Raw genomic sequence first — 42500 nt, forward strand, 5'->3', positions numbered from 1 at the left:
GTACTGCTAGGCCGCGCGGGCGAAAACCACCGCCAGCCAAGCTCCGCAGTGCTGCGCGGAAAATACAAACCAGAACCCGGAAAGCAAAAAACCCGCCTTTTGGCGGGTTCTTTACTCAAGCAGTGCTTGAAATGGTGGGTCGTGTAGGATTCGAACCTACGACCAATTGGTTAAAAGCCAACTGCTCTACCAACTGAGCTAACGACCCAAATATGGTCGGGGTGAGGGGATTCGAACTCCTGACATCCTGCTCCCAAAGCAGGCGCGCTACCGGACTGCGCTACACCCCGAGGAAAGATTGGCTCCGCGACCTGGACTCGAACCAGGGACCCAATGATTAACAGTCATTTGCTCTACCGACTGAGCTATCGCGGAACTATGCTCTTTCTTTTCTCTGTTTGCGTTGCCGCTGCAGAGGCGCGCCATTTTACGGTTTCGCAAACCGCTGTCAACCCCCTAAATTGCTTTTATGACAATGCTTTGCGAACGGGTAGTCATTTGCTTTACCTATAGGGTCTGTTACCGTTTCAAACGCGAGCCGCGTTGCCGCGAGAAATCTCGCCAGGCTAGGCGGAGGACGCAGGGAATGGCGTTCCCTTTTCAAGTCCTCCAACGACGCATGGCGAGATTTCCCGCGCAACCCAATGGGCCGGGCTCGTTTTGCCGCGATACTGCGTTTCTCGCCGGCTCATTTAGCCCGCTAAACTTCGCGGCTCGTGCCTTGCCTCGCGACAAAACGGGCTCCGGCGCGGTCGCGTGTGAAGCGGCAACTGACCCTAGGCATACCTGCACAGCCTGATGCACCGCGTCGGACCTTAATCAGGATCAAAGATGAGCACTCAGGGCACGCCGCCGCCATCCCCCGGCATCTCCAGCACGCTGGCCAGCAGAGGCATCCAGCCGCGCTTCAGCGAGTTGGGGCAGAGCTGCCGCAAGCTGGTGCTCAATCACCTGGCAGATCATCTGACACGCACCTTCGCCCAGGTCGATGACACCCTCTTTCAATGTGCCGAGCAGGCGGAGAACAATCAGGTCCAGGCCATGTTCTTCGACAGCATGCGCGAAGTGCGCAGGCTGCGGCCGCAGATCGAACGCCGCTATCACCTGAGCATTTCCAAAGGCATCGCCGATTTCCTCGACGGCAAGCTGGTCGCCAGCCAGCCCGCGGACGTTCCGGCCGAAGACCTGGCGCTGATCGACAACGAGGCCTACGAGGAAGCGCTGCAGGTCACCAACATGGCGCAGCGAGTTCAAACGCGCTGCGCACAGGCCCTGTTCGCGCTGGACAAGCGCCTGGCCCTGCTCAACAACGGCCAGCCCGTGCCGGCTGAGGTCAATCCGCTTTCCCCGAAGACGATTGCCCAAGCCTTGCTGACGGCCCTGCAACCGAGCGAATTGCCGCTGCGAATCAAGCTGGTGCTCTATGGCCTGTTCGACAAGCAATTGATGCAGGGGCTGGACGCACTCTATGAGGCACTCAACACCCGACTGATCGAAGCCGGCGTGCTGCCCAATCTGAAATTCGCCCCTGCACGTGCTGCGGAGCCATCATCACCTTCTCCCAGCAGCCCATCCGCGAGCAGCTTCACCGAGACTCGCCGCTCGCCTGCGCCGGTCGACCTGACCGCGAGCCCGCCCGCCGATGCCGAGCACCTGGCCGCCGGGCTCGACAGATTGCTGGCCGAATACCGTAAACAGCAGCACGCCATCGGCCCGCTCAATGGCTCGCCGAGCATGGCCAGTTTCGCGCCGCAGGGCGCCAAGCGCACGTATGAAGCGGGCGAACTGCTCGAAGCACTGAATAGGCTGCAACAGGCCTCCGCCGTCGAACTCACGCAGCATCCGGATCGCCCACTGCACGTCACCGACCTGAAGACCGATCTGCATCGCCAGCTCGCCAGCCATAATGAAGCGCCCCAGCAACACCGCGTGGGCAACCAGGAAACCGATGTCATCGATCTGGTCGGGATGATCTTCGACTTCATCCTCGATGACGAAAACCTGCCGCAACCCTACAAGGTCGCCCTCTCCCACCTGCATACGCCTTGCCTGAAGGTGGCACTGTTCGACCGCGCGCTATTCGGTCAGCCCCATCACCCGGCGCGGCGGCTGATCAACGCCATGGCCCAGGCCGGTGTGCTGTACGGTGCCCAGGATGACACCTATGGTTTGCTGGCCAAGGTGCAGTGGGTGGTGCGCCAGATCGTCCAGAATTTCAGTGGTGACCTGCGCCTGTTCGAGATGCTCCTTGGCGAATTCGATGAGTTCACCCGCGGTATAAAGCAGCGGGTGGAGCTTCAGGAACGCCGCGCCGTGGAGACGGCCAAAGGTCGCGACAAGCTGCTCGGGGCTCGTCACAGCGCCGCCCAGGCGATCGCCCAGGCGCTGGCCAAGCGCTCGCCTCCGCCGATCATCCGGCAGTTCCTCGAGCGCACCTGGATCGACGTACTGGTGTTCATCCAGCTGCGCCACGGCGCCTCCAGCCAGGAGTGGCAGCGCGCCTGCGAAACGGCAGAGAACCTGGCCTGGAGCGCCACGCCGCTCGACGCCGCGCAGCGTGATCGCCTGCAGCGCCTGCGCGTCGACATGCTCGATGAGCTGCGCAATGGCCTGATGCTGCTCGGCGGTTATCGCGAAGACGACGTACGCCGCCTGCTGCAGGATCTGGTCGCCTGCCAGCACGCGGTACAGGCCGGGCAACCCCAACTGGCCTCTAAGCTGAGCCTACCCCCGAGCCCCAATCCACTGGGCGCCATGCTGAGTGACGAAGCGGCGCTGCTCGCCACGTCGCGCAAAGGTCAGCGCCACGCCGATCAAAACCTGGTTAGCGAGCTGGAGAAACTCGAGTTCGGCACTTGGTTCGATTTCATCCTGGGTGGCAAGCGGCAAACCCTGAAGCTGTCCTGGTACAGCCCCACGACCCACAACTACATGTTCGTGGACCGTAACGGCCAGCGAGCGGCGGTCAAGTCGGTGGATCAGCTCGCCGAGGAAATGCAGCAGGGCACCGCACGCCGCAGCAAACCCGACCGCTCGGCGCCGATGGTCGACCGCGCACTGCACGCCGTCTATCGTGTGCTTCAGCAACTGACCGGACGAACCACCTGAGGGCCACCCATGGATGATCGTCGCCAGCATCCTCGCTATCAGTCGACCTCGCTGCTCGAAGTCTATGATCAGCACCGCGATTCGTATCTGGGTCGGATCGCCGACCTGTCCAGCGAAGGCTTCATGCTGTGCAGCATGACCCCGCAAGCTGCCGACAGGCTGGTGGAATGCAAACTGGTAGGCGAAGACGCAGACGAGGTGCGTTTCACCGCCGACTGTTTATGGAGTCGCGAGGGCGCACCCGGTCAGCCGTCCTGGGCGGGCTATCACATCATCGACATAGACGCGCTCAATGTGCAAAAGCTGCAAGCGCTCCTTAAGCATTTGCAGGGCAAAGGTTGAGCAATTGGCGGTCCTGAAAAGCGGATCATAGAGCATTTCCAGCCCTACCGATAAACAGCATCGATCAAGGCATCGGCAACAGCGATTAGACGCTTGCCCGGCAAACGCCTAGGCTTCTCTGTGTCAATCCGCCGCAGGGGAGCTTGCCGTGCCCCGGTCAGCCGAGATTTCCGCCGTTGCCAGCCGTACCCAGCCTGTCGCCCAGGAGGCGGAAGGTTACGCCTTTGCCGAACTGGGCAATCCTGCAGCCGAGGGGTCAGCCGTATTGGCTCAGGAGAGCGCACTGGCCATCAGTTACAACGGCATCAGCCATGCCGTGATGATGGTGTCGCCAACTGCCGTTGAAGATTTCATCGTCGGGTTCAGCCTGAGCAGCGCCGTCGTCGATTCCATCGACGATATTTATGACATTCGCCTACAGCACCTCGGCCCGGCCATTAGCGCCGAGGTAGAGATCAGCAGCCGCGCCTTCTGGGCGATGAAGCAGCAGCGCAGGCAACTGGCTGGCACCAGCGGTTGCGGTCTGTGCGGTGTGGAAGCACTTGATCAGGCACTGCCGCAGCTGGCGACCCTGGACCAGGCCGGGCTGCCCGACGCCGCGCATTTGTTCGATCTGCGCGAACGTATCGCCGCCGTGCAGGACCTGGCCCGCCGCAGCGGCGCCCTGCACGCCGCAGCGTATGTCGACGCGAACGGCGAGATCACGGTGTGCCGGGAAGACATCGGCCGGCACAACGCGCTGGACAAGCTGATCGGCGCGCTGCTGCGCGAGAAACACGATGTCCGCCAGGGCTTTGCGGTGGTCACCAGCCGCTGCAGCCTGGAACTGATTCACAAGGCGGTCAGGGCCGGCATCGGCAACCTGGTCAGCCTGTCGGCCCCGACCGCCCTGACCGTGCAATGGGCGCGCCGGCACAACCTCAACCTGATTCATTTGCCCCACCACAGCGCGCCACGGGTCTACAGCCCCGCGCCGCCTGCAAGAGAAGAACAGCCATGAGCCTGCAACCCGTTAACCCGCGTTACAAACCCTACAAAGGCGCTGCCGCCGGTTGGGGTGCGCTGATCAGCGTTACCCAGTTCTGGCTGGACAGCAAACAGCCGTTCAAGAACCTGCGCGCACTGCTCAAGACCAACCAGAACGGTGGTTTCGACTGCCCGGGCTGCGCGTGGGGCGACTCGCCGGAAGACGGCCGCATCAAGTTCTGCGAGAACGGCGCCAAGGCTGTGAACTGGGAAGCCACCAAGCGCCGCGTCGACGCCAAGTTCTTCGCCAAGTACTCCGTCAGCCAGTTGCGCGAGCAAAGCGACTACTGGCTGGAATATCAGGGCCGCCTGACCGAGCCGATGCGCTACGACGCAGCCACCGACCGCTACGTGCCGACTTCCTGGGATGACGCCTTCAGCCTGATCGCCAAGCACCTGAAGAACCTCGAGACCCCCAACCAGGCCGAGTTCTATACCTCGGGTCGCGCCAGCAATGAAGCGGCGTTCCTCTATCAGTTGTTCGTGCGCGCCTATGGCACCAACAACTTCCCCGACTGCTCGAACATGTGCCACGAAGCCAGCGGTGTGGCGCTGACCCAGAGCGTCGGCATCGGCAAGGGCAGCGTGACCTTCGCCGACTTCGAACACGCCGACGCCATCTTCGTGCTCGGCCAGAACCCGGGCACCAACCACCCGCGCATGCTCGAGCCGCTGCGTGAGGCGGTCAAGCGTGGCGCCCAGGTCGTCGCCTTCAACCCGCTCAAGGAGCGTGGCCTGGAGCGCTTCCAACATCCGCAGCACGCGCTGGAAATGCTCACCAACGGCTCCGAGCCGCTCAACACCGCGTTCTTCCGCCCAGCCCTGGGTGGCGACATGGCGGCGCTGCGCGGCATCGCCAAGTTCCTGCTGCAGTGGGAGCGCGAAGCCGTCGCCAAGGGTGAGAAGCCAGTCTTCGACCATGCCTTCATCGCCGAACACACCGATGGTGTCGATGCCTACCTCGCCGTGCTCGACGAAACCTCGTGGGAATCGCTGGTCGAGCAGTCCGGCCTGACCCTGGACGAAATCGAACAGGCGGCGCTGATGTACCGCCGCGCCGAGAAAGTGATCATGTGCTGGGCGATGGGCATTACCCAGCACGTCCACTCGGTGGCCACCATCCAGGAAATCGTCAACCTGCAACTGTTGCGCGGCAACCTCGGCCGCCCCGGCGCCGGCCTGTGCCCGGTGCGCGGCCACAGCAACGTGCAGGGCGACCGCACCATGGGCATCAACGATCGCCCGCCGGTGCTGCTGCTCGACAATATCGAGAAGCGCTTCCGGTTCAAGGTGCCGCGCGACAACGGCCACAACACCGTGGAAGCGATCAACGCCATGGTCGACGGCCAGGCCAAGGTGTTCATCGCCCTGGGCGGCAACTTTGCCCAGGCCACGCCGGACAGCCCGCGAACCCACAAGGCGCTGCAGAACTGCGACCTGACCGTACAGATCAGCACCAAGCTCAACCGCAGCCACCTGACCACCGGCAAGGATGCGCTGATCCTGCCGTGCCTGGGCCGTACCGATATCGATATCCAGGCCACCGGCCCGCAAGCGATCACCGTGGAAGACTCGTTCAGCATGATCCACGCCTCCTACGGCCAGCTGGACCCGCTGTCCAAGGACATGCGCTCGGAGCCCGCCATCGTCGCCGGTATCGCCAAGGCCACCCTGGGCAACCACCCGGTCGATTGGGATGCGATGATCGCCGACTACAGTCGCGTTCGCGATCTGATCGCCGATACCATTCCCGGTTTCCAGGACTTCAACACCCGCGTGCAGCACCCGGGCGGTTTCTACCTGGGCAACTCGGCTGGCGCGCGCCAGTGGAAGACCACCACCGGCAAGGCCAACTTCAAATCCAACGCACTGATGGCCGACCTGCTGCCACCTCAGGTGCGCAACAGCGGCCAGACGCCGGATCTGATCCTGCAGACCATGCGTTCCCACGACCAGTACAACACCACCATCTACGGCCTCGATGACCGCTACCGCGGTGTTCGTGGCCAGCGTGACGTGCTGTTCGTCAACGAAGCCGATATCACCCGACTGGGTTACAAGCCGGGGCAGAAGGTGGACATCACTTCGCTGTGGGACGACGGCGTGGAGCGCAAGGTAGTCGGCTTTACCCTGCTGGCCTTCGACATTCCGGCCGGCCAGGCGGCTGCCTACTACCCGGAAGCCAACCCGCTGGTGCCGCTGCAGAGCGTCGGCCTGGGCAGCCACACACCGACCTCCAAATTCGTCGCCATTCGCCTGCACGCCGCGCAGGAAACCGCGCGCATCCTGTAAAGACGCCACGGCCCTTCCGCCTCGGGCTCATTGCCCGAGGCGAGGGCTTCTTCCTCCCCTGCAACGATCAGACTGCAGTTCGTCGGAAACACGGCACTTACTGCCTCAAATCGCCCTCTGATGTCCCTTTGCCGTTATCCACCTCGGTTAACGTGTATCGAAGCGCTCAATCGAAGCGCGTAGTTGTGCCCAAGCCACGATGTGGCCCTTCGGGTTTCTGCCAAACGAGCGACAACCGTGCCACTGACTACCAGGCTTCTGAAAAGCCGCCTGGCCTCGCTGTCATTGGCCTCAACGGGAGGGAATACCATGCGGTTTCCATCTGTCGTCCTGCTAGGGGCGGCTCTGCTGAGCATCCACGCCCAGGCAGCGATCATGGAGCGTGAGCTGGGCGACTACGAACTCAATCTGGGCACCACGCCAAGTCGCAGCATGGCCCAGGGGCTGGTCAAGCCCGAGAGCGGCGGGGCCTTTCACGGTGGGCTGGACTTGAGCCACCCCAGTGGCTGGTACCTGGGCCAGTGGTCGCCCAACCTGGGGATAAGCCCGGGCAGCCGCATGGAACTCAACAGCTACGTGGGCTATCGCCAGCAATTCGTCGACTCGCTCGGCTATGAAGTTGGCACCATCCGCTACAGCCACCCGGGCTATACCCACCTCGACAGCCAGGATGTGTACGCCGGCCTGACCTACGATGCGCGCCGCTTCGGTTTCTCCTTCAGCAACGACCCGAACCGTTTCAACAGCACCGTGCTAGCCGATCTCGGCCGCGTGAAAGTGCTGGGCATGGCGGTGATCGTGCGCTACGGCAACCACCTGCTCGACAACCCCAAGCAGATCTCCGGCGGCGGCCAGGTCAGCTCGTTCAATGACTGGTCGCTGAGCCTTTCGCGCCCATGGAAAGGCATCGACTTCGACTTCTCGTACTCGGATTCGAGCCTGAGCGGTGAGGCCTGCTCGGCTTATTCGGGGCACAACACCGAGTGCGAAGTCTGGTTCTCGATCAAGGCGTCGAGATCGCTGTTCTAGACGCTTTGCGGGCGACAGCACGCATCAGCCCGACGCCCCACCAAACACATCTTGATACATTCACACCTGTATCTTTAATTCGCCCTCGGGAATTTCCTCCACGCGCCCGCTACTAAGGAGATGTCACCGGCACTGCACGGTGGCCGCAGGAACCATGGCCGAGCCATGGGCTACGCCCGCAAGGGTCATCTTCGAGGGTTACGCGATGCGTACATTCCTTAGCGCACTGGCCTTCAGTGCAATGATTTCTCCCCTGGCCTATGCCGATACCACCAAGACTGCCATTGGCAGCGGAGTCGGCGGCGCGCTGGGCAATATCGTCGGCCAGCAACTGGGAGGCAGCACGGGTGCTGCAATAGGTGCTGGCCTGGGCGGCGCCGCTGGTGGTGCCATCAGCTCACGCAACAAGACCGAGGCAGCGCTGGGCGGCGGCCTGGGCGCAGCAGGCGGTTCGGTGCTGGGCAATCAGTTCGGCGGCAGCACCGGCTCGACCATTGGCGCCGGCCTGGGCGGCGCTGCCGGTGGCGCCTTGGCCAACGAAGTGGCGGACAGCAACCGCCATGAATCCCGTTATCGCGACAACGGCCACCGGCATGGCAAGAAGCACCACAAGCGCCATCACAAGCATCGTCACCGCTAATCATCGGTTCAATCATCAAGGGCGCCTCGGCGCCCTTGATGGCTCAAGCCACCAGCAAAACCTCCATGGCCTGGCGCAACGCCTGCGGAATAGCTACTGGCTGGTTGCTCTGCCGATCCACGAAGACATGCACGAACCGCCCCGCCGCGCAGGCCTGCATCTGCCCTTCGCGAAACACCGCGAGTTCATACTGCACCGAGCTGTTGCCCAGCTTGCCAATCCGCAGGCCAACCTCCACGCGCTCTGGAAAGGCAATCGACTCGAAGTAATCGCAGCTCGAACTCACCACGAAGCCCACGACTTCGCCACGATGGATATCCAGGCCGCCTGATTCGATCAGGTAGGTATTCACCGCCGTATCGAAGTAGCTGTAGTAGGTAACGTTGTTGACGTGGCCATACAGGTCGTTGTCGTGCCAGCGCGTGGTGATCGGCTGGAAGTGACGATAGTGCTCGCGCAGGTGCTGCGGCTGTTGCATGGGTTGCCACCTCGCAAAAGAACGGAAGCCGGCATGGTGCCGGCCTCCTGCCGAGGTGACAACTGCGCTCGGCTAGTAAGCGACCTGATAGATGGCCAGCGCGTGGGCCTGGGTCATTTCCCGCGGATTATTGGCCAGCAGACGGTCATGCACCATGGCGTCGGTGGCCAGACGCGGCAGCAAATCCTGCTCGACGCCCACATCGCGCAGGCGCGCAGGCAAACCACTGCGCTCGCTGAGGTCGGCCAGCTCGATGATAAACTGCTCGGTGTGATCCGTGGCATCGCCGCTGCGCAGGCGATCGCCCAATAGCAGCGGCGCCAATTCCTCGTAGAGCGGTGCCGCTACCGAGGCGTTGAAGCCCAGCACATGGGGCAGCAACACCGCCGTGCTGACACCATGGGGCACCTGGCAATGTCCGCTCAGCGGATAAGCCAACGCATGCACCGCCGCCAGCGGCGCATTGGCATAAGCCTGCCCCGCCAGGCAGGCGCCCAGTAGCATGGCTTGGCGGGCGTCGCGATTGACGCCGTTGTGTACGGCTTCGTCCAGGTTGGCACCGAGCAGGCTCAACGCTTCGCGGGCCAGCATGTCGGAAAGCGGATTCTTGCGCCGCGCGCCAGTGTAAGCCTCGACGGCGTGGCCCATGGCCAACATGCCGCAGGCAGCGGTGATCGGTGCCGGCAACTGCAGGGTGAGTTCGGCATCGAGCAGCGCCAGGTCCGGCAACAAGCGCGCCGACACCACCGCGACCCGAGTCGCATGCTGGGTAGTCACCACGGCAATGGGCGTCACTTCGGAACCGCTACCAGCCGTGGTCGGCACCTGAATCAGCGGCAAGCGCTGCGCCGCTGCCTTGTCGATGCCGTAAAGATCGCTCAGCGTCTGCCGGCAATCGGGATGCGCCAGCTGCGCGACCAACTTGGCCACATCCAGCGAGCTGCCGCCGCCAAAGCCGATCACCAGATTGGCCTGGGCGTCCCTGGCGAACTGCGTGGCATTGCCGATGACGGCTTCCGGCGCCCCCGCCAGCACGCCGTCGAACACGTGCAGCGCTACGCCGCCCTTGGCAAAAGCGCTACGTACATCTTCGAAGAAATCCTGCCGGGCGACACCGGCATCGGTCACCAGTGCTACGGAGCGCGCGCCCCACGCCTGGCATAACGGCACAAGCCGCTTGACGGCTCCGGGCTCGCAGATGAGATGGGCGGCTGTAGCGAAACTGAATGGCTGCATGGCGCTTTCCTCGTTCTGTGCAGCGCGATATCGCGCGAAAGACCATGCCCCTGTCATTTCAAGATCGCAGCATCCCGGCAAGGCCTTTGTTCATAGTAGGCCGTGAGCCTGGATCTGCTCGGAAAAGCGCGGGAAGGTAGCCGTTCGTCGATTAACAGCCAGGCTTAACCAACCCATGGCGCCACGCGCGCTCAGCGCATCTGCCAGGGGTCTTTATCGGGTGACGCCGCCCAGGCCAGCAAACATGCGGCTTTCACCCGAAACCGCGAAAATCACCGACGAAGCCGACAATTACCCGTGAAAAAAGTGCTAGTCCATCCCGTTATTGTGGTTATGACATATCTGCCTAAAGCCCGTCGCTCGCTCGATTTAGACTGAGTTCATCGAAGTGAAAGACGGAGGTGACTCATGCCCCTTTCCATCGACGGCATGAATATCGGCCAGTACAGCTATCGGCCAGTTGGTACTACTAACAATGGGCTGCAGACCAACGCTCTGGACCGCGTAACGCCCGCGGCGCAGCGCCTGAACGATGCACAAGAGCAGTTGCTGGAACGCCGGCGTGTCGATCAGGAACGTCAGGATCGCCTGCGTGAGGCACGTGAAGAGCGTATCGCTCAGCAGGAACAGGAAGAAGAACGCGCGCTACAGGTGCGTCAGGAACGCCAGGATGCTGCCCGGGAACTGGACGAGCAATTACGCGAGCAGCGGCTTGAGGCACTTCAGGAGCAACGCCAGGAAGTGCTCAATCCACTGTCCGCCGAAAGCCTTGCCAGGCAGCGGGTGCAGAGCGAAATTACCCCGCCGGCGGCAAATGCTGCGCAGGTAAACCCGCGTTTGGCGGCTGAAGCCATTTCGACTTACCGCCAGACAGAGTCTCCAGACTTCATCGGCCGCAGCCTGGTCGCCTGACCGACGCTGAAATAGCCCCCAAAAAAATCGGGCCCTGCGGTAGATCCATGATCTGCCGCAGGGCCCGGTTCTTATCCGACGGAGAATCTGATCAAGGCGCCACTATATAAAGTGGGCGCCTCCGTTCTCACTCCTTGCCCAGTGCCTCCTGACGCTGCAGAAACTCCTCCTGCAGCAGAGCATCAGCATTTTCCTCGTCACCTTCCAATTGCTGTTGCAAATGACCAGTCCCGACCGGCTTGCTTTCCAACTTACCGACCAGGTGTTCCAGCGCATGGCGCATCTTCTCAGCGGCGCCTTCGATGGCCTGCTCCAGCGACTCAGCCTTGTGGGTAACAGACAGCGGCTGATGACCCTTGGGGCGAGCCTCGATCTGGCAGCGCTTGTCGTCCGCGCCGCTCTTGCCACCGTTTTCGTCGCTGATATGCACTTCCACCCGCGACAGAAACTCCTCGTAACGCTCCAGTCGATCCGCCACGGATCCGCTCACCCATTCCTGTAGACGTGCGCTGCCTTCGATATGGTTGCTGTTCACATGAACTTGCATGGTCTTCCTCGCTTTCGACGGGTCTACGAACTTGGAGGCGGCCGGGTGAGACTAGGTTCCTGTTGATTGCCGCTGCAGCCGGCGATTGCGGCAGCAGCGGCGAGCGAGCCCGCGTCAGAAGCGGTCGCGGATCACTACTTCATCGAACGGCAGCTTGCCGATACGCGGCTTGGCATCGATGGCCTTCTTGCCTACGGCGACCATCAGACCGATCACGTGGTTGTCGGGCAGGTTGATCAGCTTGGCCACGGCGTCGAAATCGAAGCCGTCCATGGGGCAGGAATCCAGGCCCTTGCCGCGCGCCGCGAGCATCAGGGTTTGCGCCACCAGGCCGCAGCTGCGCATGGTTTCGTCGCGCTGTACCTGGGGCTTGTCGCGGTAGTAGTTATCGATGGCGCCCGCCATGAACTGCTGCACCTCGACCGGCGCGCCGTCCCACACGCGGCTGACGTTCTTCTCCCAGCTGTCGACCTGGGCACAGACCACCACCAGCATCGAGGCGTCGGTCATCTGCGCCTGCCCCCAGCCGACTTCGCGAATCTGCTGACGCAGCGCCGGGTCGCTGACTTCCACCAGGCGCACATGCTGCAAGTTGAAGGCCGTAGGCGCGAGCAGCGCCAGTTGCAGCAACTCGTTCTTTTCTTCGGCGCTCAAGGTGAAACCGGCGTCATAACCTTTGACGGCGCGGCGGCTGCGAATGGCTTCATCGATATGCATGGCAAACTCCACAGGGATGGAAAACTCGCCCATGCTAGGCAAGCCGAGGCGCCAGCGCCAATTGAGCATTCCGATGTGATTCATCGTCTGTAACGATTCATTCGAGCCGCTGCGCCGAACCACCGGTCGATACGCCAAGCCCCGCTGCGGCTGGGCGATGAACATTTCGTCAAATCGGCTAATCGCACGTGCGACTCATCAACGGCTGTTCCATCCAAAGCATCCGGCGTTAAGCTGTCGGCCATGACTCATTCGCCCTACATCAGCCTGCCCACCAACGACGCCGATGCGCTGCAGGTAAGCGGCGACTGGACGCTCGCTCATTACGCTACGCTGCTGCCTCAGGTCGACGAGGCTCGCCCGCTGCTCAGTGCAAACGCCCGCGCAGACCTGAGTGAACTCAACGCCCTGGATACCGCAGGCGCCAGCCTGCTGGTCGAACTGATCGGTGCCGAGCGGCTGATCGCGCTACTAGCCGACGGCGCATTCAGTGACGAGCGTCGCGCTCTGTTGCACACGGTCGCCCACACCATGCAGCAGAGTCGCCAGGTGACCGAGCCCCCGAGCCGCTCCACCTACCGCGAATTCTTCGGCCATATCGGCGAAGTAATGGAAGGTGTCTGGCACAAGGCTGTGGGCCTGCTGGGCTTCGTCGGCCTGACACTCAGCAGCATGCTGCTTATCCTGCTCAACCCGCGCCGCTGGCGATTGACATCACTGGCCTCGCACCTCGAGCAGATCGGCCTCAACGCGGTGCCCATCGTTGCCCTGCTGACCTTTTTGGTCGGCGCCGTGGTGGCCTTTCTCGGCGCGACCATCCTCAGGGATTTCGGCGCGACCATCTATACGGTCGACCTGGTGGCCTTCTCATTTCTGCGCGAGTTCGGGGTGCTGCTGACCGCCATCCTGATGGCCGGCCGGACCGCGAGCGCCTTCACCGCGCAGATCGGCTCGATGAAGGCCAACGAGGAAATCGACGCGATCCGCACCCTGGGCCTCAACCCCATGGAGCTACTGGTGCTGCCACGGGTGTTCGCCATGCTGATCGCCCTGCCGCTGCTGACCTTTATCGCGATGGTCTGCGGCATGCTCGGCGGCGCCATGGTGTGCCTGCTAACGCTGGATATCTCACCGTCGATGTTTCTGTACCTGCTGCAGGAGAATATCCCGCTCAATCACTTTCTGGTCGGCATGGGCAAGGCGCCGATCTTCGCCTTTCTGATCGCAGTGATCGGCTGCCGGGAAGGCTTCAAGGTCACCGGCAGCGCGCAATCGGTGGGCGAACGCACCACCTCGAGCGTGGTGCAGTCGATCTTCGTGGTCATCGTGGTCGATGCCGTGGCCGCATTGTTTCTGATGGAGATGGGCTGGTGAGTGGCGAAGCGATCATTCAGGTGCACGACCTGACCAATCAGTTCGGCCCGCAGGTGGTGCACCAGCATCTGAACCTGGATCTATACCGTGGTGAAGTACTCGGCGTAGTAGGCGGCTCGGGCACCGGCAAGTCAGTGCTGCTGCGCACCATCGTGGGCTTGCGCCAGCCCAATGCCGGCACGGTGCGGGTCTTCGGCGAAGACCTGCTGACGCTGCCCGCCAAGCGCCGATCCGAGCTGGAGCGACGCTTCGGCGTGCTCTACCAGCGCGGCGCACTGTTCTCGTCGCTTACCGTACTGGAGAACATTGCCATGCCGCTGATCGAGCACGCCGGGCTGACTCGAAGCCAGGCCGAGCGACTGGCCAAGTCCAAAGTGGCGCTAGTCGGCCTGCCGAGTCACGCTGGCGACAAGTACCCGACCGAGCTGTCCGGCGGCATGGTCAAGCGCGCCGCCCTGGCCCGCGCCCTGGCGCTGGAGCCGGACATCCTGTTTCTCGACGAGCCGACCGCAGGCCTCGACCCGATTGGCGCGGCAGCCTTTGATCAGTTGATCCGCACCCTGCGTGGAGCCCTGGGGCTCAGCGTGTTTCTGGTCACCCATGACCTGGATACGCTCTACACCCTGTGCGACCGCGTGGCCGTGCTGTCGCAGAAGCGGGTACTGGTGGCCGACACGCTGGACGTAGTCGCCGCCACCGACGATCCCTGGATACACGACTATTTCCATGGCCCGCGCGGACGCGCGGCCGAACAGGCTGCAGCGAGGATTAGCTGAATGGAACCACGCGCCCATCACGTTTTGATCGGCATGTTCACGGTGGCGATCGTCAGCGCCATCCTGATATTCGCCCTGTGGCTGGGCAAGTCCAGCGCCGACAAGCAATTCAATTATTACGAAGTGATCTTCACCGAAGCGGTCAGCGGCCTGTCCCAGGGTAGCGCCGTGCAGTACAGCGGTATCCGCGTCGGCGACGTCACCAGCCTGACCCTCGACCCGCAAGACCCGCGCAAGGTGCACGCCAATATCCGCATCACCAGCGCCACGCCAATCAAGGAAGACACCCGCGCACGGCTGACCATCACCAACATCACTGGCGGGGCGGTAATCCAGCTGCACGGTGGCTCCCCAGAAAGCCCGCCGCTGAAGGCCAGCAACGGTCGCATACCGGTGATCATCGCCGACCGCTCGCCGTTGTCGCGGCTGATGGCAAACGGTGAGGACCTGATGGTCAGCGTGACCCGTCTGCTTGATCGCGCCAACGCCATGTTCTCCCGGGAGAACAGCGAGAACATCGCCAAGACCCTGCGCAACCTGGAACAGATCACCGCCAGTGTCTCTGAACAGCGTGAGGAGCTGCGCGAAGCCCTTGCGCAAATGAGCGCCGCGGGACGCGAGGCCAGCGCCCTGATGAACAACGCCAACAAGCTGTTCAGCGGCCCGGCGCATAACACCCTGGAAAGCGCCGAGCGCCTGGCCGCATCGCTGGAGCGCAGTAGCAGCAACATCGAACAGTTGCTGCAGGACAACCGCGCCGCCCTCGATGGTGGCATGCAGGGCATCGGCGAGCTCGGCCCGGCCATCAATGAGCTGCGTGACACTTTGGGCTCGCTACGCTCGTTCTCGCGGCGCCTGGAGGAAGACCCCGCCGGCTATCTGCTGCGCAGCGACAGCATCAAGGAGTTCCAACCATGAAAGCATTCGCCACCGCCGGCGCCCTGCTGCTGACCAGCCTGCTCAGCGCCTGCTCGATCCTTCCCCAGGGCGAGGCTCTCGACGTGTACCTGCTGCCGAGCAACCTGCCGGTGCGCGCAGCCGATGCGCCGCGGCAAAGCTGGTCGCTGCGGGTCAACCGCCCACAGAGCAGTCAGTTGCTGGACAGCCCGCGCATCGCCGTACTGCCGCAAGGCGACCGCATCAGCGCTTACCAGGGCGCACGCTGGAGCGACCGCGCGCCGGCACTGTTTCGCGACCGGCTGATCGCCGCCTTTCTCGATGACGGTCGCGTCGGCGCCGTCAGCAGCGACGACAGCCGCCTGCAGGCCGACCTGGAACTGAGCAGCGATCTGCGCGCCTTCCAGAGCGAGTACCGCAACGGACGGCAGGAAGTGCATATCCTGCTCGATGCCCGCCTGGTGCAGGCCGGCAATCAGCGCATCCTCGCCAGCCGGCGTTTCGAAGTCCGCCAGATCGCCGGCGACACGGCGGTGGAGTCGGTGGTCAAGACCTTTGGCACCGCCAACGACCAGCTTTCACGCCAACTGATGGATTGGGTGGTGAAAGAAGGCCAGCGTAACGCACCGGATAGCAGCAAGCCCTGACTGACGCAGCTCTACTTACTCATCTGATGGAAGCCATTCAGCTTTCTACTGTGGGAACGGGCCATGCCCGTGATTTTTTCGCGGGCATGGCCCGCCCCCACAGGGCAACGCAGTTATCTGCCATCTTATAAAACGGCCGATGTGATCACTCACATCGGCCGTTCTTTTGCAGCAGTTGCTGGCGTCAGACGAAGACGATCTCGTCGTTTTCGACCTTGCCAGTCACCGTACTGCCCGGATTGAACTGGCCAGACAGGATCAACTGCGCCAGCGGGTTTTCGATCCAGCGCTGGATGGCGCGCTTCAATGGCCGCGCCCCGTACACCGGGTCGTAGCCAACGGCGATCAGCTTGTCCATCGCCTCGTCGGACAGCTCCAGGCTCAGCTCGCGCTCGGCCAGGCGCTGCAGCAAGCGCGAAAGCTGGATACGCGCGATGCCGGCGATCTGCTCACGGGCCAGGGGCTCGAACACCACCACTTCGTCGATGCGGTTCACGAACTCCGGCCGGAAGTGGTTGCCCACGGCATCCATCACCGCCGCGCGCTGCGCCTCGCGATCACCGACCAGTTCCTGGATCTGCGCCGAGCCCAGGTTGGAGGTCATCACGATCACCGTGTTCTTGAAGTCCACGGTGCGGCCATGGCTGTCGGTCAGGCGGCCATCTTCGAGCACTTGCAGCAGCACGTTGAACACGTCCGGGTGGGCTTTTTCCACCTCGTCCATCAGCACCACCGAGTAAGGTTTACGACGCACCGCCTCGGTCAGGTAACCGCCCTCCTCGTAGCCAACATAGCCAGGCGGCGCACCGATCAGACGGGCCACGGAGTGCTTCTCCATGAACTCGGACATATCGATGCGCACCAGCGCGTCCTCGGTGTCGAACAGGAACTCGGCCAACGCCTTGCACAGCTCGGTCTTGCCCACACCGGTCGGGCCGAGGAACAGGAACGAGCCGCTGGGTCGGTTCGGATCAGCCAGGCCGGCACGCGACCGACGCACGGCATTGGCCACCGCCACCACGGCTTCGTCCTGACCGATCACCCGCTGGTGCAGCAGGCCTTCCATCTTCAGCAGCTTGTCGCGCTCGCCCTCGAGCATCTTCGAAACCGGGATACCGGTCCACTTGGAAACCACTTCGGCGATTTCTTCTTCGGTGACCTTGCTGCGCAGCAGCTGGTTCTCCGTGGTGCCGTGTTGATCGACCATCTGCAGGCTTCGCTCCAGATCGGGAATCACCCCGTATTGCAGCTCGGCCATGCGGTTGAGATCGCCCTTGCGGCGCGCCGCTTCGAGCTCGGTCTTGGCCTGCTCGATACGCTGCTGGATCTGTGCCGAACCCTGGACTTCGGCTTTTTCCGACTTCCAGATGTCTTCCAGATCGGCGTATTCCTTCTCCAGCTTGGCGATGTCTTCCTGGAGTTTGACGAAGCGCTTCTTGGCCGCCTCATCCTCTTCCTTCTTCAGCGCCTGAGCTTCGACCTTGAGCTGGATCAGCCGGCGATCCAGGCGATCGAGCACCTCGGGCTTGGAGTCGATCTCCATGCGAATACGGCTGGCGGCTTCGTCGATCAGGTCGATGGCCTTGTCCGGCAGCTGGCGGTCGGTGATGTAACGGTGGCTGAGCTTGGCCGCGGCAATGATCGCACCGTCAGTGATGGCCACCTTGTGGTGCACCTCATAGCGCTCTTTAAGGCCGCGCAGGATGGCGATGGTATCTTCCTCGCTCGGCTCGTCGACCAGCACCTTCTGGAAGCGCCGCTCCAGGGCCGCATCCTTCTCGATGAACTGGCGGTACTCGTTCAGCGTGGTAGCGCCCACACAGTGCAGCTCGCCACGGGCCAGGGACGGCTTGAGCATGTTGCCCGCATCCATGGCGCCCTCGGCCTTGCCGGCGCCAACCATGGTATGCAGCTCGTCGATGAACAGGATCACCCGGCCTTCCTGTTTGGACAACTCGTTGAGCACGGCCTTGAGGCGCTCTTCGAACTCGCCGCGGAACTTGGCACCGGCGATCAGCGCGCCCATGTCCAATGACAGAAGGCGCTTGTCCTTGAGGCCGTCCGGCACTTCGCCGTTGACGATGCGCTGAGCCAGGCCTTCGGCGATGGCGGTCTTGCCGACGCCGGGCTCACCGATCAGCACCGGGTTGTTCTTGGTACGCCGTTGCAGTACCTGAATGGTGCGGCGGATCTCGTCGTCACGGCCGATCACCGGGTCGAGCTTGCCCTCTTCGGCGCGCTTGGTCAGGTCGACGGTGTACTTGTCGAGCGCCTGGCGCGACTCCTCGATGTTCGGGTCGTTGACCGCATCGCCGCCGCGCAGGTTGTTCACCGCATTCTCCAGCGCCTTGCGGCTCACGCCCTGGGCGAGCAGCAGCTTGCCGAGCTTGGTGTTCTCATCCATCGCGGCGAGCAGCACGAGTTCGCTGGAGATGAACTGATCGCCCTTTTGCTGTGACAGGCGATCGGCCTGGTTGAGCAGGCGCGCCAGATCCTGAGACAGGCTGACGTCACCGGTAGGGTTCTGGATTTTGGCCAGTTGGTCGAGCTCTTTGCTCAACGCCTGGCGGAGACTTGTCACGTCGAAGCCCACCTGCATCAACAGCGGGCGAATGGAGCCGCCTTGCTGGTCGAGCAGCGCCTGCATCAGGTGCAGCGGCTCGATGGCGGAATGGTCGTGGCCGACAGCCAGGGACTGGGCATCGGAAAGGGCAAGTTGCAACTTGCTGGTCAAACGGTCGATTCGCATGGCGTCATCCTTCCTTCTAGAGGCAGGCCGGCGCGGTGCATGCGCCTGACATTAAAACCTGCCGAGATGGAGAATAGATGAGGCCGATTGTGTGGGTTTCAAGCGCAGTGGTTTTGACCGTGATCAGGGGGCGCCATCACGATTCGCCGCGAGGTCGCGACTCCCACCATGATCGCGAGCGACCCAAGGCCCGTGTGGGAGCGCCGACCCGGCGCGAAAGCGATTGCGGCCTTGCTGTAAAACTGGCGTCGTAGCCACCATTCGACGCAAGGCCGCGAGCCTCAAAATGAATCGGGCAGACCTCAGCGATCGGCCAGCCAGATCAGCGAGGCGAAGCGACCGGTCTGGGCCGCGCGGCGATAGGAGTAGAAGCGCGCATCGCTGACGGTGCAGAAGCCGCCGCCATAAACCGCGGTAACACCACGAGCCGCAAGGCGGATGCGCGCCAGCTGATAGATGTCGGCCATGTAGCGCCCGGCGTTCTGGCTCGGCATGAAGGCGCCAGCAGCCTGGGCGTGCTGATCGGCGAATGCCTCACGCACCTCGGCGCCAACTTCGAATGCCTGGGGGCCGATGGCCGGGCCCAGCCAGACGAGAGCATCTTCCGCGTCCACGGCTAGGGCATCCAGCGTGGCTTCCAGCACGCCGCCAGCCAGGCCGCGCCAGCCAGCGTGGGCAGCGGCCACGCGAGTACCGGCGCGGTCGCAGAACAGCACGGGCAGGCAGTCGGCGGTCATTACCGTGGCGGCGATGCCGGGCGTTGCCGTCCAGCTGGCGTCGGCGTCGTCGACCGTTTCCGGGTCGGCATGGGCCACGGCGATACCGTGCACCTGCTGCAACCAGGCCGGACGGCAACCCAGCTGGCTGACCAGGCGCTGGCGATTCTTGGCCACCGCGGCCGGGTCATCCTCGACATGGGCAGCCAGGTTGAAGCTGTCGTAAGGCGCCTGGCTGACACCGCCAGCGCGGGTGGTCACGCAGGTACGCACCCACTCGGGCGCCGGCCAGTGTGGCGTCAGCCAGTCGTGGGCCTTGTCACTCATCCGATGAACGCCTCGCGATCCTGACGCAGCAGGGTCAGCAACCAGACGAAGTCGTCAGGCAGCGGCGATTGCCACTTCATGCGCTCGCCGGTGATCGGGTGGTCAAGCTCGAGGAAACGCGCATGCAGGGCCTGGCGCGGGAATTCCTTGAGGCTCTGCACCATGGTCTGGCTGGCGGCCGGCGGGATACGGAAGCGCCCGGCGTACACCGGGTCACCGACCAGCGGAAAACCGATGTGGCTCATGTGCACGCGAATCTGGTGCGTACGCCCGGTCTCCAGTTTGACGCGCGCATGGGTGTGCGAACGGAAGCGTTCGAGCACGCGGTAATGGCTGACCGCCGGTTTGCCGCCATCGGTCACGGCCATGCGCTGACGCTGGGATGAGCTGCGACCGATCGGCGCGTTGATCTTGCCGCCAGAAGTGATCACGCCGATGACGATGCACTCGTAGATGCGGCTGACGGTGCGTTTCTGCAACTGATCGACCAGGCGGGTCTGCGCTTCGATGGTCTTGGCCACCACCATCAGGCCGGTGGTGTCCTTGTCCAGGCGGTGCACGATACCGGCGCGCGGCACGTTGACGATGTCCGGCACGTGATGCAGCAGCGCATTGAGCAAGGTGCCGTCGGCGTGCCCGGCAGCCGGGTGCACGACCAGGCCCGCGGGCTTGTCGATCACCAGGATCTGGTCGTCCTCGTAAACGATGTCGAGTTCGATGTCCTGGGCAATCCATTCCCCCTGGGCTTCCTGCTCGGCGGACAACGCCAGCACGGCACCGCCGTGGACGATATCGCGCGGGCGCAGCACCTGGCCGTCGACGGTCAGATTGCCCTCCTTGATCCAGCCGGAAAGACGCGAACGCGAGTGCTCGGCGAACAGCTGGGCGGCGACTTGGTCGAGGCGCTGACCGCCCAGATCGGCGGGGACCTCGGCGGTTAACTCAATGGCCTGCTTATTAATAGATGACATGCTCGGCAACGGCGGGGGCATAGCCTTTGGTTTCGGCTACACGCTTGTGGTTAAATACGGCGTCTTTGCCCCAGGGGTACCGGGGGCGCTCATCATAACAGGACGGCCCTGCTCAAGACAGTCGCCGTCCCAGGGACGCAAGCCGCCATGCAAGTGAAACACCTGCTGCTGATCGCCATCCTCGCCCTCACCGCCGCCTGTTCGTCCAAGGAAGTCCTGGACGAAAACCTCAGCGAGGCAGAACTCTACCAGCAGGCTCAGCAAGATCTGGACAACGGCAGCTACACCAGCGCCGTTACCAAGCTCAAGGCTCTGGAATCGCGCTACCCCTTCGGTCGCTACGCCGAGCAATCCCAGCTCGAGCTGATCTACGCCAACTACAAGAACGCCGAGCCGGAAGCCGCCCGCGCTGCCGCCGAGCGTTTCATCCGCCTGCATCCGCAGCACCCGAACGTCGATTACGCCTACTACCTGAAGGGCCTGGCGTCGTTCGATCAGGACCGCGGCATCGTCGCCCGCTTCCTGCCGCTGGACATGACCAAGCGTGACCCGGGTGCAGCCCGCGACTCTTACAACGAGTTCGCCCAGCTCACCAATCGCTATCCGAACAGCCGTTACGCCCCGGACGCCAAGCAGCGCATGATCTACCTGCGCAACCTGCTGGCCGCCTACGAAATTCACGTGGCCCATTACTACCTGACCCGCCACGCCTACGTCGCCGCCGCCAACCGCGGTCGCTACGTGGTGGAGAATTTCCAGGAAACCCCATCGGTCGGTGACGGCCTGGCCGTGATGGTCGAGGCCTATCAGCGCCTGACCCTGGACGACCTGGCGGCCACCAGCCTGGAAACCCTGAAGCTCAACTACCCGGATCACCCGAGCCTGGAGAGTGGCGAGTTCGTGCCGCAGGAAGAAGCTGCCGACGAACGCTCGTGGCTGGCCAAGGCGACCCTGGGCCTGATCGAAAGCGACGTACCGCCACCGCCGAGCCAGACCCAGGCGAGCCTGGACGTGCAGCGTCAGTACCAAGACGCCGTCGACCAGATGCCGGCCGATCTGAAAGCCACCGAGCGGGGCGAAGAGCCACAGGCGCCCAAGCGCTCCTGGTTCAGCCGCCTGACCTTCGGCCTGTTCGACTGATCCATCGCTAACAGCCAGCAACTCTTCACGATGCCAGTCAACCGACTGGCATCGTGCATTCTGGCCCTGCAAAACGCTGATTGGGTAACTGTCCGCCCAGGGCGTCCTTAGCTACACTGCCCCATCCCCCGACACGAAGAGAGCGCCATGGGCCTGTTCCGCCTGCTGATCTGGATTGCCATCATTTTTGCCGCCATCTGGCTATGGCGGCGCTATGTCGGCGCCACCCGACAGCGCCAGAAGGCAGCACCGCCCTCGGACAATCCGGCGCCCATGGTGCGTTGCGCCCACTGCGGCGTGCACACCCCGCAGCAGCACGCCCTGCAACTGGCGCAGCGCTGGTACTGCAGCCAGGCGCATCTGGAACAAGGCCCCAAGCCCGGTGCCCAATAGCGCCCTCGCGGTACGGGGCCCCCAGGGGCACCGCATCTTCCGGCTTTACCATCTCTATCGCCTGGTCATCGGCGTGGTGCTGGTACTGCTGGTTTCCGCAAACCTGGACTCCGAGCTGCTAGAGCTGGCCCACGTGCCGTTGTTCAGGGGGGCGGCCTGGGTCTACCTGACGCTCAACATCCTGATCGCGCTGATCATTCACACGCCCAATCGTCTGTTGCCGATATTCGCGGTGGCGCTGGGTGACGTAGTGCTGCTCTCGGCACTGTTCTATGCCGGCGGTGGCACGCCAAGCGGGATCGGCAACCTGCTGATCGTCTCCGTGGCGATCGCCAACATCCTGATACGCGGCCGCTTCGGGATCTTGATCGCCGCCGCCGCCGCGATCGGCATGATCTACCTGACCTTCTACCTGAGCCTCAGCCACGCCCAGGCCAGCAACCAGTACGTGCAGGTCGGCGCACTAGGCGCGCTATGCTTCGCCGCGGCGCTGTTCGTGCAGGGCCTGACCCGCCGTCTGCAGGTCAGCGAAAAACTGGCCGAACAACGCGCTGCCGACGTGGCGGATCTGGAGACCCTGAACAACCTGATCCTGCAACGCATGCGCACCGGCATCCTGGTGGTGGACGAGCAGCGCCGCGTGCTGCTGGCCAATCAGGCCGCGCTCGGCTTGCTGGGCCAGCAGCACCTGGCGGGCAAGATTCTCGACCCGCACTGCACCGAGTTGGTCAAGCGCCTGCAGCAGTGGCAGGAGAACAGCAGCCTGCGCCCAGCCAGCCTGCAGACGCTCAGTGACGGCCCGACCCTGCAACCCAGCTTCATCGCACTGCAGCGCGGCGGCCAGCGGCATATCCTGATCCTCCTCGACGACATCTCGCAGATCGCCCAGCAGGCCCAGCAACTCAAGCTGGTCGCCCTCGGCCGCCTAACCGCCGGCATCGCCCACGAGATTCGCAACCCGCTGGGCGCCATCAGCCATGCGGCGCAGTTGCTGCAGGAGTCCGAAGACCTGCACGGGCCGGACCTGCGCTTGGCGCAAATCATCCAGGATCACTCGCGACGCATGAACCTGATCATCGAGAACGTGCTGCAGCTCTCGCGCCGGCGCCAGGCGGAGCCGCAACTGCTGGATCTAAAATACTGGCTGCACCGTTTCGCGGCGGAATTCCGCAGCACCGCCCCGGCCTCAAAGGTGCTGCACCTGGCCATCGAAGGCAGCAGCATCCAGACGCGCATGGACCCCAACCAGCTCAATCAGGTCATCACCAACCTGGTGCAAAACGGCCTGCGCTACAGTGCCAAGCTCAACCCTCAGGGCCAGGTGTGGCTGAAGCTGTTTCGCGATCCGCGCAGCGATCTGCCGGTGCTCGAGGTGCTCGACGACGGTGAAGGCGTGCCGGCAGACCAACTGCATCACATCTTCGAGCCTTTCTACACCACGGAGAACAAAGGCACCGGCCTGGGCCTGTATATTTCCCGCGAGCTTTGCGAAAGCAACCAGGCTCATCTTCACTATCAATCACGCGAGGGCGGCGGCGCATGCTTCCGTATCACCTTCGCGCATCCGCGAAAAATGAGCTGAACGACCTGATGAACCGCCAGAGAGCCCTGATCGTCGACGACGAACCCGATATCCGCGAACTGCTGGAGATCACCCTCGGGCGCATGAAACTCGACACCCGCAGCGCCCGCAACGTCAAGGAAGCGCGTGAGTGGCTGGCCAAGGAGCCGTTCGATCTGTGCCTGACCGACATGCGCCTGCCCGACGGTAACGGCCTGGATATCGTGCAGCACATTCAACAGCGCCATCCGCAGACGCCGGTGGCGATGATCACCGCGTTCGGCAGCGTGGACACGGCAATCAACGCCCTCAAGGCCGGTGCCTTCGACTTCCTCACCAAGCCGGTCGACCTGGGCCGCCTGCGCGAACTGGTGGCCACCGCCCTGCGCCTGAACGCCGCCGATGAAGGCGAAGCGCCGGGTAGCAGCCGGCTGCTGGGTGAGTCCCCGCCGATGCGTGCACTGCGCGGGCAGATCCAGAAACTGGCGCGCAGCCAGGCACCGGTGTACATCAGTGGTGAGTCGGGCAGCGGCAAGGAGCTGGTCGCCCGGCTGATCCACGAACAGGGCCCGCGACGTGAGCGGGCCTTCGTGCCGGTCAACTGCGGCGCCATTCCCTCGGAGCTGATGGAAAGCGAATTCTTCGGCCACAAGAAGGGCAGCTTCACCGGCGCCGTCGAAGACAAACAGGGCCTGTTCCAGGCCGCCAATGGCGGCAGCCTGTTCCTCGACGAAGTGGCCGACCTGCCGCTGACCATGCAGGTCAAACTGCTGCGCGCCATCCAGGAAAAGGCCATCCGCGCCGTCGGTGGCCAGCAGGAAGTGGTGGTCGACACCCGCATCCTGTGCGCCACCCACAAGGATCTCGCCGCCGAGGTGGCAGCCGGCCGCTTCCGCCAGGATCTCTACTACCGCCTCAACGTCATCGAGCTGCGCGTACCGCCACTGCGCGAGCGCCGCGAGGATATTCCCCTGCTGGCCGACGTGATGCTCAAGCGCCTCAACGAAGGCATCGGCCTGCCGCCGGTCAAGCTCGACGGCCCTGCCCTGGAAAAGCTCAAGAGCTACCGCTTCCCGGGCAACGTGCGCGAGCTGGAGAACATGCTGGAGCGCGCCTACACGCTCTGCGAAGGCGACGTGATCTGCGCAAACGACCTGCGCCTGGCGGACGCCGCACCGGCTGGCGAGAACGGCGACGCCAGCCTGGCACAGATCGACAACATCGAGGATTACCTCGAAGACGTCGAACGCAAACTGATCATGCAGGCCCTTGAAGAAACCCGCTGGAACCGCACGGCAGCGGCCCAACGCCTGGGCCTGAGCTTCCGTTCGATGCGCTATCGCCTGAAAAAGCTAGGCATCGACTGAGACCCTAGCCTGCGGTTGCCCCCAGTGAGCACACAGCCCTCGTAGCCTGAGGTTGAGCGAAGCGATACCCAGGCTCAGCGCCCCGCCCCCGAAGCAGGTCGCCCGCCTACAAACGCCCCGCCGGCGAATACGGCGCCGGATCGATGATCGGCTGCTGCCCCAGCATCAGATCCGTCAGCAACTGGCAGGACGCCGGCGCCAGCACCAGCCCATTGCGGTAATGCCCGCAGTTCAGCCAAAGGCCCGGATGCTCCGGCACCTCACCGATAAAGGGAATGCCCTCGGGCGAGCCGGGCCGCAATCCTGCCCAGTGCCCGACCACTTCGGCCTCGCGCAACGCCGGCAGCAACGCTTCGGCAGAAGCCCGCAGGCTGGCCAACGCCTCGTCGGTCGGCGTCTTGTCGAAGCCGGCACGTTCCAGCGTACTGCCCACCAGAATGTGCCCATCACGCCGCGGAATCGCATAACGCCCACCGGCCAGCACCATGCTGGGCAGAAAATCCTCGGCGCACTTGAACAGGATCATCTGCCCCTTGACCGGCTCTACGGGCAGCGCGAGCCCAAGGCCCTTCAACACCTCCCCGCTCCAGGCCCCGGCCGCGACGACGACCTGCTCGGCCAGCATCTCGCCCTCCGCGGTAACGACCCCGGTGACGCGTGCGCCATCACGCACGAACTGCAGCACCGGGCTGTGCTCGCGAAGCGTAACGTTCGGCAAACCCTGCAAAGCCGCTCGCAGCGCCTTGACCAACCGAGGGTTGCGCACATTGGCTACGCCGGACATATGAATCGCGCGCTTGAATCCCTCGCCAAGCACCGGCACCTGGGCATAGGCGGCCTCGACCGGAACCTCGCACAACGGTCGACTCTGGCGCTGCGCCCACGCCAGCGCCTCGGCCTGGTCATCAAGGTCCAGCCAGTAGAGCCCGGTGACATGCACCTCGGGGTCGACCCCGGTATCGGCAAACAGGCGCGCGCCAAAACCCGGGTAGTAATCCTGTGACCAGTGAGCCAGTGCCGTGACCGCCTGGCTATAGCGCCACGGATAAAGCGGCGAAACAATTCCGCCCCCCGCCCAGGACGCCTCGCTACCGACCGACGCGCGATCCACCAGCGTGACCCGCCTGCCCGCGCCCGCCAGCAGGTACGCCGACAACAACCCGATGACCCCACCGCCCACAACGATTACATCCGCACGCAAAACTCACCCCATCGCACAAGCGGCATGCCTTGACAGCGAGACCCCAGGGTCTAGACAGAACGGCAGCCGAGAAGGCCGCCAATCATACGCGCATAGAGGTTTGCGTCATGAATAGAGATCGACAGAGGGCCGTGGGCTTGGTGGAGTTGCTGGTTGCCCTAACCCTGCTGGCAATACTCATGACAATCGCGGTGCCCAGCTTCAGTGGCCATGTGCAGCGCACTCAACAGGCCACTCATGTGAATGACTTGCTGACTGCCCTACACTTCTCGCGCGCCGAGGCAGTGACCCGGCGCACCACGGTCAGCTTGTGCGACGGCATCGACGATTGCGGTACGCGGCGCTGGGAAAACCAGCTGATCATCTTTGCCGACCACAATCACAACGGCCGAATCGATGAAGGTGAACCCATTCTCAGAACCTTGCAGATCGCCCCGGCTTATAGCTGGTACTGGTCGAACTTCAGAGCCAGAAACCACATCAGCTTCAAATCCAACGGAATGACGCACAGCCTCAACGGCACGTTCACGCTTTGCCGAGAAACCACCGCCGTACGAAGTATCGTGGTGAACGTTGCGGGCCGTACTCGGCTCGACACTCCCAACGACAACGCTAGGTGTGAGTAGCTAACCGCTCGGTGACTGGATGCAACCGAATATCCTCCGCAGCTATCTGGCCAAACGGCAAAGTGACAGTATTCGCTCGCCCACACCTGCGAGACCTGCCATGCGCGTTACCCGAGGCTTCACCCTTATAGAGTTGATGGTAACGATTGCCGTACTGGCAATCGTCATCAGCATTGCCGCTCCCTCATTCAGCAATATCCTGCGTGAAAACCGCACACTGGCCATGACGAATGAACTGCAAGGCGCCATCCAACTGGCACGCTCTGAAGCGGTGAAGCGCCGCAGCAATGTCGTGATTTGCAGAAGAAACACTGCCGGTACCGCTTGTGACAACTCGGCAGACTGGGCTGCCGGATGGCTGATCCTGTCGGGCAGCACAGTGATAAAGGTCTGGGATGCCGTCACCGGCCTTGCCGTAGCAGGCCCTAATGCCGCGCTGACCTTCAAATCAAACGGCATGGTGACCGCTGTGGCGAACTTCGCAGTCAATACACCAAGCTGCACAGGCCAGCAGAAGCGCACGCTATCGGTGACGCTGATCGGCACGACCACACTCGCAAAGGTCGACTGCTAAATGAACAAGACCTCTCAAACATCACAACGAGGCGCCACACTGATCGAAGTGCTGGTCGCTATCGTGATTCTGTCCATCGGGTTACTTGGGTTAGCAGGACTGCAGGCGACAAGTATCCAAGGTAACTACGGCGCGTTTTACCGTTCCCAGGCCACTATTCTCGCAGCTGACATTACCGACCGCATGCGAGCAAATCGTAAAGCGGCCATCGCCGGCAGCTACAGTTTGAACGAGCTGAAAAGCGCTCACACGGCCACTACCACGCGTGCGGACAAGGATCTTAATGAGTGGCTTGCACAAGTCGCCAAGTTACCCGCCGGCAAAGCTCGAATAGAACGGAATAACTCGACTGCTCTGGTAACCATCACCATCAACTGGGATGACAGCCGCGGCAATATCAAAAAGGCCGATGGTACCGAGTCGAGTGACGCACCGGGTACGGCCAACTTCGTTTATAGAACCGAGATATGACTATGAGACCTGTTCGTTCTCAGGCAGGCCTTTCGCTCATCGAATTGATGATCGCCATGGCATTGAGCTTGCTACTGATGCTGGGTGTTCTGCAGATATTCCTATCGAGCAAACAAACCTATACCGCCAATAGTGCGCTGTCTCGTGTGCAGGAAAGTGGCCGTTTTGCAATGGACTTCATTACCTACGACCTACGTAATGCGGGTTACAAAGGCGAATGTTTTTCCGACGTCAACGCCCTTGTTGCCAACTCTACGGATGACCGGATTAACCTGAACCAGGCATTGAAGGGCTGGGATGCACAAACGAGCCTGCCCAGTTGGCCGACCAATTTAAGCACAGACAAAACAGCGGGAACCGATAGCATCATCATCAAGCACGCTGCTACCAATGCAGGCGTGATTGGCACCACCGATATTGCGACCAACGCCGCCAGCATAGTGATGGCAAGTACCAATAACGATGCCGCAAACACCTACGTCGTCATCAGCAGCGCTTTGGGATGCGATATGTTCAATAGCGGGGCAGTTACTGCGACCGCGATAGCCAAGGGCTCCTCAGGAAACACCGGAAACTTCAGCCGCTCCTATACAACAACCATCACCAAAGTGCTGCTTTTTCAAAGCAATCAGTACTACATAAAAAATGGGACTAACGGCTCGCCTTCGCTATGGCGTACAAGTTGGAAAAATGGATCCGCCTCGACATTGGAACTGATTGAGGGCATTCATGACCTCCAGTTCGAATACGGTATAGGCAGCGGCGCAGCGGAAGACCGCGCCGTGACTAACGCTGCATTCATCAAAGCCAACGCTGTCACTGACTGGAACAATGTGGTGGCCGTCAAAGTACGCTTATTGGCGCTAGGCAATGAGTCCAATGTCGCAATCGAGAATCAGGTCTACGACCGTGAAAAAGGCCTAATTTGCAAAAAGGGTGATTCGGCCTGCACTACTGACGACAGCATTGATATTCCGAATCGTCGCCTCGCTCAAGTTTTTACCTCCACTGTCAGCTTGCGCAATCAGTTGCCATGAACAGGATCACCATGAACAGAAACTCCCAACAAGGTGCGATTCTGATCGTCGCGCTGATCATGCTTCTGCTGGTCACCATCATCGGACTGGCCAGCATCCGCGGCACCTCGCTGCAGGAACGCATGGCAGGCAACCTTCGTGACCAGGAGCTGGCACTGCAGGCTGCTGAAGCCGCATTGCGAAAGGGCGAGACATCCGTGGCGAGCAAATTCAATGCAGGCACACTCAGCACACTTGCAACTGCAGATGAAAACGGCACTTACAGCGACTTTCCAGGCGTAGCCAAGAATCCAACTTATGTACTCAAACAGCTGGCAACGTTGAAAACAAGCACTGAGGCGGGCGTTCCTACAGACGAGGAAGGCTCAATCGTACGTATCACGGCAAAAGGTTACGGCTTGGCACAAGATGCTGCGAACACGCCGAGTTCAACGAGTGATCTGTCATCCGTTTTTCTGGTTGAACAATGAAATATCCACCTCTCTTTCAAAATTCAAGTGGAGCAACCGCGATGAATTATCTCGTGATGAAATTTAAAGCAGCCAAGACACTCGCTGCTTTTTTACTTACCAGCGGGATATTAATTTCAGCACCTAGCTATGCGAGAGTGGTCTCGCAAGCTCCGCTTCTGCTGGGCAGTGGCAGTGTGCCAGGCAACCTTGCATTGGTTCCCTCTGTTGAATACCCCACAGTCATTAGTGCGGCTAATTTAGGGGCGTACACTCACACGTCAACTTACACTGGTTACTTTGACTCGGCCAAATGCTACAAATACCAGAGAGAGGCCATAACAGATCCCTATTTTGGAGAAATCTCAGGTAGAGATGGTGGCGGATATTTCACTCCTGTAAGGGTGGCACGAGACTGCTCTCTAAAGGACGAATGGAGCGGAAATTATTTAAACTGGGCGACAACCCAAACCATTGACCCTTTTCGAAAAGCACTTACAGGCGGCTATCGTGTTGTCGACACGCCAACAAAGACAATTCTGGCGAAAGCCACACGCGCGAACCGTGGCGACTCCTTTGGCGAGCGCACGGTCAGTACCAACCTTACCCAAATAGTTCCGTATACCGACATTAATCGGGTAAGAACTGTAATATTTTCAGGCAGTGATTACCAGAAAAATAAAGCAATTGCAGTAATACGCCGCAGTACTGCAAACGGTGCTCCCGAGACAACCGAGTACTTCTCAGTTCGCGTGGAAGTGTGCAAGCAAAACCTGCTTGAAAGTAATTGCAAAAAATATGGGGACAACTGGAAACCAGAAGGACTTCTACAGCAATACTCAGAAACCATTCGCTATAGCGCCTTTAGCTATCTAAATCAAGATGGCAATGGTAGGAATGGCGGCGTTATGCGTGCAGAGCAAAGCTATATTGGACAAATCAAACGAACACCAGGCACCCCAGAGGCACAAGTAAATCCAACTCCAGAGTGGAGTGCGGACACAGGAATACTTGTGCAAAACCCCTATAACGATTCAATTGGAAATAGCGGCATTATCAACTATATAAATAAATTTGGCGAGCTCAGCAATCGCCACAAGTCAAACGACCCAGTGAGCGAACTTTACTACACAGCGCTAAGATACTTCAAAAACCAAGGCAATGTTCCAAGCTACTCAGACAATCTAAATGACACAATGAGAGACAACTTCCCAGTAATCACCAACTGGGCAGGTAAAGACCCCATTCAATATGCCTGCCAAAAGAACGTCATCTTAGGCATTGGTGATGTTAATAGCCACCAAGACCGCGACCTTCCCGCAGCTGACGACGATCTCGATGTAAATGACTGGACTCAGACGGTATTCGATCTTGAAGGAGTAGGGAAAAGAGCCACTGCGGGATCATTCAATGGCAATGGAAACTCAGCCTACATTGCCGGACTTGCCTATTACGCCAATACAACAGACATCCGTGCTGACCTTGCAGGCAAACAGACCTTATCTACTCACTGGGTGGATGTCCGAGAAGGAGGGATACTGAGAGACAAAGCGAACAATCAGTACTGGCTTGCGGCTAAATATGGCGGTTTCAAGGTGCCTGACGGCTATAAAAAGGGCGACCCTTTACCTACTGGCTCATGGAGAACCACCAATGATGTACTTAGCACTGGCGATCCACGCCCTGACAATTTTTACGTTGCCAGTGACGCTGAGAATATGGTCGAAAGCTTGAAGCTTGCTTTCGCAAAAATTGCACAGGAAACTCAAAGCAGCACCACATCTCTCGCCTCAAACTCTACAAGGCTGGCTACTGACACCGCCGTCTTTCAATCCTCACTGAATAGCAAATACTGGAGCGGGGACCTGCTGGCGCGGAAAGTCAATACAAACGGCACCACTGCAACCTCTGCTGCATGGAGCGCCAGCGCTAAGCTCGATGCTCAAAATATTAATAACCGAAAAATATTCACATCAGCGCCTCTAGCAGATGCATCCCCGGCAACCAATGGCCAAATCAGCACCACAGCCACCGCATTTTCTTGGGGAACAGGGGGATTGAGTAGTGCCCAGAAGAACCTGCTTGCCACAACGGCTGAGCGCAACGCCAATAACTTAGCTACAGCAGAGAGCCGTCTGAATTATCTGCGGGGTGACCGTAGTCTGGAGCGAACCGATAGCGACGCTACAAAGCTGTTTCGTCAACGAGGTAGTCGATTAGGCGACATCATCAACTCTGACCCGCAATACGTCGCCGACCCGGACTTTGGCTACACCCGCCTCACCGGCTCAGTTTGGGCTGACGCGCGCGCTGCCTATGCTTCGTTCCGAAGCGGCAATGCAAATCGCAAGCCCATGGTAATCGTGGGGGCCAACGACGGCATGCTGCACGGGTTCAACGCAAGCATGGCGGACGGTGGTGCTGGGGGTGAGGAGCTGTTTGCATTCATTCCAAATGGTGTTTTTGAAAATCTGATTCGCTTGACCGACCCTGCCTATGCTCACCGTTATTATGTTGACGGTACGCCGCGAGTATCTGATGTATGGGCTGGCAACAGCTGGAAAACAATAGTAGCTGGAACAACTGGCGCAGGCGGCCGCAGTGTTTTTGCTCTTGACATCACTGACCCGGACAACATGGGCTCAAATAAGTTTCTCTGGGAATTTAGCCATCCAGACATGGGCAATACTATAGGCCAGCCCGCAATTGTCGCCTTGCCTAACGGAAAGTTTTCTGTAGTCGTTACGACTGGTTATCGGACAACAGCTCAAACCACCGCAAAAATCTGGTTCCTCGATGCGACAGACGGCAGTGTAATTAGAACCATGGACATAACAACCGGAGGCGACCTTGGAGCACCGTTACTTGCAGACACCAATGGCGACCAAGTAGCGGACAAGCTCTACGTCGGTGATACCACAGGCAAGCTGTGGAGAGCGGATATAAGCGGATCTACGCCTAGTGGCTGGGATAATCCCACTCTCATGTTCACCGCGACAGATGGAACAACTGCCCAGCCCATCACGGCCCCCCTGTCCTCTGCATTCAATGACAAGGGGCAGCACATGGTGCTGTTCGGTACAGGTTCCTATATGTTTGTAGGTGATAATGAAATTCCAACAACGCCTGCAATACAGAGCTTTTACGGGATAATCGACGCAGGGACTTTCCCCATAGTGCGTAGCGATTTGCTCGCTCAGGAGATTCTCTCCGAAAGCACAGTGGGCAGCTTTAAAGCCAGGACAATCTCTAATTCCACCCTGGCCAATCAAAGAGGCTGGTACTTGGACCTAGCCTGGAAAAGCAACCGCAACGGGCCAGACGCAAGGGGGGAGCGCGTTGTATCTAAAGCGACCTTGCGTACGGATCGAGTAACCTTCACAACTATGACCCCTTCTGCAGATCCTTGTGCATCGGGCGGAACCAGCTTCGTGATGGCGCTGAGCCTTTCCAGTGGGTCTCGTCTTAACTACACCTACTTTGATACCAATAAAGATGGCAGTCTGAATGACAGCGACGACTTGGGCACCGGGGATGAAAAACTGCCTGTCTCTGGCATATCTGATCCGGATGCTGGCGTGATCAAGGGTGTCACTCCTCTCTTTCGCTGGCTGTGTTATTCAGGGTCTTCGGGGGCTGCGCCCACATGCATCAAGGTTCCAGGCTCGCAACGCTATGGTCGCAATGCCTGGCAGGAAGTAAGGTAATGACTCTACGGACCGCTATTTCGGAATCAGCCACATGAAAAAAGAACGAGGTTTCACGCTGATTGAGCTGATGATCGTAGTTGCGGTCATCGGCATCCTTGCGGCCATCGCCTACCCCTCCTACCAGGAGCATGTACGCAAGAGCAAACGAGCTGATGCGCAGGCAGCGCTAATGGAGCTGTCCCATTTTATGGAGCGCTACTACACGGCTAACGGCAAATACACCAAAGCTGCCAATACCGGGCCGGATCTGCCCTTCGCGAAAGCCCCGAAGGACGGTGCGACCGAGAACTATGGCCTGGCTTTGTCTGCGGTGGATGACTTCAGCTATACCTTGACGGCAACAGCCAAGAACTCCATGGCAAATGATAAATGCGGCAACCTCACGTTAACCGACAAAGGGGTAAAGGGGTCGAGCAGTGGAACGGCCGCCGACTGCTGGCGGCGGTAATTCGGTCTGAGAGAACGCCCTTATAGGGCGTTTTCTTTTTGAGGTCGTTATGTCGCGGCAATCACGGTTGCACACGGACGGTATAGGTACAGATGGTTCGATCCTTGGGTGCATTGGCTGAGTCATCCGGACATGCGTCCTGCCTTGCCTGCCAGGCCAAGCGGATTTCCAACATGGATCCCTTGCCGTCACATGTCCCAGCCTGACTACTACGACAGATGTATGCTTCGCTATCGAATGGAGCGGCACCTCCTGGCAATAAGGCCTGGACTCGAGAGGCCCAGCAGTCACGTTGCTCCTTCGCCGTTTGAGGAGGCTTGCCGGCAGTGGCGGCGCACACGGCGAGGTTGGCAAAACTTGATCCCTTGTTCTTGAAGAAGATCGACGTCGACTTGATGCCGCTGTTCATCGCATTCTGCGGTACGGTTCTATCGAAAACCTCCGCGGGGTTGGCGCGAATCATATCTACCAGTTGATTGACCAGATCAACGGCCACGTTCCTCTGCACGGCATCTTGCGTGTATTGCACGCTGCGGCCCTGCAACGCCACCATACCCAGGATCCCTACAGTCGTTAGCAGCAGGGCGACCAAGACCTCGATCAGGCTGAAACCTCCATGACGGGTTTTCATCACGACTCCCAGCAGTGCTACAGCAGTTATCTAGCGTTTCTATCCAAAACGGTATTCTTCAGCATGCTGCCATCTTGTTGGCAGCACTTTTGAAACCGCGGGGCCAGCTCTGAATGCTGCCGCTGGAGCGGACTTCCGTTGTGAACCCTTTGGTGAAATCACCGTTTTGACAGGTAGTAATCACTGTCCCGGCGCCCGTACCGTTGTAGCGAAATACAATCTCGCTTTCAGTGCTGTTCAACGAGATGGACGACGGAATTTCCAGACTGCGGATCACCTCACCGGTAGTGCAGTCCGTTCGTACGGAAAGCGCTGCACTACTTTTGCAAACGCGTAGAAAAGCCTGCTGATCTACCGCATTGGCCCGGGCGTACTGCAATAGTGCTACCAGCTCGTTATTGAATGACTGGGTGCGGTTGTTGTTGACCAGTTGAACGAAGTTCGGCACTGCGATGGTCGCGAAGATGCCAAGTAGCGCCAGCGTGATCATCAGCTCTATCAGAGTGAACCCTCTGGCGTGCTGTTCGCGAGGCCGAAGGCTGAATAATGGGAGCATGGGAGTCTCCTTTGGGTCACCTGCCTGTTCCGACCCGCTCATCAGCACGAACGTTCTGGCTCTGGGATAACCGGTACCGATATCGCCAGTGAGTACGGCTTAGCAAGCCCCGGTGACGAGCCGCTTCGATACCTGCAACGGTAGCAGCTCCGTAGGGTCACACCCCTTACAGCGCCACGCTCCCTGCACACATGACCATCACTGCGACTTAGCGTAGGCCCCGCTTGCACGAGGAGAGATAGGAGGTTTGATATGAGCCATGCATCCCAGCACTCGGCTTGGCATGTTTATGGGCACCGTGGTTTTACCCTAGTCGAAGTGATGATCGTTGTAGTGATCATCGGTATTCTCGCTGCCATTGCTTACCCAAGCTACGACGACTATGTAACGCGCGGGAACCGCTCAGAAGGCCAGTCGCTGCTGAGCGATGCAGCAGCGAGACAAGAGCGCTATTTCAGTCAAAACAATGTTTATGTCACCGGTAATACGGATCTTGCCAAGCTAGGACTTAACGGCAGGTCCGCCACGGGCAAATACACCTTATCCGTCAGCAAGGTAGATGGAGATGGCGGTTACACCCTGACCGCGACTCAACAGTTCAATGACACAAAATGTGGCAATCTGAGTCTAGATGCTACGGGCAAACGCGCGAAGACCGGTACCGCGAGCCTTTCGGACTGCTGGCGTTAAACATCCTCCTACCGTTTGCCCGAAAAACGCGCCTTTTGCGTTCTTTTTTGCCACTCACCTGAAAAGTGACTGTCTAGCCTTTCATAGGCAGTCATACAAATGGCAGGGAGTGGATATGTCAAAACACTGTTCGGGCTGTTTGCAGACCTATAGCAAGCGAGCCGGCGTACAGAACAACGGGCCTGATCTCAGCGCGACTCAGAGAGTCTTTGCCGTCGAAGCCGAAGAGCAGGCAAAGCCTCCTTTCCAGATATCCCCTTGCGCATACAGCCATGATCGACTCTAAGCATCAGATTGGGCTGTCGTTGGTCGAATTGATGATTGCCATGGCAATCAGCAGTTTTCTGATCTTGGGCATTACGCAGATTTACATCGACAACCAACGCCACTCGCTCTTTCAGCAGAATCAGAGCAACAACTTGGACAGTGGACGGTTTGCGGCACTGCTGTTGGATCAGTACCTGGGCAAAGCCGGGTACAGGCGCAATCCCTCAATTAGTTACGAACAGGCGTTTCCAGAAAGAGCGGCAGGTGGCGGCTGCATGGCGTTCAGCACTGGCAGCTCGGTCACCGGGCTGGATCCTACGGAAGGTACGGGCCTGTGCCTACGCTATCAACCGCAAGTCAGTGGCGATCTGGATTGCCAGGGGGCCGCCAACAAGGCTTCGTTCAACCAGGCCTTCCCTCCGCTCGCCAGCGATAGCTTGATCATTCTCGCCTTCAAGTACGAGGCTGATACGTCCACCGAACCTCAAAACGGACGCTTGCTGTGCAAGAGCCTGAATGCCACCAATCCGCAATTCATCGAACAACTCAACGGCATCGCCGATATGCGCCTGGAGTTCGGTATCGGTAACGCGGATGCGTTCTCAAAGGATGTCACCACCTATACAGCGCAAGCGGACTGGTCATCGGCCAGTGGAACGATCCGTAGCGTGCGCTACTCCCTATTGATGACCGGGCGTAGCGGGCAGCGGGATACGAATGACCAGCCCAAGGTGTTTACAGATTGGCTGGCACTCGCCCCTGCTGCGACAAGAACGCGCTTGCAGAATGGCGATAACAGGAGAATCTACCAGGTCGTAGTCGGTAGTCAGAGCATCAGGAATCTTATGCCATGACACCCTTACATTTTCCGCGCGCCCAGAGCGGTGCCGTTTTGCTGGTAGCCCTGGTGATGCTGACCGTGATGACCATGGTAGCGGTCAGCAACATGGGCGGCACCACATTGCAGAGCCGCATAACAGCCAACCGCGCTATCGATGCTCAGCGCCAGAACGCAGCAGACGCAGCCTTGCGCGAAGCCGAGTTTCGTTACTACGGCCCATCCAATCTGGCGGACAAACTTGAAGGCAGAGCGGCCAACTGCGCATTAGCCAATACCATCAAAGCCAGCGGTATCAACAAGCCCTGCTTGCTGGCCATAAGCGATGCCGATGCGTCCCTGATGCTCAACTTCGTGGATCGGCCCTGGCTGGCGGCCGCCAACTTTCTCAAAGGCGAATCAACGGGCAGCTTGCTGTGGATGCCCTATCGAGGCACTGACGCCACCACTCAAAGCGTAGCCGGCGCCCGTGAGCCCACTGCGCCAGCCAACGCCACAACACGCTGGAACAGCACGCTGATACTGACCACCGGCAATGCGGCGGTCAACGCTGAATACGGCATGGTTCAAGAAGGCCAGGGCACTTACTACTACCTAAACAATGCCAAGGCAGATGAGGCCGTCTATTTGCAGTCTACCCACGCCAATATCTACATGGGCCTGAACAACTGAGAGCCAACATGATGAATGCTGCCAAATCCATCATGTGTGTAAAAACACTCTCCAGCTTCCTGGTCGGAAGCGTTTTCCTGCATGGCGCCAGCGCGTACGCAGCCGTGTCTCAGAGCCCACTTAGCCTGACCACGGGCGTGCCGCCCAACATGCTGTTGACCCTGGATGACTCCGGTAGCATGCGCTGGGGGTTCGCGCCGGACGGGCTGGCAGACGAATCCGCCACTCGCCGCGCCAAATCCAGCACCTACAACCCGCTCTACTACAATCCCAACGCAATCTATCAAGCGCCGATTGTTTTCGATGCGTCGGGCAACGAGCAGCAACTGGCGACCAGCTTCAACCAGGCCTGGCACAACGGCTACCGCACATCGGTCGGTTCGACCAACCTTGGCGGAGCAGGCTACCGCGTGACATGGGACGTGCCGATTACCAGTGCTCCAGGAAGCGCCGGTTACGGTTACGGAGACGTCACCAACTACGCCCAGCCGACCGGACAGGTGTTGCGCCTGGCAGACAATCCCGGTACGGATTTTTCCGCTACGGCATCGCTCTCCACGCTGTTCACAACGCAGGTGACGTCCCCTGGGGGCATTCAGTTCTCCATCACGCCCACGCTTATCGGTGTTCTCGGCTGTACCGCAGTTGCCAGTGTTCCAGGCGTTTTCAGCGGCGTGACGGCTGACTGCAGCAGAACCGCGAACGGATACGTAGCGACGCTGACGAGACGAGCAGTACCTGCGTATTACTACATCTACGACGCCAGCCGAGCCACGAACTGCAACACCAGCAATGACAACTGCTATGCACTGCGCTTCGTCACCAGCAGTGAACAAGCCAACTTCGCCGCCTGGTATTCCTTTTATCGAAACCGCGCGTTATCGACCATTTCTGCTGCGGCCCTGGCGTTCTACGATTTATCACCATCGGTCAGGCTCAGTTGGCAAGGCCTGGGGCGCTGCACGACCTTTGACGGCAGTGATGCCACCAACTGCAGAAACAATGCGTTCAAGGCCTACACCCCGGCGCATAAGGGCCAGCTTTACGCCTGGCTGCAAAACATCACGTTCGACCAGAGCACCTACCTGCCTGCGGCCATGAAGAGAGCCGGCGAGTTCTACCGCACAGCAACACCCTGGCAGGCCTACCCAAGCGGAACTGGCACCAACACCACCCAGAACACCTACGCCTGTCGCCCCAGCTACCACATCATGATGACTGACGGGCAATGGAACGAGGCCACTGCCGCGCCGAGCAACTTCCGTCATGATGCAGCCAGCTTTACCCTTCCGGACGGTCGATCCTTCACTCAACGCGCCCCCTACTTCGACAGCACGGCGAACACACTGGCCGACCTGGCGATGCACTATTGGGCAACCGACCTGAATACCAGCCTCAGTAACAGCCTGACGGCCTACACCCCCTACAAGAGCGGCGATGCGGCAACCGATTATTGGGATCCGCGCAATGACCCGGCAACCTGGCAGCACATGACCAACTTCACCATGGGACTAGGCCTGACCCAGTCGCTCGGTCAGGCCAACATTCCGTGGGGAGGCAGCACCTTCGCTGGCACCGGGTACGCCGCTCTGGCAGCCGGTACCTCATGGCCGGCTGCCGGGCCCAATGCATCTGACGCCAATGTCTACGATCTCTGGCATGCGGCGATCAACTCACGGGGCGAGTTCTTCAGCGTCGACAGCCCCGAGGCCATGGTCCAAGCCTTCTCCGATATTCTTTCCCGTATCGCGGATCGCAAATCCAGTGCAGCCCGACCGGCCATCAACTCGGGGCAGATCAGCTCGGACGAGAGTAGCGTGCAAACCGTCTCGTACCAGACCTCGTATGCAAGCGACGATAATTGGTCGGGCGACGTGAAGCGCTTCGAAAAGCGCTGGAACCCGCAAACGCGCACCATCGATACCGTCGAAGCCTGGAGCGCGCGCGGCAAAGTGCCTGCCTGGTCGAACCGCAACATCAAGATCGCGAGCACGATAGCGACCAGCGGCCTGCAGAATTTCAACACCACTAACGCTGCGCTGAGCCTGTTTGCCGGCAGTACGTTGCTCTATCACGTAAGCCGCAATCCTGAGACAGGCCTGCTGGATCCCCTGACCAGCGCCATAGTCGGTTCGCGTATCGACTACCTACGCGGTAACCGAGCAGGTGAAGGCACCACATTCCGTCGACGTAGCAGCCTGTTGGGCGACTTCTATTCGTCGACCCCGGCCGTGGTGGCAGGCGCGCGCTATCTCGAGCAATTTTCCAACCGTCTGGAGGGCAATACTGCTTACACCACCTTCAAGGCTTCCATCGCCAACCGCACCCCGCGCGTTTACGTAGGCGGCAATGCCGGGATGTTGCATGGTTTCAACGCGCTGACTGGCGTAGAAGAGTTCGCCTTCATTCCTTCCGCCGTTTTCCCCAAACTGTACAAGCTGACCGGCAGCAACTACACCCATGAGTTTTACGTGGAAGGCTCACCGGTTGTGGGCGATGTGTATGACAGTGCAACGCGCCAGTGGCGGACTATTCTGGTGGGCACGCTCAAAGGCGGGGGCAAGTCGGTCTTCGCGCTGGACGTCACCACGCCCGGAAGCGAACGACTGCTCTGGCAGTTTGACGAGAACAGCATCACGGCTACCAATGCGGCCAGAATGGGCTACAGCTTTTCTCAGCCGACAATCGCCCGCTTGCACAACGGTAAGTGGGGAGTGGTATTCGGTAATGGCTATGAAAGTGCGGGCAACAGCAACGGCAAAGCGGCGCTGTTCGTGCTCGATGCGATGCAAGGCACCTTGCTTAGAAGCCTCGAGGTTCAAGGCACCAACGGCATACCCAATGGCCTTTCCACGCCAAAACTGGGCGACTATAACGCTGACGGCGTAGCCGATTACGCCTATGCCGGCGATCTTCAGGGCAACCTTTGGCGCTTCGATTTGCTGCGCAGCAATCGCAGCCCGGCCACGCCGTTCACCACAGGTGACGACGCCGCTGGCGCGGTCAATGAATTCAGGGTGGGCTTTGGCGGCAATCCGCTTTTCCGTGCCAGTGCCGACAACGCCGGTAGCCAGCGCCAGGCGATCACTTCCGCGCCAAGCCTGGTTGCCCACCCAACCGGTACGGGGTATCTGGTGGTATTCGGCACCGGTCGTTTCTTCGATACGGATGACAAGGACGGCGACAAGAGCATGCCGCAAAGCATTTACGGCATCTGGGACAAGCAGACCCTTGGTGAAGTGGCCAGCAATCCGAACATCAGTCGCAGCTCGCTGCAGCAGCAGAGCATCACCAATACCGTGACCAGCAGCTCCGCTGATGGATCCTCACGCCAGGCAAGGGTGATCAGCAACAACAACGTTCGCTGGCAAGCGGCCAATAACCTTACGGCACAGAATGGCTGGTATCTGAACCTGGTTCAGAGCGACGGCGAAATGGTAGTAGAGAACATGTCCCAACTCGGCCGCACGGTATTCTTCCAGTCGCTCATCCCCAACAGCGATCCATGTGGCGATGGCACCAGCAACTGGAGCTACGCGGTCAACCCTTATACCGGGGGGCGCACCAGCCAACGTGCCTTTGACTATTCTCCGAGCGCCGATGTGGGTACCAATGTCATTTCAGGAGTACGCCAGGACGGCGAAGGGGGTGGCAGTCTGTCCCAGAACCCCGATGGCGGCTACCAATACTGCACGGGGCAGGAATGCGTAACCGTCTACCCAGACCCTTCCAGCATCGGCCGGCAAAGCTGGCGGCGGATCGAACAGCTTCAGTAAGAGCCTTTCCTCCCAGTAGCGCCCCCGTGCCCTGCCCAAGGCACGGGGGAACCGCACGGCGCCCAGCAAGGCTCTTTGCCCTATGCCTATCAAGCACTTGAGCAAAGGGACTGCTACTATCACCCCCTGTCATTCGATGCGACCAAATCGCCAGCATTGCGGTCGTATGCCGATAACGAAACAACAACGGATCGATGATGCAGGACAACCCGATTTGGACGCTTCCCCCGCGCAAGCAGCGCAGCCGTCTGGCTGAAGACCTGGTTGCGAAGATTTCCCAGCACATGCGCGACGGCACCCTCAAGCGTGGCGAGAAGCTGCCGGCCGAGCTGGATATCATGCGTGCTGAAGGGGTCAGCCGTACCGTGGTGCGCGATGCGCTGTCGCGCCTGCAGGTCGCGGGTCTGGTGGAAACACGTCGTGGCGTGGGTACGTTCGTGTGCGACATGCCGGCGGCGCCGGAGCTCAAGCTTGGCCCGGCGACCATCAGTACCGCCGAGGACGTGCTGGAGCTGCTGGAGCTGCGCATGAGCCTGGAGGTGGCGGCAGTCGGCCTGGCGGCGCAGCGGCGCACGCCCGAGTCGCTGCAGGAGATTCGCGTGGCGCTGGATGCCATCCAGCAAGGCGCCGTGCAGCTGCCGGCAGGCCTGCCGATCAGTGCGGATTTTCAGTTCCATATCAAGATCGCCAAGGCAGCCGAGAACCCGCACCTGCTCGATATCATGAAGCACTTGGGCGCCAAGCAGATTCCGCGCAACAAGTTCAACTCGGCCTACAAGGCCCACGAGGACGGCGAGGCCTACAAGGAAAACCTCAGCCTCGAACACGAGATGATCTATGACTCCATCGCCCGCGGCGACGTCGACTGCGCCCGGGCGGCCATGCAGTTGCACCTGATCAACAGCCGCGAGCGCCTGCTCAAGGCCCAGCGCCGCGCCTGAGCAGACGCATAGCGAGTCATCTCTCTGCAGAATGAATCGCACCGAAACGCCCGTACTCTGAATGGCCGCTATCGCTACGCGCCGGGACGGCGCTCCTACGGATCCGGGCTGGTGTGTGCAATTCGATGGAGCCCCGACCCGGCGCCGATCATGCCCCCAATGACCATCTGCCTTATCCCAAAAATACCAACGCTGGGGCTATAGCCAAGCCCCGGCGTTGGTTTGCGGTGGTCAGTTTCTTCTTGGGGACCTGTTCACAATCTTTTTAGACGACATGAAAGAGGCTGTTTAAGGCAGGAGCGGTCACTCAAACCAACCTGTGGGAGCCCCGACCTCGGGGCGAAACGATTGCAGCCTGACAGCCTATC

37 protein-coding genes and 3 tRNA genes are annotated in these 42500 nt (G+C 60.5%); 27 read left to right on the forward strand and 13 right to left on the reverse strand.

Annotated elements, in window-relative coordinates:
• Window positions 1-132: 132 nt before the first annotated feature.
• The 3 genes from BVH01_RS02090 to BVH01_RS02100 all read right to left on the reverse strand — a co-directional run bounded on the left by BVH01_RS02090 (window position 133) and on the right by BVH01_RS02100 (window position 375).
• Window positions 133-208 (reverse strand) — tRNA-Lys (locus tag BVH01_RS02090).
• 5 nt (window positions 209-213) lie between these two features.
• A tRNA-Pro gene (locus tag BVH01_RS02095) sits at window positions 214-290 on the reverse strand.
• Window positions 291-299: 9 nt separating this feature from the next.
• Window positions 300-375 (reverse strand) — tRNA-Asn (locus BVH01_RS02100).
• A 456-nt stretch (window positions 376-831) separates the two neighbouring features.
• On the opposite strand from BVH01_RS02100, the gene BVH01_RS02105 reads away from it, so the two are divergent.
• The 6 genes from BVH01_RS02105 to BVH01_RS02130 all read left to right on the forward strand — a co-directional run bounded on the left by BVH01_RS02105 (window position 832) and on the right by BVH01_RS02130 (window position 8437).
• Window positions 832-3108 (forward strand): DUF1631 domain-containing protein, encoded by a 2277-nt coding sequence (locus tag BVH01_RS02105; RefSeq protein ID WP_075928741.1) that lies wholly within the window; start codon window positions 832-834, stop codon window positions 3106-3108.
• 9 nt (window positions 3109-3117) lie between these two features.
• Entirely contained in the window at window positions 3118-3450 is a 333-nt protein-coding gene (locus BVH01_RS02110; protein ID WP_075928742.1) for a PilZ domain-containing protein, read from the forward strand.
• Window positions 3451-3598: 148 nt separating this feature from the next.
• Window positions 3599-4450, forward strand: coding sequence for a formate dehydrogenase accessory sulfurtransferase FdhD (gene fdhD, locus BVH01_RS02115; RefSeq protein WP_256562684.1), 852 nt, complete (start codon window positions 3599-3601; stop codon window positions 4448-4450).
• Window positions 4447-6768 (forward strand): FdhF/YdeP family oxidoreductase, encoded by a 2322-nt coding sequence (locus BVH01_RS02120; RefSeq protein WP_075928743.1) that lies wholly within the window; start codon window positions 4447-4449, stop codon window positions 6766-6768. Before fdhD ends, BVH01_RS02120 begins: the two co-directional genes overlap by 4 nt.
• A 309-nt stretch (window positions 6769-7077) precedes the next feature.
• Window positions 7078-7797 (forward strand): TorF family putative porin, encoded by a 720-nt coding sequence (locus tag BVH01_RS02125; protein ID WP_075928744.1) that lies wholly within the window; start codon window positions 7078-7080, stop codon window positions 7795-7797.
• Window positions 7798-8002: 205 nt separating this feature from the next.
• A complete protein-coding gene (locus tag BVH01_RS02130; protein ID WP_075928745.1) occupies window positions 8003-8437 on the forward strand; it encodes a glycine zipper domain-containing protein in 435 nt (144 codons plus the stop codon).
• A 43-nt stretch (window positions 8438-8480) separates the two neighbouring features.
• Here BVH01_RS02130 and BVH01_RS02135 read toward each other — a convergent pair whose 3' ends face one another.
• Both BVH01_RS02135 and BVH01_RS02140 read right to left on the reverse strand, forming a co-directional pair.
• Complete coding sequence (locus tag BVH01_RS02135) at window positions 8481-8915, reverse strand: thioesterase family protein (protein ID WP_075928746.1); 435 nt, start codon at window positions 8913-8915, stop codon at window positions 8481-8483.
• Between the two features lie 72 nt (window positions 8916-8987).
• Window positions 8988-10151 carry an iron-containing alcohol dehydrogenase gene (locus BVH01_RS02140; RefSeq protein WP_075928747.1) on the reverse strand — a complete coding sequence of 388 codons (1164 nt, stop codon included), beginning with the start codon at window positions 10149-10151 and terminating at the stop codon, window positions 8988-8990.
• A gap of 408 nt (window positions 10152-10559) precedes the next feature.
• On the opposite strand from BVH01_RS02140, the gene BVH01_RS02145 reads away from it, so the two are divergent.
• Window positions 10560-11063, forward strand: a complete 504-nt coding sequence (locus BVH01_RS02145) for a hypothetical protein (protein ID WP_075928748.1) — start codon at window positions 10560-10562, stop codon at window positions 11061-11063.
• Between the two features lie 127 nt (window positions 11064-11190).
• Here BVH01_RS02145 and BVH01_RS02150 read toward each other — a convergent pair whose 3' ends face one another.
• Together BVH01_RS02150 and BVH01_RS02155 are read right to left on the reverse strand one after the other, a co-directional pair.
• Window positions 11191-11610 (reverse strand): HPF/RaiA family ribosome-associated protein, encoded by a 420-nt coding sequence (locus BVH01_RS02150; RefSeq protein ID WP_075928749.1) that lies wholly within the window; start codon window positions 11608-11610, stop codon window positions 11191-11193.
• A 114-nt stretch (window positions 11611-11724) separates the two neighbouring features.
• Entirely contained in the window at window positions 11725-12327 is a 603-nt protein-coding gene (locus BVH01_RS02155) for a nitroreductase family protein (RefSeq protein WP_075929123.1), read from the reverse strand.
• A 243-nt stretch (window positions 12328-12570) separates the two neighbouring features.
• On the opposite strand from BVH01_RS02155, the gene BVH01_RS02160 reads away from it, so the two are divergent.
• The 4 genes from BVH01_RS02160 to BVH01_RS02175 are packed head-to-tail and all read left to right on the forward strand — an operon-like array spanning window position 12571 to window position 16021.
• Window positions 12571-13701: an ABC transporter permease gene (locus BVH01_RS02160; protein WP_075928750.1), complete on the forward strand. Its 1131-nt coding sequence runs from the start codon at window positions 12571-12573 to the stop codon at window positions 13699-13701.
• Window positions 13698-14477, forward strand: coding sequence for an ABC transporter ATP-binding protein (locus tag BVH01_RS02165; RefSeq protein ID WP_075928751.1), 780 nt, complete (start codon window positions 13698-13700; stop codon window positions 14475-14477). The genes BVH01_RS02160 and BVH01_RS02165 overlap by 4 nt, the downstream gene beginning before the upstream one ends.
• Window positions 14478-15395: an MlaD family protein gene (locus BVH01_RS02170; RefSeq protein ID WP_075928752.1), complete on the forward strand. Its 918-nt coding sequence runs from the start codon at window positions 14478-14480 to the stop codon at window positions 15393-15395.
• On the forward strand, window positions 15392-16021 hold the full coding sequence (locus BVH01_RS02175; RefSeq protein WP_075928753.1) for an ABC-type transport auxiliary lipoprotein family protein: 630 nt from the start codon (window positions 15392-15394) through the stop codon (window positions 16019-16021). The genes BVH01_RS02170 and BVH01_RS02175 overlap by 4 nt, the downstream gene beginning before the upstream one ends.
• A gap of 184 nt (window positions 16022-16205) precedes the next feature.
• Here the strand turns inward: BVH01_RS02175 and clpB are convergent, their stop codons facing one another.
• From clpB to rluD, 3 genes are all read right to left on the reverse strand, one after another.
• Window positions 16206-18770 (reverse strand): ATP-dependent chaperone ClpB, encoded by a 2565-nt coding sequence (clpB, locus tag BVH01_RS02180; protein ID WP_075928754.1) that lies wholly within the window; start codon window positions 18768-18770, stop codon window positions 16206-16208.
• A 302-nt stretch (window positions 18771-19072) separates the two neighbouring features.
• The gene (pgeF, locus tag BVH01_RS02185) at window positions 19073-19813 is read right to left on the reverse strand and encodes a peptidoglycan editing factor PgeF (protein WP_075928755.1); all 741 of its coding nucleotides are present in this window, start codon (window positions 19811-19813) and stop codon (window positions 19073-19075) included.
• On the reverse strand, window positions 19810-20784 hold the full coding sequence (rluD, locus tag BVH01_RS02190) for a 23S rRNA pseudouridine(1911/1915/1917) synthase RluD (RefSeq protein ID WP_075928756.1): 975 nt from the start codon (window positions 20782-20784) through the stop codon (window positions 19810-19812). Before rluD ends, pgeF begins: the two co-directional genes overlap by 4 nt.
• Before the next feature lie 147 nt (window positions 20785-20931).
• Between rluD and BVH01_RS02195 the strand changes: the two genes are divergently transcribed.
• From BVH01_RS02195 to BVH01_RS02210, 4 genes are all read left to right on the forward strand, one after another.
• Entirely contained in the window at window positions 20932-21924 is a 993-nt protein-coding gene (locus BVH01_RS02195) for an outer membrane protein assembly factor BamD (protein ID WP_075928757.1), read from the forward strand.
• 147 nt (window positions 21925-22071) lie between these two features.
• Window positions 22072-22317: a PP0621 family protein gene (locus BVH01_RS02200; protein WP_075928758.1), complete on the forward strand. Its 246-nt coding sequence runs from the start codon at window positions 22072-22074 to the stop codon at window positions 22315-22317.
• Window positions 22307-23899: a PAS domain-containing sensor histidine kinase gene (locus BVH01_RS02205; protein WP_075928759.1), complete on the forward strand. Its 1593-nt coding sequence runs from the start codon at window positions 22307-22309 to the stop codon at window positions 23897-23899. The genes BVH01_RS02200 and BVH01_RS02205 overlap by 11 nt, the downstream gene beginning before the upstream one ends.
• An 8-nt stretch (window positions 23900-23907) precedes the next feature.
• Window positions 23908-25245 (forward strand): sigma-54 dependent transcriptional regulator, encoded by a 1338-nt coding sequence (locus BVH01_RS02210; RefSeq protein WP_075928760.1) that lies wholly within the window; start codon window positions 23908-23910, stop codon window positions 25243-25245.
• A gap of 106 nt (window positions 25246-25351) precedes the next feature.
• Here BVH01_RS02210 and thiO read toward each other — a convergent pair whose 3' ends face one another.
• Window positions 25352-26446: a glycine oxidase ThiO gene (gene thiO / locus BVH01_RS02215; protein ID WP_075928761.1), complete on the reverse strand. Its 1095-nt coding sequence runs from the start codon at window positions 26444-26446 to the stop codon at window positions 25352-25354.
• Window positions 26447-26553: 107 nt separating this feature from the next.
• Between thiO and BVH01_RS02220 the strand changes: the two genes are divergently transcribed.
• The 7 genes from BVH01_RS02220 to BVH01_RS02250 are packed head-to-tail and all read left to right on the forward strand — an operon-like array spanning window position 26554 to window position 33761.
• Window positions 26554-27072, forward strand: a complete 519-nt coding sequence (locus BVH01_RS02220) for a GspH/FimT family pseudopilin (RefSeq protein WP_075928762.1) — start codon at window positions 26554-26556, stop codon at window positions 27070-27072.
• A 19-nt stretch (window positions 27073-27091) separates the two neighbouring features.
• Window positions 27092-27646: a GspH/FimT family pseudopilin gene (locus BVH01_RS02225; protein WP_256562685.1), complete on the forward strand. Its 555-nt coding sequence runs from the start codon at window positions 27092-27094 to the stop codon at window positions 27644-27646.
• Window positions 27647-28117: a type IV pilus modification protein PilV gene (pilV, locus tag BVH01_RS02230; protein ID WP_075928764.1), complete on the forward strand. Its 471-nt coding sequence runs from the start codon at window positions 27647-27649 to the stop codon at window positions 28115-28117.
• A 2-nt stretch (window positions 28118-28119) separates the two neighbouring features.
• Window positions 28120-29154 carry a PilW family protein gene (locus BVH01_RS02235; protein WP_075929125.1) on the forward strand — a complete coding sequence of 345 codons (1035 nt, stop codon included), beginning with the start codon at window positions 28120-28122 and terminating at the stop codon, window positions 29152-29154.
• An 11-nt stretch (window positions 29155-29165) separates the two neighbouring features.
• On the forward strand, window positions 29166-29624 hold the full coding sequence (locus BVH01_RS02240; protein WP_075929124.1) for a PilX N-terminal domain-containing pilus assembly protein: 459 nt from the start codon (window positions 29166-29168) through the stop codon (window positions 29622-29624).
• Window positions 29625-29665: 41 nt separating this feature from the next.
• Window positions 29666-33310 (forward strand): pilus assembly protein, encoded by a 3645-nt coding sequence (locus BVH01_RS02245; protein ID WP_075928765.1) that lies wholly within the window; start codon window positions 29666-29668, stop codon window positions 33308-33310.
• Between the two features lie 34 nt (window positions 33311-33344).
• The gene (locus tag BVH01_RS02250) at window positions 33345-33761 is read left to right on the forward strand and encodes a type IV pilin protein (protein WP_075928766.1); all 417 of its coding nucleotides are present in this window, start codon (window positions 33345-33347) and stop codon (window positions 33759-33761) included.
• Window positions 33762-33822: 61 nt separating this feature from the next.
• Here the strand turns inward: BVH01_RS02250 and pilV (BVH01_RS02255) are convergent, their stop codons facing one another.
• The gene (pilV, locus tag BVH01_RS02255; RefSeq protein WP_075928767.1) at window positions 33823-34392 is read right to left on the reverse strand and encodes a type IV pilus modification protein PilV; all 570 of its coding nucleotides are present in this window, start codon (window positions 34390-34392) and stop codon (window positions 33823-33825) included.
• A gap of 58 nt (window positions 34393-34450) precedes the next feature.
• The gene (locus BVH01_RS02260; RefSeq protein WP_075928768.1) at window positions 34451-34948 is read right to left on the reverse strand and encodes a GspH/FimT family pseudopilin; all 498 of its coding nucleotides are present in this window, start codon (window positions 34946-34948) and stop codon (window positions 34451-34453) included.
• Window positions 34949-35200: 252 nt separating this feature from the next.
• Between BVH01_RS02260 and BVH01_RS02265 the strand changes: the two genes are divergently transcribed.
• The 5 genes from BVH01_RS02265 (at window position 35201) to BVH01_RS02285 (ending at window position 42132) form a co-directional block, all read left to right on the forward strand.
• Window positions 35201-35638: a type IV pilin protein gene (locus BVH01_RS02265; RefSeq protein ID WP_075928769.1), complete on the forward strand. Its 438-nt coding sequence runs from the start codon at window positions 35201-35203 to the stop codon at window positions 35636-35638.
• Between the two features lie 272 nt (window positions 35639-35910).
• Complete coding sequence (locus BVH01_RS02270) at window positions 35911-36759, forward strand: prepilin-type N-terminal cleavage/methylation domain-containing protein (RefSeq protein ID WP_075928770.1); 849 nt, start codon at window positions 35911-35913, stop codon at window positions 36757-36759.
• 38 nt (window positions 36760-36797) lie between these two features.
• Window positions 36798-37415, forward strand: a complete 618-nt coding sequence (locus tag BVH01_RS02275; protein WP_371915579.1) for a PilX N-terminal domain-containing pilus assembly protein — start codon at window positions 36798-36800, stop codon at window positions 37413-37415.
• 8 nt (window positions 37416-37423) lie between these two features.
• Window positions 37424-41191 carry a pilus assembly protein gene (locus BVH01_RS02280; RefSeq protein ID WP_371915580.1) on the forward strand — a complete coding sequence of 1256 codons (3768 nt, stop codon included), beginning with the start codon at window positions 37424-37426 and terminating at the stop codon, window positions 41189-41191.
• 197 nt (window positions 41192-41388) lie between these two features.
• On the forward strand, window positions 41389-42132 hold the full coding sequence (locus tag BVH01_RS02285; RefSeq protein WP_075929127.1) for a FadR/GntR family transcriptional regulator: 744 nt from the start codon (window positions 41389-41391) through the stop codon (window positions 42130-42132).
• Window positions 42133-42500 lie beyond the last annotated feature (368 nt).

This window comes from Pseudomonas sp. PA1(2017), from assembly GCF_001945375.1.
In the GTDB taxonomy this organism is placed as follows: Bacteria; Pseudomonadota; Gammaproteobacteria; order Pseudomonadales; family Pseudomonadaceae; genus Aquipseudomonas.

Bases quoted from the DNA above. Each gene is read 5' to 3' on its own strand.
- BVH01_RS02105 (WP_075928741.1), top strand. From the start codon at position 832: ATGAGCACTCAGGGCACGCCGCCGCCATCCCCCGGCATCTCCAGCACG.
- BVH01_RS02110 (WP_075928742.1), top strand. From the start codon at position 3,118: ATGGATGATCGTCGCCAGCATCCTCGCTATCAGTCGACCTCGCTGCTC.
- BVH01_RS02120 (WP_075928743.1), top strand. From the start codon at position 4,447: ATGAGCCTGCAACCCGTTAACCCGCGTTACAAACCCTACAAAGGCGCT.
- BVH01_RS02125 (WP_075928744.1), top strand. From the start codon at position 7,078: ATGCGGTTTCCATCTGTCGTCCTGCTAGGGGCGGCTCTGCTGAGCATC.
- BVH01_RS02130 (WP_075928745.1), top strand. From the start codon at position 8,003: ATGCGTACATTCCTTAGCGCACTGGCCTTCAGTGCAATGATTTCTCCC.
- BVH01_RS02135 (WP_075928746.1), bottom strand. From the start codon at position 8,915: ATGCAACAGCCGCAGCACCTGCGCGAGCACTATCGTCACTTCCAGCCG.
- BVH01_RS02140 (WP_075928747.1), bottom strand. From the start codon at position 10,151: ATGCAGCCATTCAGTTTCGCTACAGCCGCCCATCTCATCTGCGAGCCC.
- BVH01_RS02145 (WP_075928748.1), top strand. From the start codon at position 10,560: ATGCCCCTTTCCATCGACGGCATGAATATCGGCCAGTACAGCTATCGG.
- BVH01_RS02150 (WP_075928749.1), bottom strand. From the start codon at position 11,610: ATGCAAGTTCATGTGAACAGCAACCATATCGAAGGCAGCGCACGTCTA.
- BVH01_RS02155 (WP_075929123.1), bottom strand. From the start codon at position 12,327: ATGCATATCGATGAAGCCATTCGCAGCCGCCGCGCCGTCAAAGGTTAT.
- BVH01_RS02160 (WP_075928750.1), top strand. From the start codon at position 12,571: ATGACTCATTCGCCCTACATCAGCCTGCCCACCAACGACGCCGATGCG.
- BVH01_RS02170 (WP_075928752.1), top strand. From the start codon at position 14,478: ATGGAACCACGCGCCCATCACGTTTTGATCGGCATGTTCACGGTGGCG.
- BVH01_RS02175 (WP_075928753.1), top strand. From the start codon at position 15,392: ATGAAAGCATTCGCCACCGCCGGCGCCCTGCTGCTGACCAGCCTGCTC.
- clpB (WP_075928754.1), bottom strand. From the start codon at position 18,770: ATGCGAATCGACCGTTTGACCAGCAAGTTGCAACTTGCCCTTTCCGAT.
- pgeF (WP_075928755.1), bottom strand. From the start codon at position 19,813: ATGAGTGACAAGGCCCACGACTGGCTGACGCCACACTGGCCGGCGCCC.
- rluD (WP_075928756.1), bottom strand. From the start codon at position 20,784: ATGTCATCTATTAATAAGCAGGCCATTGAGTTAACCGCCGAGGTCCCC.
- BVH01_RS02195 (WP_075928757.1), top strand. From the start codon at position 20,932: ATGCAAGTGAAACACCTGCTGCTGATCGCCATCCTCGCCCTCACCGCC.
- BVH01_RS02200 (WP_075928758.1), top strand. From the start codon at position 22,072: ATGGGCCTGTTCCGCCTGCTGATCTGGATTGCCATCATTTTTGCCGCC.
- BVH01_RS02210 (WP_075928760.1), top strand. From the start codon at position 23,908: ATGAACCGCCAGAGAGCCCTGATCGTCGACGACGAACCCGATATCCGC.
- BVH01_RS02220 (WP_075928762.1), top strand. From the start codon at position 26,554: ATGAATAGAGATCGACAGAGGGCCGTGGGCTTGGTGGAGTTGCTGGTT.
- BVH01_RS02225 (WP_256562685.1), top strand. From the start codon at position 27,092: ATGCAACCGAATATCCTCCGCAGCTATCTGGCCAAACGGCAAAGTGAC.
- pilV (WP_075928764.1), top strand. From the start codon at position 27,647: ATGAACAAGACCTCTCAAACATCACAACGAGGCGCCACACTGATCGAA.
- BVH01_RS02235 (WP_075929125.1), top strand. From the start codon at position 28,120: ATGAGACCTGTTCGTTCTCAGGCAGGCCTTTCGCTCATCGAATTGATG.
- BVH01_RS02240 (WP_075929124.1), top strand. From the start codon at position 29,166: ATGAACAGAAACTCCCAACAAGGTGCGATTCTGATCGTCGCGCTGATC.
- BVH01_RS02245 (WP_075928765.1), top strand. From the start codon at position 29,666: ATGAATTATCTCGTGATGAAATTTAAAGCAGCCAAGACACTCGCTGCT.
- BVH01_RS02250 (WP_075928766.1), top strand. From the start codon at position 33,345: ATGAAAAAAGAACGAGGTTTCACGCTGATTGAGCTGATGATCGTAGTT.
- pilV (WP_075928767.1), bottom strand. From the start codon at position 34,392: ATGAAAACCCGTCATGGAGGTTTCAGCCTGATCGAGGTCTTGGTCGCC.
- BVH01_RS02260 (WP_075928768.1), bottom strand. From the start codon at position 34,948: ATGCTCCCATTATTCAGCCTTCGGCCTCGCGAACAGCACGCCAGAGGG.
- BVH01_RS02265 (WP_075928769.1), top strand. From the start codon at position 35,201: ATGAGCCATGCATCCCAGCACTCGGCTTGGCATGTTTATGGGCACCGT.
- BVH01_RS02270 (WP_075928770.1), top strand. From the start codon at position 35,911: ATGATCGACTCTAAGCATCAGATTGGGCTGTCGTTGGTCGAATTGATG.
- BVH01_RS02280 (WP_371915580.1), top strand. From the start codon at position 37,424: ATGATGAATGCTGCCAAATCCATCATGTGTGTAAAAACACTCTCCAGC.
- BVH01_RS02285 (WP_075929127.1), top strand. From the start codon at position 41,389: ATGCAGGACAACCCGATTTGGACGCTTCCCCCGCGCAAGCAGCGCAGC.